The following is a 57671-nucleotide window of genomic DNA, read 5'->3' as shown; positions in this document are numbered from 1 at the left end:
GAGTCAACTTCGCTGATTCAACATTGACGATTGGGTTTTGAAGTCCCGATCGACCGCCCGACCGACCGCCCCAACATTTCCCTCTGAGCGCCCTCGGGCATCCTGAGGGGATGGGCGAAACAGCCAAATCGGCGACCTTGTGGGTGGCATCGATCGACGAAGACAAGGGACTTAAGCCCCTTGCCCTGATGGCTACTAGCCCCTTGGCAAGTGCCCCAAGTTACTGCTCAGGCATCCTCTTAGAGCATCCTATTGAGCCGGTGGTGCAGCATCGGGAGGATTAAATCGATAACCAACTCCGCGCACCGTTTGGATAATTTGGGTTTTCGCTCCTGCACTTTCCATCTTTTTGCGAATTTGACCAATGTGAACATCAACAACCCGCTGGTCGCCCACATAGTCGTAATCCCAAACTCTTTGCAAAAGTTCTTGGCGATTCCAGACCCGTCCTGGATGATTGGCCAAAAAATGCAAAATATTGAACTCTAAGGCCGTTAGGGTAATTAATTGATCATCAAGGGTGACTTCGTGGCGTTCCGGATCGATGATTAAGCTGCCAAAATTAAGGGAAGGTTGCGGTAAATCACGCGGAGAATTGCCCCGCCCCCGCTTGAGAATGGCACTAACGCGCACCCCTAATTCCATCAAGCTAAAGGGTTTTGTCAGGTAATCATCTGCCCCTTGGCGAAACCCTTTAATTTTATCGGCTTCATCGGAACGACTGGTGAGCATCAAAACGTAGACACCCGTTTTGGCTTGCATTTCCCGACACAGTTCGTACCCCGTTGCATCCGGTAGATTGACATCCAAAATCACCAGATCGGGTTGAAACTTTTCAAAGAGCGCTAAGGCCGTCTTCCCGTCAGGAGCCGACTCCATTTGATATTGCTGCTTGCTTAAGAAGCGATGGATCAACTTTCGGATCGCTGGATCGTCATCCACAACCAGCAGCTTTGGAGGCGTGTCAGTCATCGCTTTGAAGCCAAGATAATCGGCAGAGAAATATTATGGGGCCATTGGGGGTGCGACGGTCATCGCGGGGTGGAGATTTGGGTAGCTGTGATGAACCCAAATAAATAGGGGCTGCTCAATTGTGCCCCTTTCACTCAATCAGGTGCAAATCGTTGTCCAACGATCCAACTAAAATTTGTCCAAATTTGTCCAAATAGGATGATTGTCCAAATCATTTGCGGGGCTGATTGGGGTTGCACGCCAGTTTATTGACCCTTTCTACGGGGATCAGGGATCAACCGGATGTGACCAAACGCATTTCTAGCTTATTTGGGCGCTTGATTGCTTGTGGGGGAGTGTTTAGGAAAGTTTTGGACAGTTGGCTGCATGTTATTGCGCGTATTCTATCAAACCGGCACTATTTCACTAACGGTTGTGGCGATTCGCTTTTGACCAACGGATGATTGGCAATTGACGGGCCATCATCCCAAACCCTTGGGAGCTGACTGGTGCAAGGTTTTGGCCCAGGGATCCGACTGGTCTGGCGCAGTGGGTCGATTCCTATAGATCCGGATAGATCCGGACAGATCCCGTAGATCCGGCTGCAGATTCGGCTGATCTGGCGCAAGGCTTGGGGGGGGAGGGACTGGCTCAATGATGAGGACTTGTTGCCAATCCGAACTGCTCAGGTGCCGGTTGCTTAGAATTTAGACTAGATTTAAATAGTGTTTTCACGGTATTAGGGCGATCGCCAAGTGCCGCGATCATGCAGTGATCACTAAAACAGTACTGAACAGATAGCGTCGAAGGCGCTGTTTCACTCGATCGCCGCCAAGAGACTAGCCCCACCCAACGCATGAGCAACCCGAACCCCTACGAACAGCTTGGCGTGACCGAGGATGCGTCTTTTGATGAGATTCAATCGGCGCGCAATCGGCTCCTCAAGGAACATGAAACAGACCGCCAACGGATGGAAGCGGTTGAAATGGCCTATGACGCAGTGTTGATGGATCGGCTGCGGCTGCGGCAGGAGGGACGAATTAAAGTCCCCGATCGAATTCGGTTTGCGGAACAGGACGATCGCCCTGCGCCGGCCGCCCCCCAGCCCAGCCAGCCGCCGCAACTGCCCAATTGGTTAGCGGGGTCGATCGATCAGCCCACCCGTACCGATTGGATCCAGGCTGGCGGCACATTTTCGGTGCTGTTGGTGCTGGGGTTATTGAACCCTGGTGGTGATGGTGCGCTGCTGCAATTGGTGCTGGCGATCGGGGCAGGGGCCAGCTTGTTTTTCCTCAATCGCAAGGAGCGGCGCTTTGGCCGAGCGGTGTTGCTGACGCTGCTGGGGCTGATTGGCGGTCTGATTTTGGGTTCGTTGATCACGGGTCTGATTCCGCCTGTGGTTGGCCTGCGCACGGAGCAGTTGGTGGCGGTGGTGACGCTGATTACCCTTTGGCTTACCAGTTGCTTGCTGCGATGAGCAGGGCGATCGCCATTGCAGACAAGGGCCAAGACTCGGAATTCAAGAGCAAAATTTAATTTAAGGGCACAATTCAAGGCAAACGGCAACAATCAAGAACTAAAGCTTGAAAGTTAGAGCCAAGCCTTGAAAGCCCAAAATGCCCAGCGATCAACAGTTATCTTTGATCGCTGGGCATTTGCCGTTCAGAGGGGTTGTTTTCTGGTTATTTCACGGAACGCTCCCCTAGTTGCTAACCTCGCGCACCGTGAGTTGATAGCGTCCTCGCCCTTGGGGATCGTAGGCATTGACGATGATCCGGTAGGTTCCGGTGCTGGGCAACTGCACCACGAGAGCGGCGTTGGTGTTGGTGTCGCTGATGTCGTCGGCATCGGCCAGTTTTTCATCTTGGGGATCCGCCACCATGAGGTAGGGATCAAAGTCATTGCTCTCCAGCAGGATTTCAATTCGTTGGCCGGCCCGCCCATTGAATCGATATTCCTGGTAGGGGCTGTTGTCGGATTGCAGACGGGGCGAACTGGCGGTTAGGCTGCCGGCATCTTGCAGGATGAGGGAGCCGGCCTGTTGTGTACCGGGCTGTGTACCGGGCTGCGTGCCGGGGTTGGTGGCGGCGGGGCCACCCGATCGCGCCCGCAGGGTATAGCGTCCTTGTTGGTTGGTGGCGGCGGTGTTCACAAACACGGTGTACAGACCGCTGCTGGGCAGGGTGGCGGTGACGCGGGCGTTGGTTTGGCCGCCGCTGTCGTCGTCCTGGGCTAGCTCTTCTCCTTCGGGATTGAGCACGATCAGGTAAGCATCGAAGTCGCCGCTGGCCAGGTCGATCGTGACTTGGTTGCCCGCTTCGCCCGTGAAGGTGTAGATGTCGTAGAGGGTTTGGTCTTGGCTCAAAACCCGATCGCCCTCGGCCAGTTCGCCGGCCAGGGGCTGATTATTCAGAGCCAGAGTGGTGACGGGGATGGAGGGACGCAAATCTCCCGATCGCGCCTTGGCCAGGAAGTCCAACACGCGATCGGTGGAGATGGCAAAGCCAATGCCGATGTTGCCACCGCCGTCGCGATCAACATAGATCGAAGTGTTGACCCCAATCAGTTGCCCTTTGCTGTTCAGGAGTGGGCCGCCGGAGTTACCGGGGTTGATGGCCGCGTCGGTTTGAATTAGCCCTTCAATGTTGTCCAGGCGGCTGACAATGCCCACGGTGAAGGTGTTTTGGAATTTGCCAAAGGGATTCCCGATCGCGAAGGCTCGCTGCCCCACTTCCACGGAACCGGGCGGCGCAATGGGCACCACCGGCAACCCACTCGCCCCCCGCAGTTTCAGCATGGCGAGGTCTAGGCTGCCTTCCGCAAATCCCAGAATATCCGCCTCAAATTTTTGACCATCGGCCAACACCACAGTCACGGGGCTGGCGGCATCATCCACCACATGGGCGTTGGTCAGAATCAGGCCATCGGCGCTAACGATGCTGCCGCTGCCGGTGCTGCTGCTGGTTTCGATCGACACAACGGCGGGGCTGGCGGTGCGATAAACCCGCACGTTCACCTCTTCATCACTGTTGCCTTGGGCCCGGTGACCGGGAACCACGGGGCGCAACGGCTCGATCGACTCGTTCGCCGGGCCTAGCCGTCCTGCGTCGGGGGGCATTTGCCGCGCTGCAACGGGACTGGCCGCCCAGCCAATGGAGCCGATCGAGAGGAGGATCATTCCTCCCAGCCCCCAGAGGGCATGGGGAAGCCGATATGGCGGCATAGGCTGCGATCGCTGATTGATACTCATGGCCCCAAACCCTTCTGCAACGATGGTCACAACGTGGTCACAACAAAACCGCCAGCGCCGGGCCCCACTGGTGGGTGCGCTGGCGTTGGCATTGTACTTTTCTTGAACTTAGCAGACCGATCGGGAGATACCGATGCGATCGCAGACAAATCCTGTCTTGGTTTCTGTCTTAGCGGCTCGCTGGGTTGGCGGTTGGAAGCTGAAGAACGTGAGGTTAATCAACCGAAAATTCACTCAGGAACGGGGCCCAAAGGGGGCTAGTCCCGATCGCCATTGGTCGATCGCCTGAGCCAAGGCGGGCCGCACCTGCTGCCAAACACCCGCCCAATCTCGGGGTTGGAGCTGACGAAACAACCGAGCCGTGGGATACCAAGGGCAATCAGTGCGATCGAGCATCCAGCGCCAATTGGGCATCTGTGGCAACAAAATCCAGGTGGGCAAGCCCAGGCCGCCTGCCAAGTGGGTGACAGAGGTGTCAACACAAATCACCAAATCCATTTGGGCCGCGAGGGCGGCGGTGTCGGCAAAATCCCGGAGCCGATCGTGCCAGGCCTGGACTTGCGGAAATTGGGCGATCGCCCCGGCATCATGCCCCACTTGCAAGCTATGCAGTTGCACCTCCGGGCAATTCAGATGCTCCACAAATTGGGCTAGGGGAATCGATCGATTGTGATAGTCCCGGCGGCCGTCGCGATTGGCTTGGTAACCACTGGCCCAGGCAATGCCCACATGGAGTCGATCGCGCCGAAAGGTAAATTCCTGCTCTGGTCGCCAGTCCGTGGCCTGGGCTGACAGGTAAGGAATCGATCGGGGAATGGCCGCCAAGCTGGGCGTGAACACCTTGGGCAGGCTCAGGAAGGAAATTTGCCAATCAAAGGCCGGCAGGGCCGCCCCTTGAACCACCACTTGCGCCACCCCTGGCAGGGCCGCCAAAATTCGGGCCGTGGGCTGCGGCGACTCCACCACCACCCTCGCGCCCCGAGCCGCCAACAGGGGCAAATATCGCGCCAAGTGCAAAATATCGCCCAAACCACACTGGGCATAGACCAAGATGGTTTGCCCCGCGATCGGCTCCCCATTCCAGGCCGGTTGCTGGAAGGGCCGCCGGGGCAAAACGTTGGGCCAGCGCCATTCAAATTCCGCAAAGCCCCGTTCATAGTCGCCTTGGTGTAACCAAAGGTTGGCCCGTCCCCAGTGAACATCCGCTTCATCGGGTTGATGGCGGAGGGCGGCTTCGTAGCAGTCGGCGGCGGCGGCCAATTCCGCTAGCTCAAAGTGGCAATTCCCGATCGCCCCCAGGGCCCGCGCCTGCACACCGGGATCGGGCGGAGCCAGGGTCAGTCCCCGTTGGTGGGCGGCGATCGCCTCCCGAAATTCTTGGCGATAAAAACAAACCCGTCCCAACTGGAACCAAGCACCGGGATAGTGAGGATCCAATGCCAACGATCGCTGAACCGCCGCATAGGCCAGCTCAGGATCGTCCCCAGCTTCGCGATCGAGCGCAATCCAACTTTGCAGCAGGTGGGCCAGGGCGCGATCGGGGTTGCGTTGCAAGGCCTGCTCGATCGCCGCCGCCGCTTCCGGCCACCGACATTGCTGGCAAAGACTTTGGGCCAGGTAAAGATGCAAGTCCGGTAGCTCAGGATTAGCCTGAATGGCTTGCTGATAGTGCTCGGTGGCCGTTGCCCAATCCTGTTGTTGCAGGGCAGTGGTGCCCCGATTAGCCCAGACTTCTGCCCAATCGGGTCGATAGTGCAAGGCCCAGCCATAGGCGCGATCGGCCGCAGCCCACTGCCCTTGCCCCTGCAAACCATTGCCCAACCAGCGGTAAGGCTCTGGCCGATCGGGAATCAGCCGAATGGCCCGACGGGCCTGCTCGATCGCCCCTTGGGCCTGGCCCTGTCGCCAAGCCGCCTCGGCCGCCGCCAAAGCCTGGTCAAACTCCGTCACCAGCATTTTCAAGGCGATCGGGGGTGCAGTTTTGGGGGTGATTGCTCCGATCGTTTCTTCCTGTCTGGGGGCTGTGGTTTCGCCTGCTTGCATGGATCTCCTCGCATCTCCTCGCATCTGCCCGCGTTTGGCTGCTGACAACCGGGCTGGCTCAATCTAGTGGGTTCAGTCGGGCTGGTTCAATCGGGCTGACTGAATTTGAATGTTGGGATTTGGGGGCTGGAATCTGGCGAATGGAATCTATGGAATCTGACTGATGGAATTTGGCTGATGACACCTGCTCCAGGTCACGGTTTAGGGCCTGGGTTTCCGGATCCCGCTGCAATCTCGGCCGCCGGAACTCGCGATCGGGTCAGCCATCCGGTGTTTAATTGAACCCGGTTTGCATAACCCGATCCCCCTGAGATCAATCTTTCAAAACTTCACAGGAGTTTGACCCATGAGCCAGCTCGATCCCGCAACCATCATGAAGCAACAAGTGGCCCGGGCCGCCGTGGCCCGCGTCAAGTCGGGAACCGTCGTGGGGTTGGGCAGCGGCTCAACGGCGGCCTTTGCGATCGAATATTTGGGCGATCGGCTCAAGTCCGGTGAACTCACCGACATCATCGGCGTGCCCACGTCGTTCCAGTCGGAAGTGCTGGCCAAGCAGTTTGGCATTCCCTTGGCCACGCCCAACGATGTGGATCGGATTGATGTGGCGATCGACGGGGCCGACGAAGTGGATCCGCAAAAGAACCTGATCAAGGGCGGCGGCGCGGCCCACACCCGGGAAAAAATTGTGGACTGCTTGGCAGCGGAATTTATTGTGGTGGTGGATGCCAGCAAATTGGTCGATCGGCTGGGAACCACCTTCCTGTTGCCCATGGAAGTGTTGCCCATGGCTCTGGAACCGGTGAAGCGGGCGATCGTCGCCCTGGGTGGTGAGCCGCAATTGCGGATGGCCGTCAAAAAAGCCGGCCCCGTGGTGACGGATCAGGGCAACTTGGTTCTGGATGTGAAGTTCCCCAACGGCATTGACGATCCCGCCACCTTGGAAAAAGCCCTGAATAACATTCCCGGAGTCCTGGAAAACGGCCTGTTTGTGGGAACCACAGACTGCGTGCTGATTGGGGAAATTGTGGACGGGGAACCGCAAGTCCGCCAAATGTAGGATGAATGCCGTCTGGGCTAGATCGGGGTGGGTAATGCCCACCCTGCTAGTGAGTCAAGGTCTAACTGAATGCCCGACTCAGTAACTGGCTGAATCTCTGCCCCATCGCTAACCAATTCATAGAAATTCATTAGCCGCTGAACAACACTCGAACGATTGAAGGGCCCGCGATCGCCATCATGGTCAATTCTGTCGGTCAAAATCTTTGCCAATTGCAGGATAGAAAGATGATTAAATATCTGTGCGATCGCTAATTACTCCTAAGTTGGGTCTTGTGCGCGATCCTTGCCCGAATGTCTACCTGTTTCGGTCATTCGGCAGAATGACAATCCAGTCAAAATTGAGCGCAGAGTGAAGCGCAGGGTTGAGTGCCAATGCCATCTGCAACCACTCAACGCAAGAGATCATGGCTCCTCAATTTTGCTCTCCCCCTCGCACGTTTAAGCCCATGGTGCAAGCTCACACGCGAATGTTGGATCGTTCAGTTCCCCAAGCCGTAAAAGCCGCAGTCATGGTCATTGGCGGCGCAGAAGACAAGATTCACGGTCGTGAAATTCTGCACGCCTTCTTTCAGCGATCGGGCGGAACCGGTGCCAGAATCGCCATCATTCCGAGTGCTTCGCGGGAGCCATCGGTGATTGGCAGCAAGTACCGCATGATTTTCGAGAGCATGGGAGCCGAGTCGATCGAAATTCTTGATGTGCGCGATCGCGACCAAGGCTCCAACGAAAGCTATCTGGAATATGTCTACAGTTGTACGGGCGTGTTCATGACCGGCGGCGATCAGTTGCGGCTGTGTGGCCTGCTGGCGGAAACGCGGCTGATGGAAAGCATTCTGGAGCGGGTGCGGCGACGGGAAATTTCCCTGGCCGGAACCAGTGCCGGGGCGGCGGTGATGGGCCACCACATGATCGCGGGCGGTGGCTCAGGCGAGTCCCCCAATCGATCGCTGGTGGATATGGCCACGGGTTTTGGTGTGTTGCCCCATGTGATTGTGGATCAGCACTTCCACAACCGAAATCGGATGGCGCGGCTCTTGAGCGCTGTGTCCTTGCACCCCGATCGCCTGGGCATTGGTATTGATGAAGATACCTGCGCCTGTTTTGAGGATGACGGTTCGATCGAAGTGCTTGGTAAAGGCACGGTCACCATCATTGACCCGGGCGACATCACCTACACCAATCAATCCCTAGTGGGAGCCAACGATCCCGTTAGTCTGCATCACCTCCGCCTGCATGTGCTCAGCTACGGCGATCGATACTCAATTCCCATGCGGCGTGTGGTCAGCACCGGGCAACCGCGCTAGTCGTTAAACCATTTCCGTGATCTTTCGTGATCTAACGACTCTCGCGCTCCTGGGCTAAGCCAACCGAAAGAGCACTGTTCAAAACCACAAAACCCAGCCTCAGTGATGCACCGGGGCTGGGTTTTGCGTTTGAGCTTTGAAATCTTGACCCGATCGCGCGAACCGGCAATGAACGGGCAGCGAATTGAGAATCGAGGATTGAGCCGATCGGCGCTGGGCTAGCCACCGATGAAATCGGCAAACGCTGTTCCAGGTTGCCTACTTATCGGCCCCTTGCAACCGCAGCAACAGGAAACCACCGCCCAAGCCAATCAAAATCAAGGTGAATGCCAAAAAAGCCGTGCTAAAAATTTCGCCGCTCATGGTGTTATTTCGGTTTCGGTAACGTGCCTCGCCATTGTATCAACGCGCGTAGGACTGGGACTCGAATTGAGACTCGAATTACGGCTTGCATGGCGGCTTGCATGGCGGCTTGAATCGTGGCCCGAATTGCGGCCCGAATTGAGACTTGGATTCAGCCCTTTACTGGTCTTCCCCGCGAGCCAACTGGTGGCCTGGCTGGCCACCCAACCCAGCCAAACTTACGGTGCGCTGCGAATCAACAGAGCGGTGCTTTCCTTTTGGGTTGCCAAAATAGTGCCCTGCAAGCGAGCGTTTTCCAAGCGGGCATTCGCCACATTTGCCCCATGCAACTTGGCAAACCGCAAATCGGCATTGGTCAGGTTGGCCCCGGCCAAGTCAGCCCCTTCCAAGCTGGCGCGGCTGAGGGAAGCGTTGTGTAAATTCGCATCCCGCAAATTAATCCCCGCCACATCCATCGGCACATCCATGTTGCCGTAGCTGGCCTGTTGCCACCGCAGCAACCCGGCCATGGTCTGGCGAGCATTGTTCAGGTTGGCCCCAGCTAACTGGGCCCCTTCCATGTTGGCTCCCAACAAGTTGGCATCCTGGAGATTGGCCGAGCGCAAATCTGCCAACACCAATCCCACCAGGGTCAAATCCGCCTGTTGCAGGTTGGCTTGGGCGAGCTTAACTGCGTGCATCCGCGCCTCGATCGCGCTGGCTCGGCTCAAATTAGCGGCCGTCAAGTCCGTGCGCCACAGTTTGGCTCCATTCAAATTCGCCCCTTGCAGGTTAGCCCCAGCCAGATCAAGATCAGACAGGTCAGCACCACTCAGGTCACAATTTGCGCAACTTTTGGTTTCCAGCAGTTGGCGCACATGGGCAGGGTTTTCCGCAACGCTCGGGAGCGCCGTCACTGCCAATGTGCTGGCGAAGAATGCAACGCCCGCCACTACTTTCGTCAACACTTGAACTGAATTCATTGCGCCTTCCCCTCGTTCAACCTGCCTCTAATATCTAGGATAAATTGGGTGGGGGCGGTGACCGCTTGCTGTTGCGGAATGCGATCGTTACGCTTTAATACGCCGGCCGCCATTACAGAGCAATGGTGATCTCGATCGCACATCCCATCAAATACCCTTGGTTTCCATTGACTCGCGAAATTGTGCGGCAAAAAATCGCGATGTGACAGTTTCTGAACCAGATAAATCAACGGTTCCAGGCTTTAGTTCGGAAATCCGTCCCTACAACCGAAAATCGATTCAGCAGTCGATCGCGCCGATCATCACCACCTCGCTCGATCAAAGCAACTCAACGCTTGCGGGGATCAATTTTGTTAGGATCTGCTGAGAAAAATGACTCTGCTCCAGTAAGAACCCTATTGATTTATCCTGCATTTCAAATTCAGATTTACAGAATGTAAAGAATCGATTGTTGTTTTCACGCAACTATGATCGATTGGGTTAAACGTTGTTGCCGACTTTCAACTATTGATCTGAGTGTCGATACTAAGTGTCGATTTGAGTATTGATTACGATCGCGGATCAAGTGCCGACTTAGCGATCGACCCCATATCCACCCGATATTCACATCCCAGCGATCGGGTCTGGGCCAAAGTATTGCTTAAAGGTCAATTGGAATATTGGCTAGAGTCTGCATTGGAGAAACATCAAGTTTCGATGAAGATTCTTGACAGTTGCGCAACAATAGCTGACTGCCTTGGCCCATGGTTCTGTTACGGTCTGCCCCAAGGGCGGTAGGCTAAATGCGGGCGATCGCCCCTAGCGTCTTCCTGGCGACTGAACCGTGACTAAGCTGATTATTCAGATTCCCTGCTTCAACGAAGAAGAAACCCTGGGCATTACGCTCCAAGCCTTGCCCCGCGAGGTGCCCGGCTGCGATGTGGTGGAGTGGTTGGTGATTGATGATGGCAGCGTCGATCGCACCGCTGAGGTGGCTTTGGCCCATGGGGTAGACCACGTTGTGCGACTGTCCACCAATCAGGGACTGGCAAAGGCGTTCATGGCCGGTTTGGATGCTTGCCTGAAGGCCGGAGCAGACATCATCGTTAATACCGATGCGGACAATCAATATTGTGCCGATGACATTCCGGCGCTGGTGTTTCCAATCCTGGCCCATCAAGCAGAGATGGTGATTGGGGCCCGCCCGATCGCGGAAATTGAGCATTTCTCGCCCGTCAAGAAGGCCCTGCAACAGTTTGGCAGTTGGGTAGTGCGCTTGGCCAGCGACACGGACATTCCCGATGCGCCCAGCGGTTTTCGGGCCCTGAGTCGGGAGGCGGCCCTGCGGGTCAATGTGTTCAATGGCTATACCTACACCTTGGAAACGATTATCCAAGCGGGGCAACAGGGAATCGCAATTGTTTCCGTGCCGATTCGCACCAATGGCTACCTGCGCCCCTCGCGCCTAGTCAAGAGCATCCGCAGCTACATCCAGCGATCGATCTTCACGATCCTGCGGATTTTCATGACCTACAAGCCCCTGCGATCGTTTCTGATTTTGGGGACAGTTCCTTTCTCGATCGGGGTGTTGCTGGGAATTCGCTGGCTGCTGCTTTACTTCGGCGGCTCACCCCGGGCCCACGTGCCTAGCTTGATCCTGGCGGCGATCGGGATTTTGGTGGGGGTGCAGCTCTGGATTTTGGGATTGGTGGCGGATTTGCTGGCCGTGAACCGCAAAATGCTCGAAGACATCCAACTGCGGGCCCGCCGGGCAGAAATTGAAGCCGCCCGCCAAGAAAGCGATCCTCCGGTTAGCGGCCCCCTGGCTTCGCTATATCCCATGCATGACAACCGTTCTAGCCGCTAAAGTGACCTTGGATTATGTCGCATCACGGCAAAATTTTGATCGACTGGCGGATCAATTTGGCGCAATTGGGCGCAATGATTTGCAACGATCAGTTGACGAGCTTCAAAAAGCCTGCTAAATTAATCACCCGTGTTCGGAATTTCACTGCGACACCCAAGCAGTCTGGTTGTGCTTGCAGTCCCCAACACCGCCTCATAGCCCCCAACAGGGCGATGGGGGTCGCTAACTCAACGGTAGAGTACTCGGCTTTTAACCGATTAGTTCTGGGTTCGAATCCCAGGCGACCCATTTTTTTTAGAATCCACAGTCTCCAAAAATAGTCTTCAGAGATAGTCTTCAGATCCTGTCTTTGGGATCCTGCTCTGGATTGAACTGACCGGATCTCTCCACAATCCGCCATGCCTGCGCAACACCCCAAGGGCTGGTTTTGGGCGATCGAGTCGATCGGGAGATCAAGTCACTTTCCAAAACTCCCTGCCACAACTCCCTGCAACTCAGAATTTTCCACAGGTCAGAATCGCCCGAATCCTTTCGAGATCAGGTCTCTAGGCTTGGTCGATCGGGCGCTGGGTCAATTCGAGATCTCCAAAACCGCCAAATCGCCGAAATTTTAATTCTTGCTTCCAGAAAAACAGAGGGGCTGGCAACAATTGTTTTAAGATTAGTGCCAAGCACTCGACCGGCCGAGAGTTATCGAGGCATCGATATAAATCTATCTTAGGAGGATTCCTATGGCGCTCGTACCCATGCGGCTTCTGCTCGACCACGCGGCAGAAAATGGCTACGGCATTCCTGCCTTCAACGTCAACAACATGGAGCAGATCCAAGCGATCATGCGGGCAGCCGATGAAACCGATAGCCCCGTGATCCTGCAAGCGTCGCGTGGTGCTCGTAACTACGCTGGCGAAAACTTCCTGCGTCACTTGATCTTGGCAGCTGTGGAAACCTATCCCCACATCCCCATCAGCATGCACCAAGACCACGGTAACGAGCCGGCCACCTGCTACTCGGCCATCAAAAACGGCTTCACCAGCGTGATGATGGATGGCTCGCTGGAAGCTGACGCGAAGACCCCCGCGAGCTACGAGTACAACGTGAACGTGACCCGCGAAGTGGTGAAAGTTGCCCACTCGCTGGGTGTGAGCGTGGAAGGCGAACTGGGTTGCTTGGGTTCGCTGGAAACCGGCATGGGCGAAGCAGAAGATGGTCACGGCTTTGAAGGCAAGCTGGATCACTCCCAACTGCTGACCGACCCCGATGAAGCAGCCGACTTCGTGGAAAAGACCCAAGTGGATGCTCTGGCAGTGGCGATCGGCACCAGCCACGGTGCTTACAAGTTCACCCGCAAGCCGACCGGCGAAATCCTGGCCATCAGCCGCATTGAAGAAATCCACAACCGTCTCCCCAACACCCACTTGGTGATGCATGGTTCGTCTTCGGTTCCCGAAGATCTGCTGGCGCTGATCAACCAATACGGCGGCACGATCCCCGAAACCTACGGCGTGCCCGTGGAAGAAATCCAGAAGGGTATCAAGTGCGGCGTGCGCAAGGTGAACATCGACACCGACAACCGCTTGGCGATCACCGCTGCGGTGCGCGAAGCCCTGGCCGGCAACACCAAGGAATTTGACCCCCGTCACTTCCTGAAGCCCTCGATCAAGTACATGCAAAAAGTGTGTGCCGATCGCTATAGCGAGTTCTGGACCGCTGGCAACGCTAGCAAGATCAAGCAAGTCTCGGTGGACGAGTTTGCTCGCAAGTATGCCAAGGGTGAATTGGTGGCTAAGGCTGCTGCCAAGGTCTAAAAGGTTTGATCGGGAAGTTGGGTGATGGATGATTCAAAATGAATCGGGCGATCGCCCAACTCTGCCTTCGATTGAGCACTGATTGATCACCGATTGATCATTGATTGAGCACTAATTGATTACTGATTGGTCATTAATTGGTCATTGATTGGTCATTGATTAATCACTGAATTTTTGACCCAAAAATGACAATAGCGGTGAAGCCAAGTGCCTCGCCGCTATTTTTTCTGTTTAGGGGGGTTGCCTTTGGGTTATTTGCCCTTGGGTTTGTGGCTTGGGTTGATTGTTGATGTCGATCGGCCAACAGCAACAAGCTTAATGAACCGGAACCACCCAATCGTTATGGCCCGTCAGGTTGCCGCCTTGAATGTGGTATTGCATGGTGTCAGCAATGGCGTTGTTTTCATCACAAAAAACAACGGGAGCTGTAAAGGGTCGATCGCTCAAGCGATAGGCGATCGCTAAACATTTGTCGCCCACTTCTCCCAACCGCGCAGAACCACCATTGAGCGTAAATTCGCCTGGCCCGGCGGGAATGGCGTAGGTGACCCAACGTTCACCATTGCGCAGATTAACCAAATGCACTTGCTCATAGGCTTCAATGCCAGCACGCTCCATCAACGCCGCATCAATGCCGACGCTGCCGTTGTAATCCACACTTTTGTCGGTGACGCGGATACCGTGAATTTTTCCGGAAACAAAGGTCTTCATTAAAGAAGCGATAAGAGAAGGATTGCCGATGATTATTTCAGAGTCTTTCCTGTTTCAGGGCCTTTTAGTTGACAGGTTCCGAGGAGTCGATCGGGGCTAGGCCAAAACGGGTTCGTTGATTGGCTCGTTAATTGGCTCGTTTGGTTGTTCTGATTCTTGGCCGATCGCGCCGAATTCGGCTTCGTGGCGTTCAATTTGGGCAATGGTGCGATCGATCAGGGCCACCCCTTCGGCGGCCGTTTCAATCCGGCAGAGTTGGCCGCGCAACTCCGCTGCCCCATAGAACCCCTTGGCATACCAGGTCATGTGCTTTCGGGCCTGGCGAACACCCCGATCGCCCTTGTAAGCGGCCAACATGGTCAGGTGTTCTTGGGCACAACGCAACCGCTCGATCGGGCTGGGCTGGGGGCGCAACTCGCCGGTTTTCAGGAAATGGTCAATTTCACCCACCAAGAACGGATAGCCCATGGTTCCCCGCGAGCACATCACCCCATCCGCGCCGGTTTCCGCCAAACAACGCACCGCAGCCCCCACGGAGAAAATATCCCCGTTGGCAATGACCGGCACGGAAACCGCTTCCTTCACCCGTTGGATCCAGATCCATTTGGCGGGGCCGTTATAGCCCTGGGCCCTGGTGCGACCGTGAACGGTCAGCATGGCTGCGCCGGCCGCTTCCATCCGCCGGGCAAAATCCACGATGTTAATTTCGCTTTCGTTCCAGCCAATCCGTGATTTTACGGTGACCGGCACGTTCACCGCCGCCACCACGGCCCGCACGATCGCCTCGGCCGTTTCTGGGTCGCGCAACAGGGAAGAACCACCACCGTTTTTAGTGATTTTGTTCACCGGGCAGCCCATGTTGATGTCCACGGTGTCGGCCCCTTCTTCAACGGCCATTTGGGCCGCCTCGGCCAAAAATTGCGGGCGACAGTCAAACAGTTGAATGCTGATGGGGCGCTCTTCGGCGGAAACCTCCATGATTTGCGGAAGCTGCCGTGCGTAGTGCAACCCGGTGGCGTTCACCATTTCGGTGTACATCATTGAGGTGGGTGCATAGCGCCGCACCAAACGCCGAAAGACCAAATCCGTGACACCAGACAGGGGCGCTTGCAACACGCGGCTCTGAAGGGTGACGGAACCAATTTGGAGTGGTTCGGCCAAACGGGCTTTGAGTTCAGGGGATAGGGTCAACATGGGCGATCGAAAGGGGCGATCGAGGCATTGGTCATCGGCTGCAACCGTGGGCAATGCGATCGGGACAGGAAACCGTGGCTGAGGGATGGGGAATTTCCCCTAAAAGTTGGCTTTTGAATATCGTCTAGGAAATATCGCCTCAAGAGGATGTCTGGAAAGTGTCTTTCAACACGGGCCAAGCATCAACCGTCGCGGGGCAAGGGGCTTAGGGCCTGTCGTCAAATTGCCTGAAACCCTGATTCCACCGTTGGCAGATCGTGGGGGACAAGGGGCTTAAGCCCCTTGTTACGACGATTGGGGCATGGAAAATCAACCGTTGTTGTCTGATCTCAGGAAATGGCGACAGGCCCCAAGTCCCTTGTTGACGTTGATTGATCAGGCCCGCAAGGTAGCCATTGGGGCTGTTCAGACATTCCCTAAGCATCTTTTTTAAAATCTTTCTTTAAAGAATACATGGGAATTTGATCGCCCTTTCTGGAAATCGAGCGGCGGCGGCAGGGCTTTAGATTGGCACTGTTGCCAAGGGTTCAGCGCTTCGTGGGGGCCCCAGCGGGCGGCAGTTCTCCACCGATGACGGTCGATCGCTCAAAGAGCAACTGTCGAGCGCGGGCGGCTCCCAATTCTCCATAAACCCGCAAGGTGTAGGAACCGGGCGGCAAGGGGCCGATCGTGCCGGTAATTTGGTAATCGCATAGACAGCGACAATGTTCCCCCTCATTGCGTTCCACGACGGTGATGATCGATTGGCCGCCTTCGCGATCGAGGGAGCGATCGAGCACAAAAGCCGCACAGCAGGTGTAGGTCAAATCATGGCCAAAGACCAGCGTTCTGCCTTCGGTGCTGATGGCGATGTTGCTGACCAACTCTCGTCCCAAGGCCAAGGGAGAACGGGTCAACCCCTCGGAGGCCCCACTTTTGCAGGTTAGGGCCCGAGCCGCCGCCCAAAGAGGCGCAACCGCAGGCGATATCGAGGCATCTTCGCAACCGGAAACCGAATAGTCAAACTTCAGCTCACGATCCGAGCCGGGCGCAGTCACCCGAGGCGCAGGCTGAGGTTGCCCAACCCGGTCGATCGCCCCCGGGAGCACCTGGGCCACCGCCGATCGCCCTTGATCAATCGCCTCAATGGCCAACAGGGCCACACAACCCAGCACCACAACCCAGCCCAAGGGTGATCGGGAGGGCGATCGCTGGCCCGATCGGTCACGCGATCGATGAATTTGTTGCATTCCCCCAATCCTCCCTTGCGCCTCGTGCAATTTACCAGTTCCCGATCGCCCCAATACTCCACTTATTCATGGCTGCCCGTCGCCATTCCGCCAGGGTGGTCAACCAATCTCGCTCGATCGCCCCAGGCTTCCGCAGTCAAACATCAAACGGGCTGGTTTGGGATCTGGCCGGCGCTGAATCGGGCTGGTCTTGGATTTTGTCTAGGATCTGCTCCAATCATAACGAGCACCCCCAAGCCGGAGTCATCCATCAAAGCAGTTGCCACCGCGTCCTGAACCGGTGCATCGTGCAGGTTAATGAATTGACCGCTGGCTGACCCGAGCGATCGGAATGCTGAGATCAATTATTAACGATTGTTAAGAATTAATTGAGTGCTTGACACTTCTAGAGGAGTTCGCTAATTTAGATATCGCGAAAGGCGCGGACGGCAAGCAAAACGCGAGCGAAACGCCCACAGCAAAAGAACTCAAGCGATGGTAAAGTAAGTTTACCGAGCCTGAGCGCTCCGAGCGAAAGCTCAATGATACGCCCCCATCGTCTAGAGGCCTAGGACACCTCCCTTTCACGGAGGCGACGGGGATTCGAATTCCCCTGGGGGTATCAAAAACAGAACTGACTGACAAGCTGGATCACACCAGAAGTTAGAAAGGGTTAAGAGTTGAGAGCCTGTCGTAATTACGACAGGCTCTCAGCCCATTTGGGGGTTCCCGTCATCCTTGGGTGTTCCCAGGGGTGGACAGGGTTAGGGCGATCACCCGGGTTAGGGTTGGGAGACCCAACCCCTACGGCGATGGAAATGACGACAGTCCCTAAGCCCCTTGTCTAGGGCGGCGGCGACCGTTGAGGGATGGAAACAACCATTTCAGCTTGATTCCAGGCAATGGCGATCGACCCTAACGCCCTTACAGAACCGCGCCGAGTTGTCGCTCCAGTTTCCGAATCAGGCCCGCACGACTGACCACGGTGGCCGTTTGCCGCTCGATGCGCACAAACACACGCCCCGAAAACCACTTGCGCCAGGAAGCGCGTTCATAAACCTGGATGCCGGTGCGATCGCCCAGCACGGTTGTGGGATCCACCGTCACAAATTCCCAGCTCGTGAGCAGTTGCTCCAGTTGCGTTTGCAGATCATTGCCCGATCGCACCGTCAGCTCCAGCGAAGCCGTGCGGTTAAAATAAGCCCCCAACAGCCCCAACACCAGCCCGATCGGCAAGGCTGTTTCGATCGCCTCCAGGCCCAACCGTCCACCAAACAGCAACGGCGCACTCGAGAAAGTGGCCACCACCGTCGCCATCACGGTGTAGTAGACAAATGTGAACAAAAATCCTGGCCCCTGTGGCATGGTCTGGCGACTCCGTACAACGTTTCCAACACAATTTCCCACCCAATTTAGACGCGATCGCCCGCCAATCAAACCCCGATCGCGATTCTGTGGCTTTCCCCAATTGATCCTTTCCCCAGTCGATCCCCGCCCGTTTTTCCAGCCAATGGCAGCCAAGGCAAAATGGTAGGATGAAACCTCAGCGCCAGCTCCACCACTGGCCAAGCTAGGGGTGTCTGGGATCCTTGCCCAGGCTGAGAACACACCCTTAGAACCTGATCCGGTTCAAACCGGCGTAGGAAAGCTACTTTTTTGAGGAACCAAATATGTTGCGTAGCGAATGGGTTGCCAAGCGTCGCGGTCAAGAAAACGTGTCGCAAATGCACTACGCACGTCAGGGCATCATCACCGAAGAGATGCTCTACGTTGCCCAACGCGAAAACCTCACCCCCGAACTGATTCGCGACGAGGTGGCCCGCGGCCGAATGATCATTCCGGCTAACATCAACCACCCCAACTTGGAGCCGATGGCGATCGGGATTGCCTCCAAGTGCAAAGTCAACGCCAACATCGGCGCATCGCCCAACTCCTCCAACCTGGCCGAAGAAGTGGCCAAGCTGGAACTGGCGGTGAAATATGGCGCAGACACCGTGATGGACTTGTCCACCGGCGGCGGCAACCTGGACGAAATCCGCACGGCGATCATCAACGCCTCCCCCGTGCCGATCGGGACTGTGCCGATCTACCAAGCCCTGGAAAGCGTCCACGGTCGGATCGAAAACCTGACCGCCGATGATTTCCTGCACATCATCGAAAAGCACGCCCAACAAGGTGTGGACTACATGACGATCCACGCCGGGATCTTGATTGAGCACCTGCCCTTGGTCAAGAGCCGGATCACCGGGATTGTGTCGCGCGGCGGCGGCATCATTGCCCGCTGGATGCTGCACCACCACAAACAAAACCCGCTCTACACGCACTTTGACGACATCATCCAAATCTTCAAAAAGTACGATGTGTCCTTCAGCTTGGGCGACTCGTTGCGTCCCGGCTGCACCCACGATGCGTCCGATGAAGCGCAATTGGCCGAGCTGAAAACCCTGGGCCAACTGACTCGCCGCGCCTGGGAGCACGATGTGCAGGTGATGGTGGAAGGCCCCGGCCACGTGCCGATGGATCAGATCGAGTTCAACGTGAAGAAGCAGATGGAAGAGTGCTCCGAAGCGCCCTTCTATGTGTTGGGGCCGCTGGTGACGGACATCGCACCGGGCTACGACCACATCACCAGTGCGATCGGGGCGGCCATGGCCGGCTGGTATGGCACGGCGATGCTCTGCTACGTCACGCCGAAGGAGCACCTGGGCTTGCCGAACGCGGAAGACGTGCGCAACGGTTTAATCGCTTACAAGATCGCGGCCCACGCGGCGGACATTGCTCGCCACCGGCCCGGCGCGCGCGATCGGGACGATGAACTCTCGGCCGCTCGCTACAACTTCGACTGGAACAAGCAGTTTGAGCTGTCCCTCGATCCGGAGCGGGCCAAGGAATACCACGACGAAACCTTGCCGGCCGACATCTACAAAACCGCTGAGTTCTGCTCGATGTGTGGGCCCAAGTTCTGCCCGATGCAAACCAAGGTGGATGCGGATCAACTGACGGAACTGGAGAAATTCCTGGCCAGCGAGGCCGCGAAGAAAGACTTGGTGGCGGCTCCGTAAGGGTCAAGCACAGGATTGATGGGTGGTTCGATCGAGCCGCCTAACTAGCCAGGGGTGGGATTTTCCTACCCCTTTTTTTATGGGTTTTGGGGAGGCGTTGCGGCTCAAAAGGTCGGTTTCAACCACCACGTTGAAGGCGGCGGCGTTTTTGAAGGCAGCCCAGAGGGTTTGCTGCCCAGTGAAATCTTGGATCATCACCCGGTTTTGCAGTTTGGTGGCTGGCAATGCGATGTCGCAGGCTTTTCCAGGTGTTGGTGTGGGGTGTTTGGCTACCTTGGCATTGACTGCAATTTCAGGGGATCAGGACTTCATAGGTGAGGCGATCGTAGCTGCGGTTAATTTTGTCGAGTTCGTAACCCACAATGGTCAGCAGTTGGCGTTTGTTGGAGCCAGAAACGCGAATGGTGATGTTGGCTTCGGAGTAGCGATCGTCTTCAATAATTTCGGCGCGAGCCGAGCCGTTGGTAACCACCATGCCATGTTTCCAGACGCGAAAAGTTTCCTCAATTTGCTCAATTTGTTCGTGGAGCGCCACGATTAGCTGCGGGAAAATGGCTTTGGGTTTGAATTGGTAGCGATAGCTGAGGATTAGGTTATCGGTGTTGTCCCAATCATAGTCAAGGCGTTCTTTTTCAAGCAGTTGAGGGGCAATGTAGCGACCTTTGCAATCGGGAATTTCATAGCAAAGGGCAAACTCTTTCATCAGTTGCAAGAGTGCGTTGCGTGTTTGCAATTCATTGCTCTCATCCCACAGTTGTTCGAGGGTGTCGTCATTGAAGCGGCCAAAGTTGGCTTTAACTTCTTGGTTATCAAGAATTTTGTAGAGCGAAACAGTAGCCCATTCAGGTCTGAGAATCAGGAATCTCTTGAGGGATGGGACATTTTGAAAATGTAGACAGATGCCCAAGTCGTGCAGAAATTGGCTGGCAGCTAGCATATCTGCTTCGGTGCTGAAGCCATTTTTCCAACAAAGATCGAAATAGTCCCCGAGTTCTAGAATGTTGCGGCTTTGGGAATAGTTTGCAATGACGGTGCGAATGTTAGCCCAGTGAGCAGGAATGATTTGCTGAGCGTGATCAAGGCTGCTGAGATACTGTTGAATTTTGGCGCGAATGGTGTCTAGTCCACGATTGGTTTCTAGGTTGAGGCTGAGGGATTCTTTGAGGTTGCTGAATTCGCCACGTAGGGTGCGATCGTCGGGCTGACATTGGCGATCTTGTTTTTCATTTTTGATGATCAGCAGGGGACTGTTGTCACCAAAGGCTTGTGCGATGTTGAGCCAATAATAGAAATCGGTATTCTCTTTGTGATCGTCGGCAACCAGCAAATGCAAAGATCGTTTTGTTAGAAAAAATTGGTGAGTGGCGTGGTAGATTTCCTGACCGCCAAAGTCCCAAATATTGACGCGCATCGGTGTGCCATCTAAGTGGGAAATTTCCCAGGGCAACAGGTCAATTCCCTCAGTGGATTCTTCTTGAGGTTCGAGTTGACAAGTTTCGTCTTCGAGCTTTCTGACGAGGCTAGTTTTACCTGCGCTGTCTTCGCCAATGATCAACAATTTGGCTTCGTAGAGGGGTTTGGGATCACGTTGGCTATTGAAATAAAAATCCAGAATAGTTTGTGACTCGTAATAAAGACCCCACAAATTTTCAGACAACTGTTCTTGTCTACATAGAATTTCTGGAGGAATGGGTAGAGGATTTCCAGACAAATCTAGATGTTCGAGGTTTGGTAATTCTCGAATAGATGCTGGCAACTCACTCAGATGGTTATCGCGAAGGTCAAGATCTGTCAAATTTTGCAGTTGTGCGATCGCCGCTGATAGCTCTCTCAGTTGGTTATAGCTGAGGTTAAGCATAGTTAGATTTTGCAATTGCGCGATCGCCGTCGGTAGTTCCCTCAATTGGTTATCGCCGAGGTCAAGCAATGTCAGATTTTGCAATTGTGCGATCGCCACTGGTAGCTCGCTGATTTGGTTGTCGCCGAGGTAAAGCGTAGTCAAACTTTGCAATTCACTGGTTGCCGCCGGTAGTTCTCTCAATTGGTTATCGCGGAGGTCAAGCTCTGCCAAATTTTGCAGTTGTGCGATCACCGCTGGTAGCTCGCTGATTTGGTTGTTGCCGAGGTCAAGCGATGTCAGATTTTGCAATTGTGCGATCACCACTGGTAGCTCGCTGATTTGGTTGCCGCTGAGGTCAAGCGATGTCAAATTTTGCAGTTGCGCGATCGCCGCTGGTAGCTCACTGATTTGGTTGTCGCCGAGGTCAAGTAATGTCAGATTTTCCAGTTGTGCGATCGCCGCCGGTAACCCCCTCAGTTGGTTTTCGCGGAGGTCAAGCTCTGCCAAATTTTTCAGTTGCGCGATCGCCGCTGGTAGCTCCCACAGTTGGTTTTCGCAGAGGCTAAGCGTAGTTAGATTTTGCAATTGCGCGATCGCCGCTGGTAGCTCGCTGATGTGGTTGTTGTCGAGGTAAAGCGTAGTCAAACTTTCCAGTTCACCGATTGCCGTCGGTAGCTCACTCAGTTGATTGTCGCGGAGGTCAAGCAATGTCAGATTTTTCAGTTGCGAGATCGCCGCTGGTAACTCGCTAATTTGGTTGTAGCTAAGGTCAAGATTTGTCAGATTTTGCAGTTGACCGATTTCGGGCGGCAGCGTCGTTAATTGATTGCCCTTCCATTTTTCGGTTTCCTCGTCCCACTTCCCCAAAATCAAAACCTGAAGCTGAGTTAGCTCACCAATTTCCGGGGGCAACTCCACCAAATCCAGCCCCGCCAGATCCAGTTCCGTCCAGCCCTCCGCTTTCGCCCGCTCCAGCAGCGCCAACAACTCCGCTCGTTCCATGCCGCCGCCCCCTCACATCACCGCTCCAATTGTAGGAGCCTATCTCCTAAGAATGTTGGGGATATGGGAGCAATGCCGCAGAGAAACTCGCAAGGGGTGGGATTTTCTTGCCTCTTTTTTTTGGTTTTTTAGGAAGCGTTGCGGCTCAAAAGGTCGGTGTTCCAAAGGGGTTGTCTTCACCGGGGGGCAGCGCGTCACGGGCTTCCAGGCCGCCGCGCACTCCTTCGACCACCACGTTAAAGGCGGCAGCAGCGATCGCGCCGGGTACGCCAGCGCTGGCTAGGGCGATGCCAACGGCGCTTTTGGCGAGTTCGGGGCCGGCGTTTTTGAAGGCGGCCCAGAGGGTTTGTTGCCATTCCAAATCTTTGAAGGTGACTTGGGTTTGCAGTTTGGTGGTGGTGGTTTGTTCGTTGATTTTCAGTTGTTTCAGCAGGTCTTGGATTGCCTGTTGGGCGGCTTCGGGGGTTTGGGGGGCGTGGTAGTTGTTAACGGTTTTGTTGCCTGCTACGTTGTCGCCGCTGCCGTGGTGGTTTTGGGTGATGTTGGTGGTCATAGGTTGATTGTCGTTTCGGTTGTAGATGTTGATTGTGGGACTGAATGGCGAGGCGGATTGAGTTTGGTTGGGTTGCTCGAATCTCTCCATTTTGTCGAGGTTGTCGCGGGGTTGAGGTTCGGCGATGTCGTCGATGAGGCGGCGCACATTCACCATTTTTCGGCTCTTACGACATTGGATTAACTCCTCACGATCTCTGATGAATTCTTGGAGCGTTTCGTAGGGATAGGTTTCTGGATCTTGGCTACCTTTGCACTTGACGCAATTGCAGGGGATTAGGATTTCGGTGGTGAGGCGTTCATAGCTGCGGTTAATTTTGTCGAGTTCGTGACCCACAATAGTCAGCAGTTGGCGTTTGTTGGAGCCAGAAACGCGGATGGTGATATCGGCTTCGTAGTAGCGATCGTCTTCAATGATTTCGGCGCGGGCGGAGCCGTTGGTGATCACCATGCCATGTTTCCAGACGCGGCAATTGTGCTCGATTTGTTCATGGAGCGCCACGATCAGTTGCGGGAAAATGGCTTTGGGTTTGAATTGGTAGCGATAGCTGAGGATCAGGTTGTCGGTGCTATCCCATTCATAATCAAGGCGTTCTTTTTCGAGCAGTTGGGGGGCAATGTAACGACCTTTGCAGCCAGGAATTTTATAGCAAAGCGCAAACTCTTTCATCAGTTGCAAGAGTTCGTCGCGCATTTGGGATTCATCGCCCTCGTCCCAAAGTTTTTCTAGGGTGTCGTCATTGAAGCGGCCAAAGTCGGCTTTTACATCTTCATTTTTGAGGATTTTGTATAGTGCGCTGGTAGCCCATTCGGGTCGGAGGATCAGGAATTTCTTGAGGAAGCGCATATTTTGAAAATGCAGACAGATGCCCAAGTCGTGCAGGAATTGACTGGCGGCTAGCATTTCTTTTTCATCGCTGAAGACATTTTTCCGGCAGAGGTCGAAATAGTCCCTGAGTTCTAAAATGTTACGGCTTCGGGAATAATTTTCGAGGACAGCGCGGATATCAGCCCAGTGAGCGGGAATTGTTTGTTTAACGTGATCGAGACTGCTGAGATATTTTTGAATTTCGCTGCGGATGGTGTCTAGACCACGATTGGTGCTCAGGTTGGTGCTGAGAGAGTCTTTGAGGTTGGTAAATTCACCGCGCAGGGCACGCTCATCAATGTTGAATGGATCGCCGCGCTTTTCATTTTTAATGATTAGCAAGGGACTGTTTTCGCCGAAGGTTTCCGCAACTTTCAGCCAGTAATAGAAATCCGTATGTTCTTTGCGATCTTCAGCAACTAGCAAATATAGGGATCGTTTCGTCAGGAAAAATTGGTGAGTGGAGTGGTAGATTTCCTGACCACCAAAGTCCCAAATATTAACTCGCATCGGTGTACCGTCTAGATGGGGAATTTCCCAAGACAGCACATCAATTCCCTCGGTAGACTTCTCTTGGGGCTTGAGTTCATAGGCTGCATCCTTCAGCTTGTTAGCAAGGCTGGTTTTGCCCGCTTCACCTTCACCAATAATCAGCAGCTTGGCCTCGTAGAGTGGTTTCTTCCTCTCAAAGTAAAAATCCAGAATTGTTCGTAAACCATCAGCCTTATCCCATCTTTTTCCACTCAAGATTTCTGGGGGAATGGGCAGTGGATTGTCGCGCAAATCTAGATTTTTGAGCTTGTATAATTTTCTAATAGAGTTCGGCAGCTCCCTCAGTTTGTTGTTATAAAGGTTAAGAGATATCAGATTTTGCAGTTCACCAATTGCCTCTGGTATCTCCCTCAGCTGGTTGTTATAAAGGTTAAGAGATATCAGATTTTGCAGTTCACCAATTGCTGCTGGTATCTCCCTCAGCTGGTTGTTGTAAAGGTTAAGAGATATCAGATTTTGCAGTTGACCGATTGCCGCCGGTATCTCCCTCAGCTGGTTGTTGTAAAGGTTAAGAGATGTCAGATTTTGCAGTTGACCGATTGCCGCCGGTATCTCCCTTAGCTGGTTGTTGTAGAGGTTAAGAGATATCAGATTTTGCAGTTGACCGATTGCCGCCGGTATCTCCCTCAGCTGGTTGTTGTAGAGGTTAAGAGATGTCAGATTTTGCAGTTGACCGATCTCCGCCGGTAGCTCCCTTAGTTGGTTGTCGCAGAGATCAAGCAATGTCAGATTTTGCAGTTGACCGATCTCCGCCGGTAGCTCCCTCAGTTGGTTGTCGAAGAGGTTCAGCGATGTCAGATTTTGTAGCTGACCGATCTCCGCTGGTAGCTCATTCAGTCGGTTGATGTTGAGGTAAAGCGATGTCAGATTTCGTAGTTGACCGATTGCTGCCGGTAGCTTACCCAGTTGGTTGCTCTTGAGGTAAAGCGTTGTCAGATTTTGCAGTTGACCGATTGCCGCCGGTAGCTTACCCAGTTGGTTGCTCTTGAGGTAAAGCGTTGTCAGATTTCGCAGTTGACCGATTGCCGCCGGTAGCTTACCCAGTTGGTTGTTGCCGAGGTAAAGCGTTGTCAGATTTCGCAGTTGACCGATTGCCGCCGGTAGCTCCCTCAGTTGGTTGTCGCAGAGGTTCAGCGATGTCAGATTTTGCAGTTGACCGATTGCCGCCGGTAGCTCCCTCAGTTGGTTGTTGCTGAGGTCAAGCGATATCAGATTTTGCAGTTGACCGATTTCTGTCGGTAATTCCCTCAATTTCTTCCATGAAAGATCCAGCTCCGTCCAGCCCTCCGCCTTCGCCCGCTCCAGCAACGCCAACAACTCCGCCCGCTCCATGCCACCGCCCCCTCACATCACCGCTCCAATTGTAGGAGCCTACCCCCAACATCCCGTAGGGGCGCATCGCCATGCGCCCTCCGATACGCAAGATCTCCGCAAACCAATTCGGTTCAGGCGATCAATCCTGGCGGAGGGCGTACATCGGTACGCCCCTACCGGCGCGGGAAAAATGATTTTCGTGGGGCCATATCGCCATGCGCCCTCCGATACGCAAGATCTCCGCAAACCAATTCGGTTCAGGCGATCGCCCCGGGTGGAGGGCATACCGCTGTACACCCCTGCCCGATCGCCCTGTCGTTCTACACTCGTCGTAGTCCGTAGGGTGCATGGGAGCACGGCCAAAGAGAAACGACGATTTCGCCTCATCTCCCATGCACCACAACCCGTCACGCACTTAACGACCATTTCTTGAAAGCATCTGATCGTGAGGGAGCGATCGCGCTGCGGTGCATGGGAGAACCCATCCAGCGTGTTTTAACGATTGGGCCATACTCCCATGCACCCTACGGTTTTTGTTGTGATCAGCACCGATCGCCCATCACGACAAGCCCACCCCAAAAATGCAAGACTGAATTGCCCAGCCGCCCGATCGCGATTGGAGTCTCAAACCACGCTGAAACGACCCATCCTCGATCCAAACCATCACCCAAGATCTGCAACAACGCTCGATCTTCAGTAATTTGCCAGAAATTGCCAGCATCCTCGTGGGCATCCTCAAGCCGATCGAGGCAAGCTCCCACCAATCCCCAGCCGAATCAGCCCCCCGATCGGGATGATGGCCATGGTTCTAGCGTCCCCAGATCCAATGCAAGAGCAGAATCAGCAAATACACCACCGCCAAAATCGCCAGACCATAAAACAGAATCGATCGCTCGTCCTTGGGGCTGGGTAGCGAGGGATCCGCCTCCACCGGACAAAACCGCACCAAACTCCGATTCACAAAAGCCTCGCCTAACACAGGATTGCTGAAATAGGCCAACAGTTGCTTACCCAACGTGGTTTCAATGCCCAGCCCATCGCGGGACACACCCACGCGGGAAATGCCCCCATAGGCAAAAGCAGCCAGCTCCCGCACCGGTTGCTGGCTCCAAAAAGAGGGCAGGGCGATCGCGCAAAGTCGGGTACTGGTCACCAGCAACACCGCCGGCCCGTCATCAATGCGCACGGAAACCACGTCAATGAGCTGTTCTTCCGGTGCGTTCAGGAAATACACCAAAAATTCCGCCAGCTTGGGAATTGCCCCCTGCATCGGGAAACCCAGTTGGCCCGTTTCCGCCAGCCAATCTTCATAGACCTTTTCCGGTTGAATCAGGTCGATCGCCTCTTCGGGGTTGGGATAGGTCGGCTCAGGATAAATCGGCGGGAGTTGGGGCGCGGGGGCCGGGTTGGGCGCGGGGGCCGGCGCAACAAACCCGGTATTTCCCGGATCGTAGGTGGCGCTGATCTCCGTGGGTGCGGGGGCTGGGCTGGGGGCGATCGTGTAGCTGGGCGAACCGGTCAGGCCCAGAGCGCTCAACGGGGGCGTGGCCAAGGACATGCCAGAGCCATCATTGGCCAGGTAGAGGGCATCGGTCCAGGTGGGTGCGCCGGCCCCGGCGGCCCAACCGGAGACCCGCACCACGCCCACGGGTTCCACCTTCAAGATGTTCATGCCCTTGCGAACAAAGGTCATCAGCGCCGGGCGATCGGGGGCGCGATCGGCCCCCAACAGATTCAAAATTAGGCAATTGCCATCAAGGCTCACTTCCACCGCAATCCCCGCCGTCTGTAACTTGCGGTTCATGAGGGTGGCGATCGCCTCTACATTGCCCTGCCGGGCGAGCAGTAACAATTCCGTCTGAGACATAGACCGGTGGTTCAATTGCCTGAAAGCCTGGAGGCTGCTCACCCAATCAACAGGGGCCCGGGGGGCTGCTGTTGGCCGGAAGCGCCATTTCTCGCAATCATACACCTGGTTTTCGGTGGCTCGCCCATGGTGGCTCGCCCATGGTGGCTTGCCGTGGGGGTGCGCCCCCTCAGGCGCGATCCCTCAGGCACGACTCCTCCGACCCAGCCTCTTAAGCCCGGCCATAGTGGGCTAAGGGCTGACCGGTGCGATCGGCCCACAATTGATCGCCCCAGGAAAAGTGCCACCACTCTTGGGCATGTTGGGCAAACCCGCCCGCGGCCATGGCCCGTCGCAACAGTTGGCGATGGGCGTGGAACTGCTGGTGTTGGGGATCGGTGGCTGGGGCGAAGTGGTCGGGAAATGAGCGATCGGAACATTCATCGATCGGGGATCCCATGTCCAGCACCCGCCCGGCTGTGTCGATAAGGGTCAGATCCAGGGCGGCTCCGGTGCTGTGGGGTGGCGGGGTGGCGGGGTGGTCGCTGGGGCTGGCCCAAAACTGGCTAACGCGCGATCGCAGGGCTTGGGTTTGGGGATGCTGGGGATTTTGCGCCAGGGCAACGGGATCCAACCCTTCCATGAGGGCCAATTCGGCAAAGGTGTAGTCCACCATGAATTGCTGAATGGCCAAGGGGCGATAGGCATCAAAGATGGCCAGTTGCCAGCCCGGTTGTTGTTGGGCTAACCATTGGGCGGCCTGCAACAGCCGATCGAGCACGCCCGATCGCACCCAAAAGGGCGATTGGTCACCATAGGGCGCACCCAACACCGCGTAGGGATGCGGATCCCAGAGCTGGAAGCGATCGGGCGGAATGGGCACTAGGGGTTCGCCACAGTCCGCGATCGGGATTTTTTGATAGGGCTTGAGGGCCATGGGGTTTATGGGTGCAGCGGTTGCGGAGCCTGAGGGCAAAGCTTGAGGGTAAAGCTTGGGGGTTCATCAACGGCGAACCCTAGGGCATGTCATCAAATGAAGCTGGAACGACTAATTTTCCTAGCTCAACCACCCTAAACAAGGGGCTTAAGCCCCTTGCTCCCCACGATCTCGCAACGCAAGAATCAGGGTTTCGGGGATTTGATGACAGCTCCTAAGCGCGGCCCAATTCCTGCGATCGTTGCCAGGCTGCGCGTACCGCTTCGATGGTGGCGGAACGGAATCCAGCCTGCTCCAGGGCGGCCACCCCCGCGATCGTTGTGCCGCCGGGACTGGTGACCCGATCTTTCAAGATCGCCGGGTGTAGTTGGCTGTCTTGCAACAGTTGGGCGGTTCCCAAAACCGTTTGTAGGGCCAGGGTGCTGGCAGTGGCTCGGGGCAACCCGGCCGCCACGCCCCCATCGGTGAGCGCTTCCACAAACAAGGCCACAAAGGCCGGCCCCGACCCAGACAACCCGGTGACCGCATCCATCAAAGATTCCGGCACTTCCACCACTTGCCCGATCGCCCCAAAAATCTGGCGAGCCTGTTCCATGGCCGCCTGCTCGGCCAGAGAACCGGGGGCGATCGCCGTGACCCCTGCGCCCACGGTGGCCGGTGTGTTGGGCATGGCTCGCACCACCGGACAGCCACCGAAGGCCGCTTCCAGTTTGGCCAAGGTTGTGCCGGCCAAAATTGACAGGATCAGGGGCGATCGCGCGGGATCCCAAGCACCGGCCACCTGGGCCGCCACCGTGGCAAAAACTTGGGGCTTGATGGCCAAAAGAACGATTTGGGATTGGGCCAGGAGCGATCGATTGTCATCGGTGACCTGTACCCCATAGCGCTCGGCCAGGGTCGCTCGGCGCTCGGCCATGGGTTCACTGACGCAAATTTGTGCTCCAGGAATCACGTCCCGATCGCACAACCGGGCCAAAATTGCCTCGGCCATCACGCCCCCGCCAATTACGCCCAACTGCCAAACCGCACCGGCCCCGGAATCCGTCATAAACCTTGTCTCATGCTGAATTTTTCGATCCAATCGATGCGGATTGGATTGGTCAAGGGCAAAAATATAGGGCAATAGATTGACTACTGCCCTACAGTTTGGCCCGGTGTTCAAGGGCCCCTCGATCGTGATTGATCGTTGAAGATTGAGCCGTGATTAAACCGACTGAGCGGCGGCCTACTGAGCGGCAGCCTGTTGGAAGCGATCGGTTGCCCAAACGGGGGCTTGGCCAGGGCGAGCGGCAGCCTGGGCCGCAGCCTGGGCCTGGAACACTTCGCGCACCAAACCGCTGTGGGTGCTGACCTGCACACAACTGGGCGTGAACAGGAAAATGCTTTCGCCAATCCGCTCTTGGTGACCATCCAGGGCGTAGGTTCCGCCAGCAATGAAGTCCACGGAGCGTTGGGCCTGGTCGGGATCCATCATCGTCAGGTTCAACACCACCGACTTCCGCTCCCGCAGGGCCTGAATCGCTTGGGGCATTTCCTCAAACGAGCGCGGCTCCATCACCACCACTTCGGAAATTCCGTTTACCGCACCCGGCATACCAATCACGTTGCTCATAGAAGAAGTTGTTGGGGTTCCAGTTGTCGCGCGGGGGCTGGGCGGCACAATCGGCTCGGGCGATCGGGCCGCAGCCGGTGCCGGAAACCCACCGGCCAACGAAGCGGATGCATCAGCAACGGCGGCATAGCGACGGCTACGGCGGGCGTTGGCCTCATCCGTGGGAGCCGCAGCGGGCTGGGATTCCGCCGCTGGCTGCTGATACGAACCACGGTAGCCATTGTTATTGCTATCGTTTTCGTCGTAGTCGTAATCGTATTCCACTGGATCACCCAGACCCACAAAATCCCGAAGTTTCGTAAAAATAGCGTTCACCTCGTCCTCTCCACTTACTAACCACGTTGGGGGCTGGAGTACCGACGAGTTTCTAGGGGCTGATTGAACGCCGCCAAAACTCCGTCGGCTTGGTTGCCTAACATCCACTCCTCGACGAACCACCATTAACCACCATTTAAACCGCCATTGACCACAAGAGTTGCATCATTACTGCCGATGGGATTGATCATCACCTTCAGCATTTTTGGCGCTTGTTGTCTTGAAAATGGGGTTTCAGCGCGGGGCTGTTCAATGATTGTTGAATGGGTTGGGGTTTAGGTCGCCCCGATTTTATCAGACTGGGCTAAAAGCCGCCTGCTTAAGGGTCTGAATCCAGACCTAATTCCCCAATCAGCACCCCAATGAGCTATTCAAAAGGAGCCGTAATTGATTGGCTGCCCGTTTTTTTGGTCAACAGTCTACTCCAATTTTTTTGATTCCACCACGATCGGGTTGGCCACTGAAGGATGGGTGGTTGCCAAGGGCGATCGAGCGGCGGAGGGAGAGCGATCGGGGTTGGCGGTTACCTATGGTCACCATTCACGAAGATCAGTGGTCGATCGGGTCAAAATTGGCCACTTTCAGGCAGATCTTGACAGGTCTTGCTGAATGGTTGGGGAATTTTTTGTGCAATCTCCTCAATTCAACGGGTGAGGAATCTAGGCCCGATCGCCAAATAGGGTTCGTCCTAGGCGAATCATGGTGGCTCCCGCTTGCAGGGCGATCGGCCAATCGTTAGACATGCCCATCGATCGCTCCGTCATGGCCAAGCGTTGCCAAGGTTGGGCTTGGATTTGATCCGCCAACGATCGGGCTTCGGCAAAAAAGTCCGCTAATTCCGCTTTGTTTAAGCCCAGGGGAGGAATTGCCATCAATCCTCGAATTTGCAGATGGGTTAACCGATCCAGCTCGGGCAAGGCCGCTTGCAGTTCACTCGGCGACCAACCGGCCTTGTTGGGGTCGGGCCGCAACTTCACTTGCAGACAAATTTGGGGCGGGCGATCGCGTTCGGCGGCCAGGCGATCGAGCCGTTGGGCCAACTCCAATCGATCGACCGAATGAATTGACTCAAACAGTTCCAGGGCTTTTTTGGCCTTGTTGCTTTGCAGTTGGCCAATTAAGTGCCAGCGAATATCCGTCAGGTCACTGAGGGCGGCGCGTTTTTCTGCCGCTTCCTGCACGCGATTTTCCCCAAAGTCCCGAATCCCGCATTCATAGGCTTCTCGCACACATTCGGGGCCAAAGGTCTTGGAAACGGCCATGAATCGCACCGAGTCCGGCAAATGATCGCGCAAAAATTCGACCCGCTGGGACAAACGGGGCAGCATAGCCAAAGCCTGCACCCAATCCTGGGACATAGACGGCGCACTCATGGCAACAGGATGATTCGTAAGGCGATTTTACTGGAAGGTGCGCTGGTAGGCGGCCCGCACCGCTTGATATTCCTCCCGGTTGCCGTTGCGCTGAAGCGCTCGCATTCTGACCTCGACCATGGTTCGGGCATCGCTGCGGGTAACCGGTTCAAACCGGAGGCCCGTCTCCGCGATCGACACCAAAAAGAACAGACGATGGGCGTATAGCGTCGTAAATAATTCGCGACTGTTTTCCAGCCGACAAATCATCAGCAATAACCCAAACGTGGGGTGATTTAGATAGGCTTCGAGGCTCATTCCAGCTCTAGTGGGGTAGGACAGCAAGCCGGCCACCCAGAGCGCTTGGCTCGGGATGGCCAAGGAAGTGCGATCGGGTTAGTTTATGGCGTGCAGATTGCCATCAAATCATGACGCAGCAAAACGTTCGTGTCGAACAGTTGCATCGAACAGTTAATAGTATCGGAATGCGATCGCCTTTCGCCGGGATAGTCCGTGAAATCTCCACGGGGTTTCTCCAATTTCCAGGGATTTTGCAAGGCGTTGCTAACGGGCGATCGGGGTTTTGGGTCGAGATTCGATCGGGGTTTGACCCAAATTCAGCCCAATTCGGTTGAAATTCTTAATTCCGATCACTGCGCCGGGATCAGAAACCGGGGATCAATCAAACACAATCCTTGCCTGGGTTTGCTGCTTTGTGGGGGCGATCAGCTCGATCGGCCCCCAGATCCAATTCTGGATGGTTTGGCTACCTAACGTTGAGCCGTGGGGCCGGGGCGAGAACCGTTTTCATGGTCAGGATCATCCCGGAACCCAAGATGCTGCGGTCTCAGGGAAATGTTACGGCGGGCTAACTTTCTCAGGATCCGTCGAATTCCACCCCAAAATTTCACCCCCAGAGACAGCGCCCAATTCAATCTCTAATCCAGTACCTAATTCAATACCTCAACTCAATACCTAATCCAATATTCAACATTCAACATCCGATCCTGTGCGGGTTGCCTTGGGAGCTGGGCCCGAAGAGTCAGACCCCGATCCACAAACCAGAATGGCGGAAGCGGTGGCATAGTCCCGATCGTGGCTGAAACTGACTTGCCAATGGGCTTCGGGCCCAGCACTGGCAGCGACGGGATGGGTTTGGCAATGGAGGGCACAGCGGCGATCGAGGGCGGCCAGGGCCCGTCCATGCAAACAAACGCCTGGTTCGCCCGTGGCCCGGCGGGTAATTTCCACATCCTTGTAACCCACTCCATGCCAGCCTGTGCCCAGGGCCTTGACCACGGCTTCTTTGGCGGCCCAACGACCCGCCAACCGATTCACCACATCGGGCGTGAGGTGATTGTTCAGCAGAGTTTCGGGATTGAGGGTTTCCCAGGGGATCGATCGAGCCAGTGATCGCCAACAAGTTCGCTGTTCCTGGGGAGTATAGACCCGTTGCAGAAAGCGGCCCCCAAATCGATCGAGGGCTGCTCGGATGCGGGGGATATAAACCAAGTCAGTACCCAGATAAAACACGGCGACCTAATATCCAAAGTCCAAACCCGAAATCTAAACCCCAATCCCTGATCCCTGCCTAGTCCGCAGAGCCAGCGGAGTTCAGCCGCTGTTGCCAGGCCCGATCGACCGCTTCCGGGTTCAGGGCTTCTTGCTCCGTCACGTCCATTTCTGTGGTGTAGGTCAAATCCCGATCGGTGATTTGGTTGCGGGCTTGGGTCAGTTGTTGTCGGGCAGCCAGCTTGTGAGCCAAGTCTGGATCGGGATGGGTCACCAAATCCGCCAGGGCACTGCGCTGCTGGTTGCGCCGCTCGATCGCCCGATTGCGCCCCGAAATCACCCACCAGCGAACCGCCGGAATGCTCAAAAATGCGCCGCTGTAGCCCAATCCCAGCAGGCAGGTAAAGCGCAAGAACCCATAGGCCTTGCCAAAGGTTGCCGCATCCCCCGCCGCAATCAGCCCCCCTAACACCAAGGACAACACCAACAGCGCCACCCCGAGGGCGATCGCCCCGGCCCGTTGCCCCGAGCTGGCGCGACTGAAGTTATAGATACGCTCCGACTGGAATCGCGGCAGGGTTTCGGGCAGATCGGCCAAATCCTGCACGGTGGTTTGCAAGTCGGGGAACTGATAGATAATTTCGCCGCGATCGGTCACCTGGGGATGGCCATTAAACCGCACCAAAACTGGCAACATCCAATCTTCGTCCAGGTCTTGGGCCTTGGGCATTGCCCGATCGGGCAGTTCCAGATAGGGGGCCACCTGTTCCACCACCACCGCCCCTTGGTTTTGGCGAATCACTTGGGCAATCAGTTGCCAACGTTCCTTTTCCAAATACAAATTCGGGTTGCCATCCCCAAACAGAAAGGAATAGATCGCCTCTAAAAAGTTGAGATCGGGCTTTTCCCGTCGCCGTTGGTAAGCGTAGTTGTCGTAGTCGAGCCACCAGATCCAAGTCCAGTCAGACCAGCCGTAGTAGCCGCCCCCGATCGGGAAACCAATATTCCAACTGCCCGAGCTGGAGCCAGAGCCTCGCGAATCGCCGCCACCACCACTATCACTATCGCTGTCCCGAGAGCTGCTGAGGGCCACCAAAGCCACCACGATCGCCGCCACCACTGCCACAATTAACAGCAACAGCACAATGCCAACGGACAGCCGAATCAGGTAAAACAGGACTTTCCAAATCTTGGCCCAGGTTTCCTGAAGTTGGAGTTGCCAGTACTTGTTGCGCAGGATGTCGCGAAAGTCGCGGGAAAAGACGTAAACCACGTCACCGGACTCGGCCACCTGCAGGTTACCGCCGGCCGAAGTCGCCAACACCATCAGTCCCCGTTCCGCCAGGTTTAAATCCAAACCTGCTTGGGCAGCCACATCGGCCACGGTGACACGGTAGTTCAGTTGCTCAACGGCTTCTAACAAGCCAGATTCGATCGCGGGCGCAGCAGCCATATCTGGGTCTTTTGCGGTTTTGCTCAGTGCTGTTCTCAGTATAGGGAAGACCCCTGGGTTTGAGCTTGGGCCTGAGCCGATCCCAACCGGTTCGGGCCGCTGGGCTGAATATCTGGGCTAAACATGGGGTTGCTTACGCACCTGATCGACGCATTGCCACCCACAGGTCTTGATATTGCCGTAGCGACTCAGCCGGCAACGGTTGCAACAGTTCGCAGCGATCGAGCTGCTCAGGTGTCGGCAGCAACACATCCCGCTGAACGCTGGCTGTCATAGCCGTGCGATCGCCCTCCAGCCAAGGAGCCGGAGCCGCATCCAACCACCCGGCCAACCCTTGGGCAATGTCCGATCGCCAAGCAAGACTGGCCCACAGGGTCGCCAAATCCAGCGATTCCGGAGCCGCATGAACCGGCCGCACCCACAAATCCGCCCAAAGGGCTGTGCCCGACTGGGGAACCACCGCCCGCAAACTCCGTTGGCGAGCCAGGGCCGTCACCACCTCATGGGACCAACCCACCGCCACCCAAGCATCCCCCAACAGCAACGGTTGCAAATAATCCTGAGTGGCATAGATCAGGGCCTGTTGATTGAGGGCCGCCAAAGCAGCGGTCAAGCCGGTTACGGACTGGGGTTGAGCTTCGTTATACGATCGCCCCAATCGCTTCAGAGCCAGACCAATCACCTCCCGAGGCCGATCGAGCAGCACCACCTTGCCCCGCAGCTCCGGCCGCCACAAGTCCGCCCAATCGCGCGGTTCCCATCCCAAGGCCGCAAACCGATCGGGCCGGTAAACCAACACCGTCGTTCCCCAACGGTAGGGAATTCCCCACAGGGATCCGGCGCGATCGGGCAATCCTTGGCGATTGAGTTGGGTGACGGACTGCCAGCGATCGCCCAAAGTTACCTCCGACGGGCGATCGGGCCAGGGTTGGATCCAACCGCGCCGCACTGCCCCCGCCAGCCATTCATGGCCCAGCAGTCCCGTTAACCCCACCGGCCCCGCCCCTGCCGGCCGCAAAAACGGAATCCACGATCGCCAATCACCTTGGCCAATGGTGGTTCCCGCCGGATCCCGCTGCCAGTCTTGCAACTGTTGCATCAACAATTCCGCCTGATCCAGCAAAGTCAGGTGAATGCCTCGGGTAGCTCCCTGCGCATTCGCCAGCCGCTGAAAGGCTTGGAGCAGTTGGGCAGGAACCGTATTTTCGATCGCCAGCACGGTCAAATCATTGGGATTGCGCCGCCCACAGCCCCCCAGCAACAGGCCCGCCGCGATCGCCCCCGTGCCGAGCAACCACTGCCGCCGCCCCCACCGAGGCTCCAGATCCACCGCCATTCCGGGCGATCGATTCCCCTTCAACTCCGCCCTTGCCTCGGGATTTTGCAAAGCCATGGCCGCCTAGATTGCCTTAATTGATGCGAAATTGATGCGACTTGCGCGTCGCTTGTCCGTTAATGGCGCATTCATCGCGCATTCATTGCGCAGTGTTTTGCCAGGTCATTTTAGCGATCAACTCTCGATATTTGAAGTTTTATAAAGTTTTGACAAGTTTTTTGTGCATCTTTTTCTAAAAGATCATTCTTTGGAAAAATGCGAAACACTTTCCAAAACAACAATATCCTGCACAATCTACCATGCGGATAATCGTTAAATGATTCAGCGATTGCTGAACTTTTGAGGATGGGTTATTTACGATAAAAACACAAGCCTCCGCCAGTGCAATCTAAAACCATGCGCTGACCTCCTATGGAACCATTGCAAGATCAAATTACACTCCTCAACCACAAGCTCGATGCGCTACATCAGTCGATTGAAACACTCTTGGGACGCTTAGCAAGTCGTGTTTCTTCCGAAGAGTCATCGTCCTTACATGAACCAATGGCTCAGATTCTTCAACGGGGTGCAGCCTTGGTTGATTCCCCCAGCCCTATCCTCCATTCCATGGCTGATCTGAATGCTGAATATAAAGATATTCTGATCGATGATAGCTATCGGGAACCGAGCGATCGCGCGGGCGACAAGGAACTCACGCCGGAAATTCAAGTGCAACGGTTAATGGCTCAATTAACTGCTGCCTACAATCGGATTGCCGACTTAGAGGAACAACTCCTTTCGCGACGGATCCATTAACTTGGATGCCTCCAAGCAACGAGTCGATCGACCCTTTGCCTTGACCTCAATCCGATTGTAGGCAAGTCTGAAATTGGCAGTCATTCGCCGATGACGGTTCGGATTTGGGTCACCTTCATCATGCCTTTCTCATCTCCCAGAGGGGCAACTTTGAGACTACTGCTGTTAGTTTGTGATCAAAAATTTGATCAGATCCTTGTAAGGTTTCTTGAAGGAATTTCTCTGAATTTTGTGGGATCAGCGGATCGCGTGGAAGTAATTCTGTTAAAGATCCCCAACCATTGCCCATGCTTTACGCATCAGGCCTCAGCAATTACAGAGCCTACCAGGGCTGATCGATCACGATCGGTACGCAATATTCAATTCTGGAACCTTCAAGCTCAGTGGTTACTCCAGAATTCGTAATCACCCTCTGACTTCCTTAGCAAATCGGTAGGAAGACTTTACAAAGTATTATGTGGCTGCTTACCCTCTGGCTCAAAGGGGGGATGTGATGCCAATGACCGATTCAGGGGCGCTCTGGTTGTGATCGATCGCCCCCTGAAAGCCCTGAACAGCCCTGCAAAGTCCTGCAAAACCTTGAACAATCAGCGTTGTTGCTCAGTCCAAAATGATGGGACGGGATGATGGATCAGGGCGCACAGCGGTGCATCCCGATCCGGACTCTCGGCCAAAATTTTGGGCCAGAATTCTTGATCTAACTTGATTTGATTAGTTTTGGCTTAGTTGTTGGCTCAGTTGTCGGCCATTTGCACCACGGCCAAAAATTCCGCCAAATCGGGAGCCGATCGCCCCGCAATTTCCGCGTCACGCAACCACAGCAAAAATTCCACATTGCCCGCCGGCCCCGTAATGGGCGATCGCGCCAGGCCGCCGTAGTGCCAACCGATCGCCTCAGCCCCTTGCCAAACCGTGGCGATCGCCTCCGCCCGATCGCGCGGATTCCTGACCACGCCGTTTTTGCCCAGGCGATCGCGCCCTACTTCAAATTGCGGTTTCACCAGCAAAATCACCTCGCGCGGCGGTTGCAACAGCGCCCACAGGGCCGGCAACACCTTCGTCAGGGAAATAAACGACACATCCGCCACACCCAAATCGGGGATCGGATCATCGGGGCCGTACAGCTCCGCCGGGGTCAGGTGGCGCAAATTCGTGCGTTCGCGCAACACCACACGCGGATCCTGGCGCAGGCTCCAGGCCACCTGCCCATAGCCCACATCCACGCCATAGACCTTGGCCGCACCCGCCTGCAACAGGCAATCGGTGAAGCCGCCCGTGGAAATGCCGCCATCCAAGCAAACTCGACCCGTGGGATCGATCGGGAAGGCCTCCAGGGCGTGGATCAACTTCTCGCCACCCCGGGACACAAAGCGCGATCGGGCCGCCACTTCAATTTCGGCATCTTCGGCGATCAGGGTTCCAGGCTTGTCGATGCAGGCGCGATCGACCCGCACTTCGCCGGCCCGAATCCAACGCTGGGCCAACTGGCGCGACTCGCACAACCCGCGACTCACCAACAGCGCATCTAATCGTTGTTTGCCCGTTTTTGCCACCCAATCAACCGAAATTAAGGGATTTTTGCCAAGATCCTGGATTTGGGCGCACAGCGGTGCGCCCCTACCCAATATTTCCGGTCTGTAGGGGCGCACTGCCGTGCACCCTCCGGTTCGATACGCCCGATACGCCCTCCGGTTCGATACGCCCGATGCGCCCTCCGGTTCGATGTGCCTACGCCTCGTTCAACACCGCGATCAGGGCCTCACCCATGGCCGTGCAACCCACCAGGGTTTTGCCTTCGGACATGATGTCGCCCGTGCGGAAACCCCGATCAAGCACTTCATTCACCGCCTTTTCAATCCGGTCAGCGCCCTCCGGCAGATCCAACCCATAGCGCAACATCATCGCCGCGCTCAACACATGGGCCAACGGATTCGCCTTGTCTTGGCCCGCAATGTCCGGCGCGGAACCATGCACCGGCTCAAACACGCCCGGTTTGCCCGGTTCGCCCAAGCTGGCCGAGGGCAACATGCCGATACTGCCGGTCAACATCGCCGCCGCATCCGAAAGAATGTCGCCAAACAGGTTGCCCGTGACGATCGTATCGAACTGTTTCGGGGCGCGAACTAACTGCATGGCCGCATTGTCCACATAGAGATGAGACAACTCCACATCGGGATAGTCCGCAGCCACGGCCGTCACCCGATCGCGCCACAGTTGCGACACTTCCAACACGTTCGACTTATCCACCGAGCAAAGCTTGCTGCCCCGACGCTTGGCGGTTTCAAAGGCCACACGGGCGATTCGATCGACCTCGCCTTCGGAGTACACCATCGTGTTTACGCCGCGCTTTTCGCCGTTTTCGCCCTCAAAGATGCCGCGCGGTTGCCCAAAGTAAATCCCACCGGTCAGCTCGCGCACCACCATGATGTCCGTACCTTCGACGACTTCCCGCTTGAGGGTCGAGGCATCCACCAACTGGGGCAAAATCGTTGCCGGCCGCAGATTGGCAAACAGACCCAGACCGGCCCGCAGACCCAGCAGGCCGCGCTCGGGCCGTTGGGCATTGGGCAAGCTGTCCCACTTGTAGCCGCCGATCGCCGCTAGCAGCACCGAGTCACTGTTGCGGCAAATTTCCAGGGTGCTGGCGGGCAGGGGTTCGCCGGTTTGGTCGATCGCGCAGCCCCCGATCGGCGCTTCGGTGAATTCAAAGGTCACGCCAATCTTTTGGGCGACGGTTTCGAGCACCTGAACAGCAACGCGGGTAATTTCGGGGCCAATGCCATCACCGGGCAGCAGCGCAATGCGATAGGTCTGGGTCACGGGTCGGTCAAATGTCGGAAGGGTTGAACGGATTTCATCATAGGACGGGAGGCGGCCCTTTCCATGGGAGATTTTCCCGACGACTTAGGGCATAGTCGTGAAGACAAATGATTGATGGTTATCCAGATAAAAGGTCTAAATCATGAGTTCCAAAGTTGATATCACAGCCCAAAATTTTCAGACCGAGGTGGTGAGCAAATCCAGCGAGAAGCCGGTGGTTCTGTACTTTTCCTCGCCCACTTGCAGCGCCTGCCAACAGCTCAGCCCGGTGCTAGAAGAGATCGTCAAAAACTACGACGTGGTTTTGGCCAAGGTGAACACCCAACAGGAGGTGGGCTTGGTGCAACAGGCGGGGGTGCGATCGACTCCTGATGTGCGCTTGGTGCAAAGCGGCCGCGCAACGGATCAATTTGTGGGTGCAGTATCCGGCAACGAGGTACGCAGCTTCCTCACCCGCAACAGCGTGAACTTGTTGGCGGGGCCCAAATTTCTGGACTTGACCAACGACAGCGATAACCGCGTTATCCCCGTCAACAGTCTCAGTGAATATCCCAGCGGGGTGCGGGCCTTGGGGGGCAATGACACCGTGACTGGTTCCAGCGATGTGGATGTGTTGTTTGGCAATGCGGGCAATGATCTGCTGTTGGGCAACGATGCCAACGATGTGCTCAATGGCGGTGCTGATAATGATGTGCTGGATGGCGGCTTGGGCAATGATCTGCTGAGCGGCAACCGGGGCAACGATTCCCTGGTGGGCGGCGATGGCAATGACATCCTGCGGGGTGGTCGGGAGAACGACACTCTCTTGGGTGGTGATGGGGATGATGTGTTGTCCGGCGACTTTGGCACGGATGTGCTGACGGGGGGTGCGGGCCGAGATTTGTTTGTGCTGCGAGCTGAGGAAGCCGTGGCCGGAGCCGGGGTGCAAACGGTCGATCGAATTACGGATCTCAGCGTGAGCCAAGGAGATGTGGTGCTGTTGGCGGCAGATTTCGCCATTGCCGATGTGACGGTGACCGCTGGCAATGTGGACAACAGCGGAGCCGCCGATGCCATCATCAGCCGCACCTCCACCGGGGCCCTGTTGGGGGTGGTGCTGGATCAAACGCCGGATGTGGTGCGATCGGCCTTGCAGGTGATTCCGCCCTCTTCTCTCTAAACCGGCCCCGTTCGGGGGCTGGGGGCTGCTAGGCGATCGCCCTGGCAGCCCCTTTTGTTTGAGTTGGTCTGGATATCAGGCTGCCCCGGTTCCAAGGGAGGTTCCTAGAGCGGAGATGGTTAAAAACCAGTTACAAAACTGGACGCTGAATCGCCGCCACCGCCAACGAGAGGATCAGCCTTTCAGCGATCGGGCGATCGGCCAGCCTCCGTAGTTTCACGGCTGCCCCCCTCCGGATTTGCAACGCCCACGACAGTAAGAGTCATCAGGAGCGCGACGCAACCCAATCGCGACCCTGGCTGACCTTCACGACTCGCATCAGGGGCTTGAATCATGACCGCGCTTCAAACTTGCACCCGCATTGGCCAAAGCTTGACCCTCGTGGGCGTAATTCTGGGTTCGGCCGCCGTGATGCAACCGATCGATGGCCATTCGATCGATGCCGCGCTGGTGGCGGCCGTTGCGCCCCAAAGCGCCTCAGCCGCCCAGCCCACGCCTCCCGACAACGGTGGCCCCAGCCGCACCCAAGGCACGGGCACTCGCTAATCCTTGAGGGCAAGGGTTTCGGTTGGGGCCCTGCGTTAATGATTAAAATTTCAGTCTGAGCAAATTAATCAAAACTGGGACTGAAATTCGATGGCTATTAAGCTTTATGGCGGTGCGCGCAGCCGGGCCTCGATCGTGCAGTGGTATCTCGAAGAGTTGGGCCTAGACTACGAGTTCATTTTGCTGGACATGCAGGCCGGCGAACACCGCCAACCACCGCTGACGGACATTAACCCCTTTGGCAAAGTGCCAGCCATTGAAGATGGCGACTTCAAATTGTGGGAATCCGGTGCGATTTTGCTCTATTTGGATGCGAAGTACGGCCCCGAAAAATCCACGGAGCAACGAGCAGTGGATCAACAATGGACGCTGTTTGCCAATTCCACCGTTGCCACCGGAATTTTTGTGGAAGCCAACCGCGATCGGGAAGCTCCGCGCTTGCTGGGCGGCATCAACGAGCTGTTGAGCCAGTCGTCCTATATCACGGGTGAAACTTTCGGGGTGGCAGATGTGGCCCTGGGGTCAATTTTGGCCTACATCCCCATGATGCTGAAGATGGATCTGTCGCCCTATCCAGCGCTGGGCGCTTACCTGAAACGACTGAGTGAGCGGCCAGCTTTCCACAAGGCGATCGGCTCGCGAGCTTAGACAGCGCGGCCAGCCCAGGGATCGGGATCAACCTCCAGATCTCAACAAAAAAATCCCAACGAATACGCAAAGGAAAGTGGGGGTCGATCGCCCGATCGGCCCCCATGCTTCGTGCTCAATTCGTCATCAACCTGAACGGATTAGTTCGATCGCGCCCCGATCGCCCGCTGGTGGGTGGCAACGGGAATCGCAAGCACCACAGGAACTACTTGCCTTCCACAAACGCCTGGCAGCAACAGAAGGGTTGCGCGGCCGGCGCAGGCGTTGGCGTGGGGGTTGGCGCAGGGGCCGGAATCACCGTCTTGCTGCCGCAGATTACCTTTTGCAGCAGCCCCGTGAAACCGCTCAGGGCATCTTGCGAGGTGAAACCCTGACCGCCGGTTTCCTTGGCCACACGGGCATATTCACCCTCGATTTCTTTTTTCACACTGGCCTTCACACCGGAAGTCCCCAAGTAGGTGTGGACTTTCACCTTGGTTTGCTTGGCCGTGGCGATCGCCCGGTTAGCGGCTTCGATGTCTGCCTGATCCTGCTTGGCGTTCTCGTTGCCCCCTTCCAAGGACTCATCGCCCAGGAAGAAGACGGCCCGCGATGCGCCCGATCGCCAGTCAAAATTCAGGGACACATCCTCGATCGCCCTTGCGCCGTCCTCTTGGGCCCCGCCGCCGGCCACCGTGCCCACCTTGCGGCCCTTCAGCACCGATTCCGACACCTTGGCCGTTTCCGTTAGGTAATTGCGCACGGTGCGATCGAACCGCGTTCCCTTAAACACCCCCTCAATTCCCAAATAGGTCACCCGCAAGTCAGAAGGACAACTGGTTTTGGCCGCCTCGATCGCCGCGCCCACCGCCTCACTCAGGGCCGTCGCCTCATCCTTCATCGACACGCTGGAATCGATCACCACCACCAGATCCACCTTGGGAATCGTCAAGACCTCCGTGGGCGAGGGCGTTGGCACGGGGGCCGGTGCGGGAACCGGCGTGGCGGAGCCGCCCTGGCCGGTCATGGTGGCCGGAGCCAAAGTGGGCCATTGCAGCCGCTTTTGGGTTGAAACATCCCCATTGCCCCGGTGACCGGAAATGGGGCCCAGGCGGTTCGGTTGGGCTTGGCCAGCGGTCATGCCGTGGCTGTTGTAGGGATGGTTCCAGAGGTTGAAATCAAACCGATAGTGGGCCCCCTGCCAACCATTTGTCCAGTTGAAATTAATCAGTGCGCTGATATCCAGCGTGCCCGTCACCGGGTCGCTATACCAAAACGACAGCATCTTATTCGCCGTTCCGCCGGCCGACGTGCCGAAGTTGTATTGAATATCAACCCCGTCCGGCGGCCCTTCATAGGCAAAACAGCCCCGGCCATAAACCGAACCATCCGGATTCAAGGTGTGAAAAACAAAACTCGTGACCTGAGGCATAGCAGCAAATTCCTGTGAGGTTTGGGCTTGGTGATCGTGAAACGTTGGGCAGACCGCTGACTGGTGAACCCCTAGGATTCAACGTAGGCCTGGCAGCAACAGAAGGGATGTTCAATGCGGCGCGGTGCGGGCTTGCTGCCGCAAATCACGTCTTGCAACAGGGCTTGGAAGCCCCGCAGCGCATCCTGGGAGGTGAAGGATTGACCGCCCGTTTCCCGAGCCACCCTGGCGTATTCCCCTTCAATTTCCCGGCGCACTTTGTCTTTCACCGAGGAAGTTCCAAGATAGGTATGCACCCGCACGCCAGCTTCCTTGGCCACCGCGATCGCGAGGTTAGCGGCTTCGATGTCTCCTTGATCTTGCTTGGCATCCTGGTTCCCGCCATCCAAGGACTCATCGCCCAGGAAGAACAGGGCCCGCCCAGCCCCCGGCCGCCAGTCAAAATGGCGACTCAGATCCTCGATCGCCCTTGCGCCGTCTTCTTGGGCCCCGCCGCCGGCCACCGTGCCGCGTTGGCGACCCCGCAACTCGGCCTCCGCCGCTTTGGCCGTTGTGGTCAGGTATTTGCGAATGGATTGATTAAAACGGGTGTCTCGGAACGTGCCTTCAATGCCCAGATAGACCACTCGCAAGTCAGAGGGGCAATGGGCCCGAGCCGCCTCGATCGCGGCGGAAACGGCCGCATCCAGCGCCACCGCTTCGTCCTTCATGGAAACGCTGGAGTCGATCGCCACCACCAAGTCCACCAGCGGGATCGTCACGCCATCTTCTTCGATGACCTCGATCGTGGGTTGCCCGATCGCCACCCACTCCAACTTGCGTCCTTGACAGCTTCCGTCTTCCGTCGCTCCCCGGTGCGCAGACACATGACCCAGTTGATCCGGCGTTGCACCACCGGCCACCAAGCCCCGATCGAAGTCTGGCTGGGCCCAGGCATTGAACTGAAACTGTTGCTCGCCTGCCCGATCGCTGAAACTCAAGCTCAACAGAGCGCTGAGATCCAACACACCGACGATCGGGTCGCGATACCAAAACGCCGTCAAGGTTTCCGCACTGCCCCGGCGATATTCCACCGAAGACTCGCTGCCATCCCCTAGGGTAAAGCACCCTTTTCCAAACTCAGTGCCGTCGTTGTTCAGTACCCGAAAGGTGTAGGCCTTTCCTGGGGTGGACGGTGCTGAGGTAGAAGAATCTGCTGTTGTGTTGGTTGTTTCTGTGGCCGAACTCCAGGGAATCACAACACTGGGCGTGACATCCAGCCAACCACCATCCGTGACCGTGCCCACATCCACCAACGATTGTGCGTCCAAAAACTCCATCAACCGCTCACCATCGTCCTCAAATCGATAGTGGCAAATGCCCTGATCAGCAAAAACAACCAGATCTGAATCTTGGCGATAGACGACCTTAACGAAATTGGCTCCATCAATTTCCCAGCGGTAGCCAGGCATCGCTTCAACAATCTTTTGATTCTTCACAAATCACTTCTCCAAAAAGCACTGCAACCCTAGGGAAATACCAGGCAACTGATTCGGTCGATCGAGTCGATCGAGCTAATGGGGCTAAGGAGTCTGTCGATGGGTTCTCAATTGGAATCTTGTTTGAGTGGCTAACCTGCATTCTTGCGAGATTTAGTCATCACCCTTGAATTAGCCCATTGCTTATCTCGATCGCCTTGATCTACTCCAAACGAATCTGCTTATTGGCTAATTCCAAATCAAACGGGTAATCTTCATTTCCCCCCGCAAGGGCCTTTTGGAAAGTTTCCTCATTCGCAAACTCACTGACGCGAAACCACCAATCTTCAAATACAATCACCCGCCCATCGGGACAGCGGTAGACCAAGACATGGTAGTCGTCGCGAAATTCGTTGCTGAGATCAAGAACCTCACCACCCATTGCTTGAGCAGCGGTGTCTGCACTGTTCACTTTCCAATCTACTGACATGTTGCACAATCTCCAGCTTAATTGGAGGGTTGATCAGACTTTCCAATTGGACTCTACGAATTGTGCCTCAAGCTAATTGGAATTTGAGAGAAGTTAATGTTAATTTTTTCATTTTTCTGAATAATTCCGTATAAACACGCAATTAAAAATTAGCAACAATTCTCTTAAAAATAGATCATTTCATTTTTAAACATTTGCAATACAATTTTTTACAGAAGATTTCAATCAATTCCAATTGCCAATCAAATTAATTTTTCTTTTTGTTGTAATTTTCATTATTCAATCCGAGCCGGAAATCAAGAATAATTTCTTGTGAATTTCAATTTGATTTGATTTTATTTGATGCTTAAATGCGAATAATTCAATTGTTGAAATTCATAAAATTCTCAGAAATCTCAAGAGTCAATATTTTTTCTTTGTTTTAAATCATTTTTGATAATTGTGTTTTATTTTACATTGACGTTCCTGAAGAGAAAATGATGCTTGGGGTCAGAATTTTGGACTGAAAGGCCTTTAATAAAGACTAACTTTGCCTGTTACTGGAAGCGATCCGCGATCAACTCCCGTTGACGATCGAAAGTGATCCGCCATTTTTAGGTTGGCTGGCGTTCGATCGTCTGAATTTTGAGGATGACTTGTGGTGGCTTTGGGCTGTCGCTGCCCAGCCAAGGACGAGGATCAGGGCGATCGGGGGTTTAAGTCAGGGTTGGCAATTTTTTTGACCTGTCTGCCGGGCGCTGGTGTGATCAATGATGCAGCCGGACTGAGAGAGCGATCGATCCGGTTGGAGGGCGCACATCGGTACGCCCCTGCGGACATGCCACGACTTTGGGTTGGGAAGATCAGCGATCGCGGTCTAGGTTGTGGGTGGCTGATTTTGGCGGCGTTGGCTCTGTTTGGGGTTGCGCCACTGACGGGCCTGGCGCAGCAGCAACAACGACCACCGCAGGCTCTTTTCGAGCCGGCCCACGATGACGCAAACCGTCAGCAGGGCGATCAGCCAGCTTGGGGCATTTTGGGCGATCGGGAGGGACAAGATCGGGTCGAGTTGGGTGGGTTGGGCGATCGTTTCTTGGGTCGTTTGAATGGTGTTAGTTTGGGGTTGCGAATTCATGGTGAAAACCTTGAATCATTGACTACGCAACCATTCTCAAATTGGTAATCAGCGCCCAAGTCCCCCACAAGTCCCGTCTTAGTCTGGTTTAGTCCCCTCTTGGTCTACCGACCAGGAACAGCTATTGATCGCCCAACATGGAATCGCCACGCTCTTCCACCCCCGCCATAACTTGGAGCCAATTTTTAAGCGAGCAGGCTGATTACTACGGTCTCACACCTGAGCAAAAGGCAGCATTTCTCGTTCAGTTTGCCGAACAGAAGCGCAGCGATTCGCGTGTCCAGGCTTCTATCTCTCTGGACATTGGCGAAAACACGTTTAAGAATCACATGACCAATGTGTATAGGCGCTTAGCCGACTTCTATCCCAACCTTAAGCAAATTGTTGGCAGAGGCAAACGACAAGCAGTTCTCGTAATTTTGCGAATGGAGTTTTCGGAACGGACTCGGCCGGTTGCTCCACCTCCAGCGGAAATCCCCAGTTCTTCAACAACGCTCCCGCCTCCAGCAGAGATTCCTGGTTATCCGACGGTGCGATCGCTCCTGGAGCAAGCACAGGCGATGTTAGCCAACCACACCAGTCAAGCGTTTTATAACGGCACGTTGCCCCAGTGGGCGGACATTGCGGCGGGCTATGACGTGGAGCGCGATCGCCTCAAAGATCTCCAAGACTTTGTGGAATCGCGGGCGGCGCTGGGTGGGGCGTTGCCGATCGCGCTGGTGTTGGGCCGATCGGGCGATGGCAAAAGCACTCTGTTGATGCGGTTGGCGGCGGAGTTGAACGATCGGGGCGATCGGGTGTTGTGGCACGAACCGAATCAGCGCAATCAGGTGGCGTTGGATTTGACGGCGCTGGCCACCCTGAAGACCGATCGGCGGGTGGTGGTGATCATTGACGATGCCCATGCGCTGGACTTGGAAGGGTTGGAGCAGCAGGTGCGATCGCTCCACCAGGTTGGGGCGGGGTTGTTGTTGGTGTTGGGGGTGCGGCGAGAGCTGTGGCTCGGGGGTCGGCAGCTTCCCCAGTCGATCGCCAAGATTCAGCGCTTTGAGATCGATCGGGTGAGTGACGCGGAAATCGATCGCTTTTTGGAGGCCTATGAGCGAGCGGGGGAGTTGGGCAAATTAGCGAATTTGTCACCCGCGGCCCGGGCGGCCAAGTTTCGGCAGGGGGCCGATCGCCAGTTGTTGGTGATGTTGCTGGAGGCGAAATACAACGAAAGCCTGACTAGCTATGTCCAAAAAACCCTCAACGACTTGGCAGATCGATTTGGCGAAAGAGTGGTGCGGGCTTGTCAGTTGGTGGCGGCGTTGCACACGTTCGATTTGGGGTTTCCGGCGCGTTTGTTGGAAACGATTTTGGATGTGGGTGAGCTGGAGACCGACATTCTGGCCAAAACCGATGGCTGGTTAATTTCGGAGGGCTATGGGCGCTTGATCCAAACGCGCCACCCGGTGATTGCGACGGTGATTTTTCAGGGCGATCGGGCCAAATATCGCCGTCTCAGTCAGTTTATTGACGCGGAACTGAAGCAAGCGCCGGACTATTTCCTCACGCCGCGCCTGATGCACAACTTGCGGGTGCAAACCAAGGCTCTGGGCTTGCAGGTGGAGTCGCTGCGGGATGTGTTTCAGCAAGCGGTCAATTGTTTTCCGATTCGCCGCTTTGTCTACAACATTTGGGCGGTGATGGAAAGTGACCGCAAAAACTATGACCAAGCCCACAAACTTTTTCGCAAAGCCACCGAAGCCGATCCAAACAACGCAGTATCCTGGCAAGCCTGGGCGGTGATGGAAAGCGGCTTAAAAAACTATGCCGAAGCCCGACGGCTGTTCCAACAAGCCACCGAGGTGGATCGGAACCACGCTGTTTCCTGGCAAGCCTGGGCGGTGATGGAAAGCGGCTTAAAAAACTATGCCGAAGCCCGACGGCTGTTCCAACAAGCCACCGAGGTGGATCGGAACAACGCGCCGGCCTGGGGAGGTTGGGCAATCATGGAACGCAACGCAGGCAACTACGACAAAGCCAGGGAATTGTTTAACCAAACTCTCAAACTCGAACCCCATAACGCCAAGTCTTGGCGCACTTGGGCCGCAATGGAGCGCAACCTCGGCAACCACGACGAAGCCCGCCGCCTCAGCGACAAAGCCACCCAACTGGAAGCCGCCCGCCAACCCGCCCCCCGGTCAGGGCCAGCCCATCCCCCACCCCGCCGCCGCAATCCCTAAGCGCAACCGCCCTCAGTTGCCGAAGCCTAGCGGCCGGGATGCTGATAAAGTGGCGTTGAATTCAGCTTGGCGTTGGCGGACTGGAAACTATGGCTGTTGCGATCGCACTAGGATTACTCGTTTTGGCCTACCTGCTCGGCTCCATCCCCGCTGGATACCTAGCCGGGCGCTGGCTCAAAGGCATCGACATCCGCCAATATGGTTCCGGCTCCACCGGGGCCACCAACGTGATGCGCACCGTGGGCAAACCAGCCGGGATCACCGTCTTTATCTTCGACATCCTGAAAGGGGCGATCGCCATTGGCCTGGTGCGCGCCCTTTGGACTGGCGACCTCATCGTCGATCCCACCTGGCTGGCAATCAAGCCCTGGTTAGAAGTGGTCGCCGGTCTCACCGCCGTGATTGGCCACAGCAAATCCCTGTGGCTGAATTTCCAGGGCGGCAAATCCGTGGCCACCAGCCTGGGCACGTTGTTAGCCCTGTCTTGGCAAGTGGGCTTGGGCGGGTTCGCGGCCTTCTGTGTGGTGCTGGCCATTTGGCGATATGTGTCCCTCGGGTCGATCGTCGGGGCAATCATGGTCAGCGTGTTGATGCTGTCTTTGCAAAATCCCTTGCCCTACTGTTTATTTGGCTTGGCAATTACGGTGTTTGTGATTGCGCGACACAAGACCAACATCAGCCGTCTGTTGAAGGGAACAGAACCCAAGTTTGGCCAAAAGGTGCAAATTCCCGAGCCTGTTTCCGACAGCGCCAGCGGTTCTTAGGATTTTGGCCCTACTTCTGTGGTGGTGTGCCGGGTCGAAAGCAGGCCGGTCAAAGATCGGTTAAGTCTTAAAAGCTTGACGAAACGCCGCTTAACCTTGATGGATTGGGGGCTTGGGCCTCTGGCCTGGCTCGATCGGGAAGTGGCCTGGGGATGACCATCTTCTGATTTGCCCCCAAATGTAACGAATTGCAACGTATAATAGCTCTGAAAAATTAATTCTTAAGAATTATTCAAGGGAATCCAACACCCATCGCATTTCAAGCGCGATCGGGCGGTTTCCACCCCCATCAGCCCTGTGGCTTCCGTTGTTTACCCCTAGCGAGTAGGACTGTTGAAATCCATGCGAGTTGCAATCGCCGGTGGCGGCCTAGCGGGCCTGGCCTGTGCCAAATATTTGGTCGATGCGGGACACCAGCCGATCGTGTTGGAACGCGAGGCCGTGTTGGGTGGTTTGGTGGCCGCTTGGAAAGATGAGGATGGTGATTGGCTGGAAACGGGGCTGCACGCCTTTTTCGGTGCTTATCACAACATGAAGCAACTGATGGGCGAGCTGGACATTCTCGATCGCCTGCAATGGAAGCGCCACGCCCTGGTGTTTAACCAACCGGAAAAGCCGGGAACCCTGTCTTGGTTTGATGTGCCGGACATTCCCGCCCCGTTTAATGTGATCATGTCGATTCTGCGGAATAACGACATGCTGACCTGGGAGCAAAAAATTCGATTCGCGATCGGGCTGTTGCCAGCGATCGTGCGGGGTCAGCAGTATGTGGAATCCATGGATAAATACAGCCTCTTGGAATGGCTGCGGCTCCAGGGAGTGGATGAGCAGGTGAACACCGACATTTTCATCGCCGCCTCCAAGGCCCTGACGTTTATTAATCCTGAGGATGTGTCGGCTACGGTTCCCCTGACGGCGCTGAACCGGTTTTTGCAAGAGCGCTACGGGTCAAAGGTGGCCTTTTTGGATGGGGCCCCGCCGGAGCGGTTGTGCCAGCCGATCGTGGACTACGTGACGGCTCGGGGCGGGGAAGTGCGCACCCAAGCGCCGCTGAAGGAAATTGTCTTGAATGGCGATCGATCGGTGAAGTCTTTCATTGTGCGCGGTCAAAACGGCGCACCCGATGAGGAGATTGTGGCCGATGCTTTTGTGTCCGCCATGTCGGTGGATGCCTTAAAGATCATGATGCCGGACGATTGGAAAGCCGTGCCGGAGTTCGAGAAGCTGCAAGGCCTCGAAGGTGTGCCGGTAATCAATGTTCAAATTTGGTTTGATTGCAAGTTGCCGACGATCGACCAGTTGTTGTTCTCCCGATCGGATATCCTCAGTGTTTATGCGGATATGAGCCGCACCACTCGGGAATACGAAGACCCGGATCGATCGATGCTGGAATTGGTGTTGGCTCCGGCCAAGGATTGGATCGGCCGTTCCGATGAAGACATCATTGCTGCCACCATGGACGAGCTGGCCAAGCTATTCCCCGATCACATTCCCCACCAGGCAAAAGTTCGCAAAGCCAAGGTGAAAAAAACGCCCCGATCGGTCTACACGGCCCGGCCGGGATGCCAGGCCCTGCGCCCCCAACAGGAAACCTCGATCGGGAATTTTTTCCTGTCCGGTAGCTACACCATGCAAGAGTTTCTAGGCAGCATGGAAGGGGCTGTGCTTTCTGGTAAGCTGACAGCGCAAGCGATTGTCCGCAATGCCGCGCGCCTTGAGCGCGATCGCGATTTGGCCCTGGCCGCTTCCGCCTAAGCCACTCCTTTGACTGACCCATCGACCTTTCCCAGCCCCGCCGGTCTTCATGCTGCACTTGCCTGACCCGCCACGCACTAACACCCTGGCGACCCTGGAAGAATCCTATGAGTTGTGTCGCCAGGTCACAGCCAAGTACTCCAAAACGTTCTATTGGGGCAGTGCGCTGATGCCGTTGGCTAAGCGGCGGGCCATCTGGGCAATTTATGTTTGGTGTCGGCGCACTGATGAACTGGTCGATGGGCCCATGGCCAAACTGACCACGCCGGAAACCCTGGACGATTGGGAACGGCGACTCGAACAGCTTTTTGGTGGCCATGCCCTGGATGACTCTGATGTGGCCCTGGTTGACACGATCGGGCGCTACAACCTAGATATTCAGCCCTTCCGCGACATGATCGCCGGGCAGCGCATGGATCTCTATCGCAGTCGCTACGAGACCTACGAAGAGCTAGAGCTATATTGCTATCGCGTGGCGGGCACGGTGGGCCTGATGACCACACCGGTTTTGGGGGTGGCTAGCGAGCCGGCCCGCGCCCCTTGGGATGGGTTTTTGCAAATGCAAACCAGCCCCGATCGCAACCCGGATGACCCCACGGAACGGGCGATCGCCCTCGGCATTGCCAACCAGCTCACCAACATCTTGCGAGACGTGGGCGAAGACCGTCACCGGGGCCGAATTTATCTGCCCCTAGAAGATTTGGAGCGATTCCGCTACACCGAGCAGGACTTGATGAATGGTGTGGTTGACGATCGCTGGCGTGCCCTGATGCAGTTCCAAATTCAGCGGGCCCGCACCATTTTCGACAGCGCCGCCAAGGGCATTCGCCTGCTTCACCCCGATGCTCGCTGGCCCGTTTGGGCTGCCTTGATGCTCTACAGCCGAATTTTGCACTCGATCGAGCGCAACGGTTACGACGTGTTCAACAAACGCGCCTATGTCCCCACCACGGGGAAAGTGCGCTGTCTGCCCGTGGCCCTGATGCGATCGCAGGTTCTCTAGGCCAAGCTGTTAACCCGCCGCACAAAATCGTTGGGCCAGTCGATCGATGCTCGTCAGCGGCTGGCTCAATTCAAACTGCTCAGCCCTCGATCGGCAGTCGAATTCGGAATTCAGCGCCTTGTCCTGGCTCCGACTCAACGGTCAGACTGCCACCGTGTTTATCGACTACGATTTGTTGGGCGATCGCGAGACCCAACCCTGTGCCTTTACCTACGGATTTTGTGGTGAATAAATGGTCAAAGATTCTTGACTGCACCTCTGCATTCATCCCCTTGCCATTGTCCCGGATCGTAATTTGTACCTGATCATCAACCAGAGTCGTGCTGATGGTGATCTGTTGAGGATGTGCCTCTAATTCTTTGAACAATCGACCCTGGGCCAGCTCATCAAACATATCGATCGCATTAGCCAGGATGTTCATAAATACCTGGTTGAGCTGGCCCGGGAAGCAATCGATCGGTGGTATTTCACCATAGTTGGTAATCACCTCGATCGCCGGTCGATTAGCATTCGCCTTGAGCCGATATTTCAGAATCAGCAGCGTGCTATCAATCCCTTCATGCAGGTTAGCGCTGACTTTATATTCCGTATCCGCACGGGAGAAGGTGCGCAGGCTGGTGCTAATGCTTTTGATGCGATCGGTTGCCCCTTGCATTGAATTCAGGAGTTGGGGCAAATCTTCGCAAACATATTCCAAATCAATATCTTCAGCGTGATCTTGAATCGGAGGAGTGGGACTAGGATAATGCTGCTGATATAGGGCTAGGTGTTCAAGCAAGTCTTGCACATGCTCTTTGCCATTATCGATGCTGCCATTCAGAAAGCCGATCGGGTTATTGATTTCATGCGCCACCCCAGCCACTAAGTTTCCTAGCGATGCCATCTTCTCGCTCTGCACCATTTGTAATTGGGATTGCTCTAATTGCTGAGCATAGCGCTGAGCTTGTTGAGCATAAAGTTGAGCTTTTTGGTAAAGGCTGGCATTTTCTAAAGAAATAGCAGCCTGGATGCAAAGAAAGTTGAGCACTGCAATGCGATCGCTTGTAAATACGCCGCTAGTGGAACAATTTTCTAGATACAAAATAGCTCGTAAGTTACTCTGGTTGAGCATCGGCAAACACAAAATACTCTTGGGTTGACGCTGATTCAGATAATCACCAATTACTGGCAAATCAGTCTTGAGATCATCAATTACCACCGTTGTTGCCGTGTTCTTGACATACTGAATTAAGTTGCTGGGAATGCTGGAAGCATCCTCCAGGGGGGCAGCTTGCAGCACAACTTCCTCTAGGTTTGCCGTTACCCGCACTTGCCATTGATCATCCTCACCAAGCATCAAGGCACATCGGTCTGCCCCAGAGTTTTCAAGCATGATCTGAGTCAGAGTTTCTAGAAGCTTATCTAGGGCGATCGTGCTGGCTATGATCTGCGAAACTTGCAGCAGAGCAGACAAATCCAGGATTCTATTGATATTGCTAGAAGAGCTATTTTTAGAGGTGGAATGAGTCGAACGATCTAGCGTCGTAGAAGAGTGATGTACCGCAGACAATGTTGTCAGGGTTTCTGCAACAGATATGGGTTGCTTGGCAGCTTGTAGAATAGGTCGCAGCAATTGAGGATAGTGCTTTTCTAAAGCAACAACTTTGGCCTTGGCTCCCCAATGAGCATAGGCATAGTAAGCATTCTGCATGTACCCTGCAGCGACCGTTTCTTTTCCCCATTTCAGATAGAATTTTGCAGCCAACTCGTTCGCGAGGGCCTCTTCCTGGATATAGCCGCTTTCTTTAGCGCCAGAAATCGCGCGATCGTACCAGTCCCCTGCTTCATAGAAATTCCCTAAAACTCGATGGTGTTCAGCAGCAACCAAATCGAATTTATGTTGATAATTCATGGGAGCATAGCTTGCCCATTGTTGTTGTAACTTTGTTTGATTTTCTTCCACCTGTTGTAAGAGTTGTGATCGCTCGCCTAATCCCCGTTCCAGTGCCGCCAATGCTGCCAAAGAATCGTATAAATAAAATTCGGCTTCTCCTACTGTTCCTACCCCGCCGTTAAAATAGCGTCTTACCTCAACAGCGCACATCCGAGCCATTTCCAGCTCGTCAAATAGGCAACATAACATCAGCTTAAACACATAAAATGCGTATAAGCACAGTAGATCATTGACTGAGATGAGTTGAGGAAGAAACTCTGCCTCTTCAATGACTTCTCCTGAAAAAATGTGGGCAGACTCTGAGTTTCCTCGCAGGTTCAAAGTACCTTGCCAATAGACACGACACCAATTTGCCGGAGTCAACTGATTCATTTGGACTAGTGCCTGGTGATAGGCTTGAATTTCTAGCTCCAAGATATCTAGAGGGGAGCCGCACCAGAAAGAATTAGCACAGAAAGCATGGATGTTATATCCCCCATATTCTATATTTCCAACATCTAATCCTGTTGTGTACCCTTCTTGAGCTAGAGGTAGGGTGTCTCGAACATGAAATTTTCGATGCGATGTAAATAGCACAGCCACATGAAACGCTTCTGGCTTAATCACCTTTGCCTCAGGCGTTGAGGTGAGTTGAATAGCTAATTGAATGAACTTTACTCCAGCATTTACATCCTTAAGAAAATTGGCAGCAATAATGCTGTAGCAAGAATAGGCAGCGATGGAAGCGGGTGTATTACCATATTCAATAGATAATTTTACGGCTATTGTTACCAATCCAATATATAACGAAGAACCTGAGATATAGGCCGATGAAAAGAGACGAGTAATGATCTCAACAATCGCCATGATTCGGCGATCAGTCATTTTGGGTAAATCAACTAAATCCTCAATGTCGCGATCACCTATAAGCTGATTAACTTCAGCAGTGATCGACAAAAAATCATCCTCCGTCATCGTTTCGGGGAGAAATAGATCAAGCAGCCCTAAAACGTTTCGAGCTACATCAATTGATTCAAGTAATTTATTTTGAGAAATTAGAGAAACAATACGAATTCGGTAGACGTTAACTCTTTCTATTACAGAGTGTGCTTTCTCAATTACTGTATCAATAGCAGCTTCCATCGCCTCGTAATATCCGCACAAGGATGCTAACTCTGCGGCCAATTCGTAGAAAACAAGGGTGATCTCATACTGCCTTTCCCAGGCTGCTTCTCCCAGCAAAGATAAGCCCGTGTGAACGTACTCACGTCCTCCTTGATAGGCAGTCGTTATCCTTGCTTTATGGGCTGCAATCAGATTGAGACGGGCGAGTTCGTCCCGTTTGCTTTGTTCCCTGATTAATGCCTGTCCATGATTGAGTTGACCAACTAACTCAAAGATTCTTTCTTCTATCTCGTCCGGTGATCTTTTGGATAAAAGTAATTGTCCAATTTTGAGATGAGTTGCTTGTTTTTGCTCTGCTGCAATCAGAGAATAGGCCGCTTGCTGTACCCGATCGTGCAGGAATCGATAAGTCGGATTGACATGATTTTGAGACTCGCATTGCTCAAGTTCCTCAGATTGAAAAAACTTGTAAACCTGAGTAATTGGTATGATCAGCCCTTCCTGCAAGGCTCTCCACAAGATGGTGGCTGCTTCTGTTTGGGATTGCTCTGCCACGATCGCCAGGGTTGATAAATCAAACTGTGCGCCAATACAAGCCGCTAATTTCAAGACCTCTTGCGTCGCTGTCGGCAGTTTCTGCAACTGCAACGCCATAAATTCCACCACATCATCCGTCAGCGCCAGAGCATTGACTTGAGCAATATCACATTGCCAATAGCCTTGATCACGGTCAAAGAAGATGTACCCATCTTCGTGAAGCGCTTTCAGAAATTGGGTCGTAAAGAAAGGATTCCCTTGGGTTTTGCGATCGACCAATTGAGTCAGTGGCTGTGATAGCTCTTGGCTGCATTTCAATGTATCCGCCACCAAGCAATTGGTATGCTCTAGGCTCAGCGGCAACAAGGTGATTGTATTAACGGTCAAGCTCGCTTTTTTCAGTTCCCCGATCATCAACATCAGGGGATGAACTGGTGAAACTTCGTTATCTCGATAAGCACCCAACATCAGCAGATAGCCACTGCTTTCCATGAGCACTTTCAGCAGTTGCAGCGAAGCAGAATCAGACCACTGCAAATCATCCAGGAAGATTACGAGGGGATGATCGGCAGTCGTGAAAACTTGAATAAACTTCTGAAACAGTAAGTTAAATCGATTCTGCGCTGCGGTTCCCGAAAGCTCCGGAGCTGCGGGCTGCTGACCAATGACCTGCTCTAGCTCCGGAATTACCTCAATCAAGACCTGGCCGTTTTCACCAACAGCTTTGAGGATTTTGGCTTTCCATTCGGCTAGTTGACTGTCAGACTCTGAGAGCAGTTGCCCCATCAGATCCCGCAAAGCTTGCACAAATGCTGATAGAGGAATATTGCGATTAAATTGGTCAAACTTTCCTTTAATGAAATAGCCTTTTTGCTGCGTGATTGGCTTATGGACTTCATTCACAACAGCCGTTTTACCAATCCCCGAAAATCCTGCCACTAGCATCAGTTCTGATGTACCTTGGGAGACTCGCTCAAAAGACTTGAGCAAAATTTGTACTTCACTCTCACGACCATAGAGCTTTTCAGGGATTAAGAATCGATCGCTCAGATCCCGTTGTCCCAACTCAAACTCAGTAATTTTGCCTGTTGCTTCCCATTGGCTTAAGCATTGCTGCAAATCATGTTGCAAGCCCAAGGCACTTTGATATCGATCCTCAGCATTTTTAGCCATCAGCTTGGCCACGATCGTCCCTACGATCTTGGGCACTGACGGATTTACCTGATCCACTGGCTGTGCTGTTTTAGCAATATGGCAATGCAACAACTCCAAGGGATCATTGCAAATGAAGGGCAGCGTATTGGCTATGGTCAATAATTGATAGAGAGTGACTCCTAGGGAGTAGTAATCAGCTCGATAGTCAATGCCACGATTCATACGCCCGGTTTGTTCGGGAGCCAGGTAGGCTAAAGTTCCCTCTAAAATATTTGGATTTTGAATTTCTTGAGTTTCTTTAGGTAATAAAGAAGCAATACTAAAATCAATTAATTTAATTTCTTTTGATTCGGGACTAATCAGAATATTGGCGGGTTTAATATCTTTATGAATAACGCGCTGCTGATGCAGATCGTGCAGAATAGTGGTCAATTGTAATGCAATCTTGAGCACTTCGACCCAATTAAGCCTGTGTTGCTGTAGATATTGATTGAGAGATAATC

General features: G+C 54.9%; 42 protein-coding genes, 2 tRNA genes and 1 riboswitch (1 of these 45 running past the window's edge). Of the genes, 17 read left to right on the top strand and 27 right to left on the bottom strand.

Features of this window, described 5'->3' with window-relative positions; translation table 11 throughout:
* Positions 1 to 249: 249 nt before the first annotated feature.
* Positions 250 to 972, bottom strand: a complete 723-nt coding sequence (locus ACZA91_RS14545) for a response regulator transcription factor (RefSeq protein ID WP_190355924.1) — start codon at positions 970 to 972, stop codon at positions 250 to 252.
* An 835-nt stretch (positions 973 to 1807) separates the two neighbouring features.
* Between ACZA91_RS14545 and ACZA91_RS14540 the strand changes: the two genes are divergently transcribed.
* Positions 1808 to 2428, top strand: coding sequence for a CPP1-like family protein (locus ACZA91_RS14540; RefSeq protein ID WP_099533156.1), 621 nt, complete (start codon positions 1808 to 1810; stop codon positions 2426 to 2428).
* Positions 2429 to 2653: 225 nt separating this feature from the next.
* On the opposite strand, the gene ACZA91_RS14535 is transcribed toward ACZA91_RS14540, so the two are convergent.
* Complete coding sequence (locus ACZA91_RS14535; protein WP_463182986.1) at positions 2654 to 4201, bottom strand: trypsin-like peptidase domain-containing protein; 1548 nt, start codon at positions 4199 to 4201, stop codon at positions 2654 to 2656.
* 234 nt (positions 4202 to 4435) lie between these two features.
* Positions 4436 to 6244 (bottom strand): tetratricopeptide repeat protein, encoded by a 1809-nt coding sequence (locus tag ACZA91_RS14530; RefSeq protein ID WP_463182984.1) that lies wholly within the window; start codon positions 6242 to 6244, stop codon positions 4436 to 4438.
* A gap of 346 nt (positions 6245 to 6590) precedes the next feature.
* Between ACZA91_RS14530 and rpiA the strand changes: the two genes are divergently transcribed.
* The gene (rpiA, locus tag ACZA91_RS14525) at positions 6591 to 7301 is read left to right on the top strand and encodes a ribose-5-phosphate isomerase RpiA (RefSeq protein ID WP_463182982.1); all 711 of its coding nucleotides are present in this window, start codon (positions 6591 to 6593) and stop codon (positions 7299 to 7301) included.
* Positions 7302 to 7749: 448 nt separating this feature from the next.
* Complete coding sequence (locus ACZA91_RS14520) at positions 7750 to 8607, top strand: cyanophycinase (RefSeq protein WP_099533151.1); 858 nt, start codon at positions 7750 to 7752, stop codon at positions 8605 to 8607.
* Between the two features lie 258 nt (positions 8608 to 8865).
* Here the strand turns inward: ACZA91_RS14520 and petM are convergent, their stop codons facing one another.
* Entirely contained in the window at positions 8866 to 8970 is a 105-nt protein-coding gene (gene petM / locus ACZA91_RS14515) for a cytochrome b6-f complex subunit PetM (RefSeq protein WP_099533150.1), read from the bottom strand.
* A 218-nt stretch (positions 8971 to 9188) separates the two neighbouring features.
* Positions 9189 to 9932, bottom strand: coding sequence for a pentapeptide repeat-containing protein (locus ACZA91_RS14510; RefSeq protein WP_099533149.1), 744 nt, complete (start codon positions 9930 to 9932; stop codon positions 9189 to 9191).
* 823 nt (positions 9933 to 10755) lie between these two features.
* Here ACZA91_RS14510 and ACZA91_RS14505 point away from each other — a divergent pair.
* From ACZA91_RS14505 to fba, 3 genes are all read left to right on the top strand, one after another.
* On the top strand, positions 10756 to 11778 hold the full coding sequence (locus ACZA91_RS14505; RefSeq protein WP_190355929.1) for a glycosyltransferase: 1023 nt from the start codon (positions 10756 to 10758) through the stop codon (positions 11776 to 11778).
* 216 nt (positions 11779 to 11994) lie between these two features.
* Positions 11995 to 12066, top strand: a tRNA-Lys gene (locus ACZA91_RS14500).
* A 443-nt stretch (positions 12067 to 12509) separates the two neighbouring features.
* Positions 12510 to 13583 carry a class II fructose-bisphosphate aldolase gene (gene fba / locus ACZA91_RS14495; protein WP_099533146.1) on the top strand — a complete coding sequence of 358 codons (1074 nt, stop codon included), beginning with the start codon at positions 12510 to 12512 and terminating at the stop codon, positions 13581 to 13583.
* Between the two features lie 315 nt (positions 13584 to 13898).
* On the opposite strand, the gene ACZA91_RS14490 is transcribed toward fba, so the two are convergent.
* From ACZA91_RS14490 to ACZA91_RS14480, 3 genes are all read right to left on the bottom strand, one after another.
* Positions 13899 to 14294 (bottom strand): aspartate 1-decarboxylase, encoded by a 396-nt coding sequence (locus ACZA91_RS14490; protein ID WP_190355930.1) that lies wholly within the window; start codon positions 14292 to 14294, stop codon positions 13899 to 13901.
* Between the two features lie 96 nt (positions 14295 to 14390).
* Positions 14391 to 15488, bottom strand: a complete 1098-nt coding sequence (dusB, locus tag ACZA91_RS14485) for a tRNA dihydrouridine synthase DusB (protein ID WP_463186450.1) — start codon at positions 15486 to 15488, stop codon at positions 14391 to 14393.
* A gap of 527 nt (positions 15489 to 16015) precedes the next feature.
* A complete protein-coding gene (locus tag ACZA91_RS14480) occupies positions 16016 to 16717 on the bottom strand; it encodes a hypothetical protein (protein ID WP_463182974.1) in 702 nt (233 codons plus the stop codon).
* Positions 16718 to 17245: 528 nt separating this feature from the next.
* On the opposite strand from ACZA91_RS14480, the gene ACZA91_RS14475 reads away from it, so the two are divergent.
* A tRNA-Glu gene (locus tag ACZA91_RS14475) sits at positions 17246 to 17318 on the top strand.
* A 302-nt stretch (positions 17319 to 17620) separates the two neighbouring features.
* On the opposite strand, the gene ACZA91_RS14470 is transcribed toward ACZA91_RS14475, so the two are convergent.
* The gene (locus ACZA91_RS14470) at positions 17621 to 18061 is read right to left on the bottom strand and encodes a hypothetical protein (protein WP_099533142.1); all 441 of its coding nucleotides are present in this window, start codon (positions 18059 to 18061) and stop codon (positions 17621 to 17623) included.
* Between the two features lie 197 nt (positions 18062 to 18258).
* Positions 18259 to 18359: riboswitch (TPP riboswitch) on the top strand.
* A 10-nt stretch (positions 18360 to 18369) separates the two neighbouring features.
* On the opposite strand from ACZA91_RS14470, the gene thiC reads away from it, so the two are divergent.
* On the top strand, positions 18370 to 19758 hold the full coding sequence (gene thiC / locus ACZA91_RS14465; RefSeq protein WP_099533161.1) for a phosphomethylpyrimidine synthase: 1389 nt from the start codon (positions 18370 to 18372) through the stop codon (positions 19756 to 19758).
* 292 nt (positions 19759 to 20050) lie between these two features.
* Here thiC and ACZA91_RS14460 read toward each other — a convergent pair whose 3' ends face one another.
* The 6 genes from ACZA91_RS14460 to ACZA91_RS14435 form a co-directional block, all read right to left on the bottom strand.
* Complete coding sequence (locus ACZA91_RS14460) at positions 20051 to 22600, bottom strand: leucine-rich repeat domain-containing protein (RefSeq protein WP_463182971.1); 2550 nt, start codon at positions 22598 to 22600, stop codon at positions 20051 to 20053.
* 145 nt (positions 22601 to 22745) lie between these two features.
* Positions 22746 to 25889, bottom strand: a complete 3144-nt coding sequence (locus ACZA91_RS14455; RefSeq protein ID WP_463182968.1) for a leucine-rich repeat domain-containing protein — start codon at positions 25887 to 25889, stop codon at positions 22746 to 22748.
* A gap of 805 nt (positions 25890 to 26694) precedes the next feature.
* A complete protein-coding gene (locus ACZA91_RS14450; protein WP_463182966.1) occupies positions 26695 to 27753 on the bottom strand; it encodes a hypothetical protein in 1059 nt (352 codons plus the stop codon).
* Positions 27754 to 27964: 211 nt separating this feature from the next.
* Complete coding sequence (locus ACZA91_RS14445; protein ID WP_463182964.1) at positions 27965 to 28669, bottom strand: M15 family metallopeptidase; 705 nt, start codon at positions 28667 to 28669, stop codon at positions 27965 to 27967.
* A gap of 214 nt (positions 28670 to 28883) precedes the next feature.
* Entirely contained in the window at positions 28884 to 29717 is an 834-nt protein-coding gene (proC, locus tag ACZA91_RS14440; RefSeq protein ID WP_099533631.1) for a pyrroline-5-carboxylate reductase, read from the bottom strand.
* Between the two features lie 177 nt (positions 29718 to 29894).
* The gene (locus tag ACZA91_RS14435; protein WP_099533630.1) at positions 29895 to 30596 is read right to left on the bottom strand and encodes a cell division protein SepF; all 702 of its coding nucleotides are present in this window, start codon (positions 30594 to 30596) and stop codon (positions 29895 to 29897) included.
* A gap of 387 nt (positions 30597 to 30983) precedes the next feature.
* Here ACZA91_RS14435 and ACZA91_RS14430 point away from each other — a divergent pair, with 387 nt between their 5' ends.
* Positions 30984 to 31205 carry a hypothetical protein gene (locus ACZA91_RS14430; protein ID WP_463182960.1) on the top strand — a complete coding sequence of 74 codons (222 nt, stop codon included), beginning with the start codon at positions 30984 to 30986 and terminating at the stop codon, positions 31203 to 31205.
* Positions 31206 to 31255: 50 nt separating this feature from the next.
* Here ACZA91_RS14430 and ACZA91_RS14425 read toward each other — a convergent pair whose 3' ends face one another.
* From ACZA91_RS14425 to ACZA91_RS14405, 5 genes are all read right to left on the bottom strand, one after another.
* On the bottom strand, positions 31256 to 31924 hold the full coding sequence (locus ACZA91_RS14425; RefSeq protein ID WP_463186449.1) for a YggS family pyridoxal phosphate-dependent enzyme: 669 nt from the start codon (positions 31922 to 31924) through the stop codon (positions 31256 to 31258).
* A gap of 72 nt (positions 31925 to 31996) precedes the next feature.
* Positions 31997 to 32266, bottom strand: a complete 270-nt coding sequence (locus ACZA91_RS14420; RefSeq protein WP_099533635.1) for a PipX family protein — start codon at positions 32264 to 32266, stop codon at positions 31997 to 31999.
* 669 nt (positions 32267 to 32935) lie between these two features.
* Positions 32936 to 33481: a holo-ACP synthase gene (locus ACZA91_RS14415; protein WP_463182955.1), complete on the bottom strand. Its 546-nt coding sequence runs from the start codon at positions 33479 to 33481 to the stop codon at positions 32936 to 32938.
* 58 nt (positions 33482 to 33539) lie between these two features.
* A complete protein-coding gene (locus tag ACZA91_RS14410; protein ID WP_463182951.1) occupies positions 33540 to 34913 on the bottom strand; it encodes a hypothetical protein in 1374 nt (457 codons plus the stop codon).
* Positions 34914 to 35046: 133 nt separating this feature from the next.
* A complete protein-coding gene (locus ACZA91_RS14405) occupies positions 35047 to 36306 on the bottom strand; it encodes an extracellular solute-binding protein (protein ID WP_463182949.1) in 1260 nt (419 codons plus the stop codon).
* Positions 36307 to 36660: 354 nt separating this feature from the next.
* Between ACZA91_RS14405 and ACZA91_RS14400 the strand changes: the two genes are divergently transcribed.
* Positions 36661 to 37044 (top strand): hypothetical protein, encoded by a 384-nt coding sequence (locus ACZA91_RS14400; RefSeq protein ID WP_099533624.1) that lies wholly within the window; start codon positions 36661 to 36663, stop codon positions 37042 to 37044.
* Positions 37045 to 37778: 734 nt separating this feature from the next.
* On the opposite strand, the gene ACZA91_RS14395 is transcribed toward ACZA91_RS14400, so the two are convergent.
* Positions 37779 to 38597, bottom strand: a complete 819-nt coding sequence (locus ACZA91_RS14395; protein WP_463182947.1) for a TlyA family RNA methyltransferase — start codon at positions 38595 to 38597, stop codon at positions 37779 to 37781.
* Between the two features lie 175 nt (positions 38598 to 38772).
* Positions 38773 to 39864: a 3-isopropylmalate dehydrogenase gene (leuB, locus tag ACZA91_RS14390; protein ID WP_190527491.1), complete on the bottom strand. Its 1092-nt coding sequence runs from the start codon at positions 39862 to 39864 to the stop codon at positions 38773 to 38775.
* Between the two features lie 142 nt (positions 39865 to 40006).
* On the opposite strand from leuB, the gene ACZA91_RS14385 reads away from it, so the two are divergent.
* From ACZA91_RS14385 to ACZA91_RS14375, 3 genes are all read left to right on the top strand, one after another.
* Entirely contained in the window at positions 40007 to 41023 is a 1017-nt protein-coding gene (locus ACZA91_RS14385; protein WP_190531232.1) for a thioredoxin domain-containing protein, read from the top strand.
* 333 nt (positions 41024 to 41356) lie between these two features.
* The gene (locus ACZA91_RS14380; protein WP_099533621.1) at positions 41357 to 41569 is read left to right on the top strand and encodes a hypothetical protein; all 213 of its coding nucleotides are present in this window, start codon (positions 41357 to 41359) and stop codon (positions 41567 to 41569) included.
* 90 nt (positions 41570 to 41659) lie between these two features.
* Entirely contained in the window at positions 41660 to 42217 is a 558-nt protein-coding gene (locus tag ACZA91_RS14375; protein WP_190356133.1) for a glutathione S-transferase family protein, read from the top strand.
* 205 nt (positions 42218 to 42422) lie between these two features.
* Here ACZA91_RS14375 and ACZA91_RS14370 read toward each other — a convergent pair whose 3' ends face one another.
* The 4 genes from ACZA91_RS14370 to ACZA91_RS14355 all read right to left on the bottom strand — a co-directional run bounded on the left by ACZA91_RS14370 (position 42423) and on the right by ACZA91_RS14355 (position 46689).
* On the bottom strand, positions 42423 to 43628 hold the full coding sequence (locus ACZA91_RS14370; RefSeq protein WP_099533619.1) for a vWA domain-containing protein: 1206 nt from the start codon (positions 43626 to 43628) through the stop codon (positions 42423 to 42425).
* A 71-nt stretch (positions 43629 to 43699) separates the two neighbouring features.
* On the bottom strand, positions 43700 to 45106 hold the full coding sequence (locus tag ACZA91_RS14365) for a hypothetical protein (protein WP_190356131.1): 1407 nt from the start codon (positions 45104 to 45106) through the stop codon (positions 43700 to 43702).
* Positions 45107 to 45308: 202 nt separating this feature from the next.
* The gene (locus ACZA91_RS14360) at positions 45309 to 45575 is read right to left on the bottom strand and encodes a hypothetical protein (protein WP_099533617.1); all 267 of its coding nucleotides are present in this window, start codon (positions 45573 to 45575) and stop codon (positions 45309 to 45311) included.
* Positions 45576 to 46431: 856 nt separating this feature from the next.
* A complete protein-coding gene (locus ACZA91_RS14355; RefSeq protein ID WP_463182940.1) occupies positions 46432 to 46689 on the bottom strand; it encodes a hypothetical protein in 258 nt (85 codons plus the stop codon).
* 137 nt (positions 46690 to 46826) lie between these two features.
* Between ACZA91_RS14355 and ACZA91_RS14350 the strand changes: the two genes are divergently transcribed.
* The 4 genes from ACZA91_RS14350 (at position 46827) to ACZA91_RS14335 (ending at position 52439) form a co-directional block, all read left to right on the top strand.
* A complete protein-coding gene (locus ACZA91_RS14350) occupies positions 46827 to 48917 on the top strand; it encodes a tetratricopeptide repeat protein (protein WP_463182938.1) in 2091 nt (696 codons plus the stop codon).
* An 89-nt stretch (positions 48918 to 49006) separates the two neighbouring features.
* Positions 49007 to 49681: a glycerol-3-phosphate 1-O-acyltransferase PlsY gene (plsY, locus tag ACZA91_RS14345; RefSeq protein WP_393014184.1), complete on the top strand. Its 675-nt coding sequence runs from the start codon at positions 49007 to 49009 to the stop codon at positions 49679 to 49681.
* 342 nt (positions 49682 to 50023) lie between these two features.
* Positions 50024 to 51436: a 15-cis-phytoene desaturase gene (gene pds / locus ACZA91_RS14340; RefSeq protein WP_463182936.1), complete on the top strand. Its 1413-nt coding sequence runs from the start codon at positions 50024 to 50026 to the stop codon at positions 51434 to 51436.
* A gap of 49 nt (positions 51437 to 51485) precedes the next feature.
* Entirely contained in the window at positions 51486 to 52439 is a 954-nt protein-coding gene (locus ACZA91_RS14335) for a phytoene synthase (protein ID WP_099533555.1), read from the top strand.
* A gap of 79 nt (positions 52440 to 52518) precedes the next feature.
* Here the strand turns inward: ACZA91_RS14335 and ACZA91_RS14330 are convergent, their stop codons facing one another.
* Positions 52519 to 57671, bottom strand: the 3' portion of a protein-coding gene (locus ACZA91_RS14330; protein ID WP_463182934.1) for a trifunctional serine/threonine-protein kinase/ATP-binding protein/sensor histidine kinase. Its footprint extends 295 nt past the window's final position; only the last 5153 of its 5448 coding nucleotides appear in the window; its start codon lies beyond the right edge, outside the window; the stop codon is at positions 52519 to 52521.

Source organism: Limnothrix sp. CMB-01, from assembly GCF_055193175.1.
The sequence above is the reverse complement of the archived record's forward strand: the minus strand, read 5'-3'. Positions and strand labels throughout refer to the sequence as shown.

What these genes read in the sequence shown, in the direction of transcription:
- ACZA91_RS14545 (WP_190355924.1), bottom strand. Translation starts at nt 972, where the DNA reads ATGACTGACACGCCTCCAAAGCTGCTGGTTGTGGATGACGATCCAGCG.
- ACZA91_RS14540 (WP_099533156.1), top strand. Translation starts at nt 1,808, where the DNA reads ATGAGCAACCCGAACCCCTACGAACAGCTTGGCGTGACCGAGGATGCG.
- ACZA91_RS14535 (WP_463182986.1), bottom strand. Translation starts at nt 4,201, where the DNA reads ATGAGTATCAATCAGCGATCGCAGCCTATGCCGCCATATCGGCTTCCC.
- ACZA91_RS14530 (WP_463182984.1), bottom strand. Translation starts at nt 6,244, where the DNA reads ATGCAAGCAGGCGAAACCACAGCCCCCAGACAGGAAGAAACGATCGGA.
- rpiA (WP_463182982.1), top strand. Translation starts at nt 6,591, where the DNA reads ATGAGCCAGCTCGATCCCGCAACCATCATGAAGCAACAAGTGGCCCGG.
- ACZA91_RS14520 (WP_099533151.1), top strand. Translation starts at nt 7,750, where the DNA reads ATGGTGCAAGCTCACACGCGAATGTTGGATCGTTCAGTTCCCCAAGCC.
- petM (WP_099533150.1), bottom strand. Translation starts at nt 8,970, where the DNA reads ATGAGCGGCGAAATTTTTAGCACGGCTTTTTTGGCATTCACCTTGATT.
- ACZA91_RS14510 (WP_099533149.1), bottom strand. Translation starts at nt 9,932, where the DNA reads ATGAATTCAGTTCAAGTGTTGACGAAAGTAGTGGCGGGCGTTGCATTC.
- fba (WP_099533146.1), top strand. Translation starts at nt 12,510, where the DNA reads ATGGCGCTCGTACCCATGCGGCTTCTGCTCGACCACGCGGCAGAAAAT.
- ACZA91_RS14490 (WP_190355930.1), bottom strand. Translation starts at nt 14,294, where the DNA reads ATGAAGACCTTTGTTTCCGGAAAAATTCACGGTATCCGCGTCACCGAC.
- dusB (WP_463186450.1), bottom strand. Translation starts at nt 15,488, where the DNA reads ATGTTGACCCTATCCCCTGAACTCAAAGCCCGTTTGGCCGAACCACTC.
- ACZA91_RS14480 (WP_463182974.1), bottom strand. Translation starts at nt 16,717, where the DNA reads ATGCAACAAATTCATCGATCGCGTGACCGATCGGGCCAGCGATCGCCC.
- ACZA91_RS14470 (WP_099533142.1), bottom strand. Translation starts at nt 18,061, where the DNA reads ATGCCACAGGGGCCAGGATTTTTGTTCACATTTGTCTACTACACCGTG.
- ACZA91_RS14460 (WP_463182971.1), bottom strand. Translation starts at nt 22,600, where the DNA reads ATGGAACGAGCGGAGTTGTTGGCGCTGCTGGAGCGGGCGAAAGCGGAG.
- ACZA91_RS14450 (WP_463182966.1), bottom strand. Translation starts at nt 27,753, where the DNA reads ATGTCTCAGACGGAATTGTTACTGCTCGCCCGGCAGGGCAATGTAGAG.
- ACZA91_RS14445 (WP_463182964.1), bottom strand. Translation starts at nt 28,669, where the DNA reads ATGGCCCTCAAGCCCTATCAAAAAATCCCGATCGCGGACTGTGGCGAA.
- proC (WP_099533631.1), bottom strand. Translation starts at nt 29,717, where the DNA reads ATGACGGATTCCGGGGCCGGTGCGGTTTGGCAGTTGGGCGTAATTGGC.
- ACZA91_RS14425 (WP_463186449.1), bottom strand. Translation starts at nt 31,924, where the DNA reads ATGCTGCCCCGTTTGTCCCAGCGGGTCGAATTTTTGCGCGATCATTTG.
- ACZA91_RS14420 (WP_099533635.1), bottom strand. Translation starts at nt 32,266, where the DNA reads ATGAGCCTCGAAGCCTATCTAAATCACCCCACGTTTGGGTTATTGCTG.
- ACZA91_RS14410 (WP_463182951.1), bottom strand. Translation starts at nt 34,913, where the DNA reads ATGGCTGCTGCGCCCGCGATCGAATCTGGCTTGTTAGAAGCCGTTGAG.
- ACZA91_RS14405 (WP_463182949.1), bottom strand. Translation starts at nt 36,306, where the DNA reads ATGGCTTTGCAAAATCCCGAGGCAAGGGCGGAGTTGAAGGGGAATCGA.
- ACZA91_RS14400 (WP_099533624.1), top strand. Translation starts at nt 36,661, where the DNA reads ATGGAACCATTGCAAGATCAAATTACACTCCTCAACCACAAGCTCGAT.
- ACZA91_RS14385 (WP_190531232.1), top strand. Translation starts at nt 40,007, where the DNA reads ATGAGTTCCAAAGTTGATATCACAGCCCAAAATTTTCAGACCGAGGTG.
- ACZA91_RS14380 (WP_099533621.1), top strand. Translation starts at nt 41,357, where the DNA reads ATGACCGCGCTTCAAACTTGCACCCGCATTGGCCAAAGCTTGACCCTC.
- ACZA91_RS14375 (WP_190356133.1), top strand. Translation starts at nt 41,660, where the DNA reads ATGGCTATTAAGCTTTATGGCGGTGCGCGCAGCCGGGCCTCGATCGTG.
- ACZA91_RS14370 (WP_099533619.1), bottom strand. Translation starts at nt 43,628, where the DNA reads ATGCCTCAGGTCACGAGTTTTGTTTTTCACACCTTGAATCCGGATGGT.
- ACZA91_RS14360 (WP_099533617.1), bottom strand. Translation starts at nt 45,575, where the DNA reads ATGTCAGTAGATTGGAAAGTGAACAGTGCAGACACCGCTGCTCAAGCA.
- ACZA91_RS14355 (WP_463182940.1), bottom strand. Translation starts at nt 46,689, where the DNA reads ATGAATTCGCAACCCCAAACTAACACCATTCAAACGACCCAAGAAACG.
- ACZA91_RS14350 (WP_463182938.1), top strand. Translation starts at nt 46,827, where the DNA reads ATGGAATCGCCACGCTCTTCCACCCCCGCCATAACTTGGAGCCAATTT.
- plsY (WP_393014184.1), top strand. Translation starts at nt 49,007, where the DNA reads ATGGCTGTTGCGATCGCACTAGGATTACTCGTTTTGGCCTACCTGCTC.
- pds (WP_463182936.1), top strand. Translation starts at nt 50,024, where the DNA reads ATGCGAGTTGCAATCGCCGGTGGCGGCCTAGCGGGCCTGGCCTGTGCC.
- ACZA91_RS14335 (WP_099533555.1), top strand. Translation starts at nt 51,486, where the DNA reads ATGCTGCACTTGCCTGACCCGCCACGCACTAACACCCTGGCGACCCTG.